We start from the raw sequence: 55,919 nt of genomic DNA, 5'->3' as shown, positions 1-55,919 counted from the left end.
TCGACGCGCGGTGGGGCGGGTTCGGCGGCGCGCCGAAGTTCCCGCCGCCCATGGTGCTGGAGTTCCTGCTGCGGCACCACGCCCGCACCGGCTCCGAGGGCGCGCTGCAGATGGCCTCGGCGACGTGTGAAGCGATGGCCCGGGGCGGCATCCACGACCAGCTCGGCGGCGGGTTCGCCCGCTACTCCGTGGACGCCGAGTGGGTCGTCCCGCACTTCGAGAAGATGCTGTACGACAACGCGCTGCTGTGCCGCGTCTACGCCCACCTGTGGCGGGCCACCGGTTCGGAGCAGGCCCGCGACGTGGCCCTGCGGACGGCGGACTTCCTGGTGCGCGAGCTGGGCACCGCCGAGGGCGGGTTCGCCTCCGCGCTGGACGCCGACAGCGACGACGGGCACGGCGGCCACGCCGAGGGCGCCTACTACGTGTGGACCCCGGCGCAGCTCACCGAGGTGCTGGGCGAGGCGGACGGCGAACTGGCCGCCGAGTGCTTCCACGTCACGGAGGAGGGCACCTTCGAGGGCGGCGCCTCGGTGCTGCAACTCCCCGACCGGGAGAGGCCGCTGCTGGACGCCGACCGCTTCGCGTCGGTCCGGCGCAGGCTGTTCGAGGCGCGTGCGGAGCGTCCCCGGCCGGCGCGCGACGACAAGGTCGTCACGGCCTGGAACGGTCTGGCGGTCGCCGCCCTGGCCGAGACCGGGGCCTGGTTCGGCCGGCCCGACCTGGTGGAGGCCGCCGCGGGCGCCGCCGCGCTGCTCGCCGAGGTGCACACCTCCGACGCGGGCAGGCGCCTGGTGCGCACCTCGCGGGACGGGGCGCCGGGCAGCAGCGCCGGGGTGCTGGAGGACTACGGCGACGTGGCGGAGGGCTATCTGACGCTCTATGCGGTGACCGGCGAAGCGGAGTGGCTGACCCGTGCGGGCGCCCTGCTGGACACCGTGCTGGAGCGGTTCGCCGGTGCGGACGGCGCCCTCTTCGACACGGCCGACGACGCCGAGCAGCTGATCCGGCGCCCCCAGGACCCCACCGACAACGCCGTGCCCTCCGGCTGGAACGCCGCGGCCGCCGCGCTGCTCACCTACGGCGCCTACACCGGGGAGCACCGCTACCGGGAGGCCGCCGAGCGGGCCCTGGGCGTCGTGCGTGAACTCGCCGCGCGGGCGCCCCGCTTCCTGGGCTGGGGGCTGGCCGCCGGCGAGGCGCTGCTGGACGGGCCGCGGGAGGTCGCCGTGGTGGGGGAGGAGCCGGGCGGCGCGCTGCACCGGGCCGCCCTGCTGTCCGGCGCGCCCGGCGCGGTGGTGGCGGTGGGCACGCCGGGTGCCTCCGACGTCCCGTTGCTGCGGGACCGGGGGCTGGTGGACGGGAACCCGGCCGCGTATGTGTGCCGCGGCTTCGTGTGCGCCGCACCGGTGACGGATACCGAAGCGTTGGGTGCCGCCCTTGGCGACTAGCCGGTCGCGGGGTCGCCCGCCGCCGGGCCGGGTGGCCGTGCCCCGGGCGGTCGCGGGCCGCGCGGCCCGCCGGGCCGGGGCCGCCTCTACAGCGTCAGGCCGCGCTCCAGCACGCCGAGGGCGCGGGTGACCAGGGCGCGCAGGTCCTCCAGGGTGCCCGCCATGCCGGTGTCGGCCCAGGAGTACAGGGCCTCGGTGAGCGCGGCGAGCATGGCGCTGGTCACGATCCGCAGTTCGAGGTCGTCCTCGGCGCGTCCGGTGCGCTCGGCGAGGGAGCGGCGCAGCAGCCACGCGGTGTCGGCGGAGTGCTCGCTCATCCGGCCGCGCAGTGCGGGCACCTCGCGGATGAGGCGGATGCGCAGCATGGTCTCCTCGGCGTCGGCCCGGTAGATGCCCGTCAGAGAGGTGCACAGGGCTTCGCGCAGGGCGGCGACGGGCGGTTCGCCGGGCGGGCGCTGCCGCAGCGCCTCCTCCAGCAGCGGGTCGTACTCGTCGGTCAGGACGATGTCTTCCTTGGTGGGGAAGTAGCGGAAGACGGTGCTGGGGGAGACGTCCGCCTCCTCGGCGATCCGGTCCACCGGCGTGGTGTCGTAGCCCTGCTCCTCGAAGAGCCGGTAGGCGGCCCGCCGGATGGCCTGGCGGGTCCGGATCTTCTTGCGCTCGCGCAGCCCCGGTCTGGCCGGAGGGGCACAGGGGTCCGCGGCGGTGTCGTCGTCGGCTTCTGCGGGTGCGGGGGCCATGGATCTCATTGTCATGCATCGTCCGCTGACAGGACCATCTCCCGGAAGCCGCCGGTGCCTTCGTCCCGGGGGCGCCGTTGTCGACGGGGTGGCGCACGCCTCCGCAGCTGCCGGCGGCGCGGTGTCCGCACGGCACCGTGTCACTCCGACGGGCCCGGTTCGTGACAGTGAATGACGATTGGCAGCTGCTGACAACCCAAGGGAAGGGGTGTTCGAGGATCCCCCCGAGGGTCCCCGAGGTGAGGGAAAACATAGGGCGCCCGGTCAACACCGCCCGTAGGCTGACGTCATGCAGGTCATCCAGTCGACGAAGCTCGCCAACGTCTGTTATGAGATCCGGGGCCCGGTCCTGGAGGAGGCGACGCGGCTGGAGGCGGCAGGGCATCAGATCCTCAAGCTCAACACCGGCAACCCCGCCGCGTTCGGCTTCGACTGCCCGCCGGAGATCCTCGAGGACATGCTGCGCAACGTCGGGACGGCGCACGGCTACGGCGACGCCAAGGGCCTGCTCTCGGCGCGCCGGGCGGTGGCGCAGCACTACCAGACGCAGGGCATAGAGCTGTCGGTCGAGGACGTCTACCTGGGCAACGGGGTCTCCGAGCTCATCCAGATGTCGATGCAGGCGCTGCTGGACGACGGGGACGAGGTGCTGGTGCCCGCGCCCGACTACCCGCTGTGGACCGCGTCGGTCTCGCTGGCGGGCGGCACGGCGGTGCACTACCGGTGCGACGAGCAGTCCGACTGGATGCCCGACCTGGCGGATGTCGAGCGCAAGGTCACCGACCGCACCCGCGCGCTGGTCGTGATCAACCCGAACAACCCCACCGGCGCGGTCTACGACGAGGAGGTCCTGCGCGGCCTCACCGACATCGCCCGCCGCCACGACCTGGTGGTGTGCTCGGACGAGATCTACGACAAGATCCTCTACGACGGCGCCACCCACACCCCCACGACCCTGGTCGCGCCCGACCTGATGACGCTGACCTTCAACGGCCTGTCCAAGTCCTACCGGGTCGCCGGGTACCGCAGCGGCTGGCTGGCGGTCTGCGGGCCCAAGGCGCACGCCGCGAGCTACATCGAGGGCCTGACGGTGCTGGCCAACATGCGGCTGTGCGCGAACATGCCCGCGCAGCACGCCGTCGCCGCCGCGCTGGGCGGCCGGCAGTCGATCGAGGACCTGGTGCTGCCCGGGGGGCGGCTGTGCGAGCAGCGCGACGCGGCGTACGAGCTGCTGACCGACATCCCGGGCGTCAGCTGTGTACGGCCCAGGGGGGCGATCTACGCGTTCCCGCGGCTCGACCCCAAGGTGTACAAGGTCAAGGACGACCGGCAGATGGTGATCGATCTGCTGCGCGCCGAGAAGATCATGATCGTGCACGGCACCGGGTTCAACTGGCCCGAGCCCGATCACTTCCGGATCGTCAATCTGCCGAGCGTCACGGAACTCCGCGACGCCGTGACCAGGATTGGTCGCTTCCTGGACGGATACAGTCAGCCGTGACCGGGTGTGACCGTTCATGGCGAGTTCGATGAACGAAGGACAAACTTAGACGCTGTCCAAGTTAGGATGGCCTTCTGGAACATCAGGAGGCCATCCATGTACGAACCGATCCGCACCAAATCGGTCCACACCGCGGCCGAGAGCACCCGGTCCGGCCTGCCGCGGCGCACCCGCGAGGAGGAGCTGGACATCCGCCTGGCCGGACATCTGACCGCGCTGCTCACGGTGACGGACGAGCTGCGGGTGCTGACGCCGTCCTCCGCGCTGGACACCGCCGCCGCGCAGCTCGCCGCGCACGCGGCCCGGCTCTCCGGCGGCCGTGCTCCGCTGCGGGCCGCGCCGTCCGCGGCGCGCGCCGAGGCCGGTCATGTGGCCTCCCTGCACGCCCGGGCCGGCACCCTGGCGGGGAACGCCCTCGCCGTCGCCACCTCCCGCGGCGACGAGGAAGTCACCGCACTGGTGACCGAACGCCTCGCGGCCCACACCGCGGCGGAGGCCCTCCCGGTGTAGCCCGCTCCCGGTGCCGGGGGCGGGCGTACCGCCTCCCGGCAGCGAAGGGGCCCCGGCCGGGTGGGGCCGGCGGGGTGCGCGCACCCCGCCGGCCCCACCTGCGGGATCAGCCCAGACGCTCCACCAGGGAGCGGTACTCGTCCCACAGCGCCTTGGGGGTGTGCTCGCCGAAGGTGTTCAGGTGCTCCGGCACGAGCGCCGCCTCGTCCCGCCAGACCTCCTTGTCGACGGCGAGCACGAAGTCGAGCTCGGCGTCCGAGAGCCCGAGCCCCTCGGTGTCCAGGTCCTCCTTCTGCGGCAGGATGCCGATGGGCGTCTCGACCCCCTCGACCTCACCGTTCAGCCGCTGGACGATCCACTTGAGCACCCGGCTGTTCTCGCCGAAGCCGGGCCAGACGAACGTGCCGTCCGCGTCCTTCTTGAACCAGTTCACGTAGTAGATCTTCGGCAGCTTGGCGGGCTCGGCGTTCTCCCCGACCTCCAGCCAGTGGGCGAAGTAGTCGCCCATGTTGTAGCCGCAGAAGGGCAGCATCGCGAACGGGTCGCGGCGCAGCTCCCCGACCTTGCCCTCGGCGGCCGCGGTCTTCTCGCTGGCGACGTTGGCGCCCAGGAAGACGCCGTGCTGCCAGTCGAAGGACTCGGTCACCAGCGGCACCGCGGTGGCCCGCCGGCCGCCGAAGAGGATCGCCGAGATCGGCACGCCGCGCGGGTCCTCCCACTCCGGGGCGATGATCGGGCACTGCCCGGCCGGGACGGTGAACCGCGCGTTGGGGTGCGCGGCGGGGGTGCCCGACTCCGGCGTCCAGTCGTTGCCCTTCCAGTCGGTGAGGTGGGCGGGCGGCTCGTCGGTCATGCCCTCCCACCACACGTCGTTGTCGTCGGTGAGCGCGACGTTGGTGAAGACCGCGTTGCCCCACAGCGTCTTCATGGCGTTGGCGTTGGTGTCCTCGCCCGTGCCGGGGGCGACACCGAAGAAGCCGGCCTCCGGGTTGATGGCGTGGAGGCGGCCGTCCTCGCCGAACCGCATCCAGGCGATGTCGTCACCGATCGTCTCCACGGTCCACCCGGGGACGGTGGGCTGGAGCATGGCCAGATTGGTCTTGCCGCAGGCGGACGGGAAGGCGGCGGCGACATACTTCGACTCGCCGCGCGGCGGGGTCAGCTTGAGCACCAGCATGTGCTCGGCCAGCCAGCCCTCGTCGCGCGCCATCACCGAGGCGATGCGCAGCGCGTAGCACTTCTTGCCGAGCAGCGCGTTCCCGCCGTAGCCGGAGCCGTAGGACCAGATCTCGCGGGTCTCCGGGAAGTGCGAGATGTACTTGGTCGTGCTGCACGGCCACGGCACGTCCGCCTCGCCCGGGGCCAGCGGGGCGCCCACGGTGTGCACGGCCTTGACGAAGAAGCCGTCCTCGCCCAGTGCGTCCAGCACCGGCTGTCCCATGCGGGTCATCGTGCGCATGGAGGCGGCGACGTACGCCGAGTCGGTGATCTCCACGCCGAGCGCGGAGAGCGGGGACCCCAGCGGGCCCATGCAGAAGGGGACGACGTACATCGTGCGGCCGCGCATCGCACCGCGGAAGAGGCCCTGCTCCCCGGCGAAGACCTCCTTCATCTCCGCGGGGTCCTTCCAGTGGTTCGTGGGGCCCGCGTCCGCCTCCTTCTCGGAGCAGATGAAGGTGCGGTCCTCGACCCGGGCGACGTCCGACGGGTCGGACGCGGCGTAGTAGGAGTCGGGGCGTTTGACCGGGTCGAGCTTCTTGAACGTGCCCTTGTCGACCAGCTCTTCGCACAGGCGCTCGTACTCGGCCTCGGAGCCGTCGCACCAGACGACGCGGTCGGGTCGGGTCAGCTCGGCGATCCCGTCGACCCAGGAGAGCAGTTCCTGGTGGCGGGTGGGGGCGTCCCCGGGTTTCGAGGTGGACGGGTCGGACGGGGTCGAGGTGAGGGGAGCCGCAGAACTGCGCGCCACGATCGCTCCAGACGTTGAGGGTTGGGTACCGACTGCCAGCGCGCCCCTTGGGGGCCGCGACCCGGATGCTTTCGTGGCAATATGTAATTCGCTCATCCGGTGCCGCTTGTGCTCATCTGATCATGCGGTGCGAGGGCTTCGTCTGTCCAGACGGACGGTGTGTGGTCGTCGACACGTAGGGTTCTCCCCTGTGCCACACAGGGTCATACCGGCTGCCCACGGGCCGTAACCTACGGAGGCGTAGGTCGTGAAGGTGTCGTGGGTACGATGTCCTGATGACTGACTCCGCGTCCCCGTCCCCGGAGCCCGCCGCTGTGATCTCCCCGCCTCCCGGTGCCTCGTCGTCCCCCGAAGCGCCCTCCACCGCGGCCTCTTCTCCCGCTTCTCCCTCTTCCGCTCCTTCTGCCGCCGCTACTTCCGTGTCCCCTTCCGCGTCCCCCTCCGCGCACTTCTCCGCCGCCAAGCTGTCCGCTTCGGCACACTCGGCGGCCCAGGTCATCAAGCCCAAGCTGCGCGGCTGGCTGCACCTGGGCATGTTCCCCGCCGTGCTGGTCTCCGGCATGTTCCTGACCGCGCTCGCCGACAGCATGCGCGGCCGGGTCGCCTGCGCCGTCTACACGCTGTCGGCCTGCCTGCTGTTCGGAGTCAGTGCGCTCTACCACCGCGGCGACTGGAGCCCCCGGGTCAACGCCTTGTTGCGGCGCCTCGACCACGCCAACATCTTCCTGATCATCGCGGGCACCTACACCCCGCTGACGATCCTGCTGCTGCCCGACGGGCGGCGCGACCTGCTGCTGTGGGGGATCTGGATAGCGGCCGGCCTCGGGATCGCCTTCCGCGTCTTCTGGGTCGGCGCCCCCCGCTGGCTCTACACCCCCTGCTACATCGCCATGGGCTGGGCCGCGGTCTTCTTCCTGCCCGAGTTCATGCGGCAGGGCGGCATCGCGGTGATGGTGTGCGTCATCGTCGGCGGCCTGCTCTACAGCGCGGGCGGCATCATCTACGGCATCAAGCGCCCGAACCCCTCACCCCGCTGGTTCGGCTTCCACGAGGTCTTCCACTCCTTCACCCTGGCCGCCTTCGTCGTCCACTACGTGGGCATCTCGCTGGTCGCCTACCAGCACGCGTAGTCCCCACGAGGGCGGCGGAGATCACGCATCATGGGCGCAGGAGGTGAGCGGCCGTGACAGTCATGGATGACCTGCTGGAGCGCGGAGCCGTCCCCGAGGGCTACAAGGTCGAGATCTTCGACGGGGAAGTGCTCATGACTCCGCGGAGTCCGGAGCAGTTCTGGACCGTCTCCGAGGTGCAGGCGGCGGCCAGGGCAGTCGGCATCTCCCGGGAACGGGTCCTGGGTGACGTGCTGGTGCGGTTCCCCGGAGAGAACGACGCCGCGCCGGACCTCGCCATCGTGGCGGACGCTGCCGGGCGCCACAAGAACAGCTACGACTGCATCGACGTTCTCCTCGTCGTCGAGGTCGTTTCCCGGGCGGACGACGACAAGGACTATGTGCGTAACGTCGCCAAGTACGGCCGGTTCGGTATCGAGTGCTATGTGATCGCAGACCCCTTCAAGCGGACCTGCACCGTGATGTCCGAGTCGCATGCAACGGGCTACTCGAAGGTGCGCGAGGTCGCATATGGGGAGACCGTCACGCTGTCCCTCACCACCGGCGAGCGGGTCATCGTGGACACCTCCGAGTTCCCGGTGCGCAGCGCCGAGGCGTGACCCTCACCCCGCCCGCCGTACCGCCCGTCCGGCGAGGACATCCGTGCGGCGGCCGTCCGCGATGACCGGCTGCCCGGCGACGAGGACGTGCGGGATGCCGGCCGGCAGGGAGCGCGGCGCCTCGAAGGTCGCCGTGGCCGCGACCGTGTCCGGGTCGAAGAGCACCAGGTCCGCCTGGTAGCCCTCCCGCACCAGGCCGCGGTCGGGGAGGCGGAGGCGGGCGGCCGGGCGGCCGGTGAGGTGGGCGACGCACTCCTCCAGGGAGAGGACGCCCAACTCGCGCACGTAGTGCCCCAGGTAGTGCGGGAAGGTGCCGTAAGCCCGCGGATGCGGCTTCGCGCCCTGCAGGATGCCGTCGCTGCCGCCGGTGTGCACCCGGTGCCGCATGATCGCCCGGACGTTCTCCTCGTGGCCGACGTGCTGCAGGATCGTGGAGCCGAGCCGGTCCTCGACCAGCAGCCGCAGCGCCGTCTCCCACGGCTCCCGGCCGTGCAGCGCGGCGGACTCGGCGACGGTGCGGCCCACGTGGTCGGCCAGCGCCGGGTTGCCGACGCCCGAGATCTCGATCGTGTCCCACTCGATCGGCACCCCGTGGCAGCCGTCGGCGCCCTCCACCTCCATCACGTGCCGGATGCGGGCCGCCGTCGCCGGGTCGGCCAGCCGCGCCGCGGTCGCCTCGGGGCCGCCCTCGTTGGCCCAGCTCGGCAGCATCGCGGCCAGCGTGGTGCAGCCGGGGGTGTAGGGGTAGGTGTCGAGTGTGATGTCGGCGCCGTCCGCGAGCGCCTCGTCGAGCAGGGCCAGCAGCTCCGGGGCCCGTCCCCGGTTGACGCCGAAGTTCATGGTGGCGTGGGCGAGGTGCAGCGCGCACCCGGCCTCGCGGGTGAGCGCCACCATCTCCGCGTAGGCCTCCAGTGCACCGGCGCCGTAGGAGCGGTGGTGCGGGCAGTAGTAGCCGCCGTGGGCCGCCACCACCCGGCACAGCTCGGTCAGCTCGGCGTCCGAGGCGTACATGCCCGGGGTGTAGGTCAGGCCGGACGACATGCCCATCGCGCCCTCCGCCATTCCCTGGGCGACCAGGCGCCGCATGGCCGCCAGTTCGTCCGCGGTGGCCGGGCGGTCCTCCCAGCCGGCGGCCAGCATCCGGACGCTGCCCTGCGGGATCAGATAGGCCGCGTTGACGGCCGTGCCCTGGCGGTCGATGCGGTCCAGGTAGCCGCCGACCGTGCGCCAGTCGAAGTCGATGTCCCTGCCGTCGCCGTTCCAGCCGGTGATCGCCTCCCGGATCGCCGCGAGGGTGGTGTCGTCGGTGGGCGCGTAGGACAGCCCGTCCTGGCCGAGCACCTCCAGGGTGACCCCCTGGGCGGCCTTCGCGGTGTGCTCCGGGTCGCGCAGGATCGCCAGGTCCGAGTGCGCGTGCATGTCGATGAATCCCGGCGCCAGCGCGAGTCCGTCCGCGTCCAGGGCGCGGGCGCCGTGCAGCCGCGGTCCGCCTTCCGGGGAGATCCGTGCGATGCGTTCCCCGCTCAGTGCGACGTCCGCGCGGTAGGAGGGGGCGCCGGAGCCGTCGATGACGCGGGCGCCGCGGATGACCGTGTCCATGGGGTCACCGGCCTCAGAAGAAGGTGCGGATCAGGTCGGTGACGGTGCCGTCGGCGTCGACGACGGGGATCGCCTGCCACTTGTCGAAGATGGTGCAGGGGTGGGACATCCCCAGGCCCACCCATTCGCCCACCTCCAGCGCTGTCCCTTCCTCGACCCGCACCCGCGCGTGCTGGTCGTTGAGTCCGGTGACGGCGAGCCCGGTGGCGGGGCGCACCGTGCCGTCGGTGCCGCGTACGGCGTGCGGCTGCGGGAGTTCCAGGTCGTAGGCGGCGTCCCGCTTGCCCGCGTTGAGGAACGCCTGCCCGGCCTCGGGCCGGGAGACGACCTGGGTCCACAGGGTGAAGGCGGCCTGGAGGGCCCCCTCGTCGGGGTGCCGGTTGAACGGGGTCAACCGGTGGTAGTGGCCGTCGTCGTGGGAGACGTAGGCGCCCGAGCGCAGCAGCTTCAGCACGGGCGCGGACAGCTCGGGCAGCTCGGCGAAGGCGTCGGCGACCGCGTCGAACCACGCGCTGCCGCCCGCGCTGACCACGATCTCCTCGGCCTCCGCGAAGTGGCCCGCCGCGTCCAGTGCCGCGGCGACCTCGGCCAGCTGCCGCAGCCAGCCGCGCACCGCGACAAGGTCGGCGTCGGGCACCTCGCCCTCGTACCCGGCGACGCCGACCAGCCGCAGCGTCCCGGTCGCGGCCACCGCCTCGGCGACCGCGGCGCACGCGGCCTGGGTGCGGGCCCCGGTGCGTGCTCCCGCGCCGGCGCCGAGCTCGACCACCACCTCGACCGGGCGCCGGGCCCCGGCGCCGCGCAGGGCCTCGTCCATCAGCGCGACGCCCTGTGGGGAGTCGACGTAGCAGACGAGGCGGAAGTCCGGATCGGCGTCCAGTTCGGCGGCCAGCCAGCGCAGCGCCGCCGCGTCCACCAGTTCGTTGGCGAGGAAGATCCGCGGTGCTCCATAGGCGCGGGCCACCCGCACCTGGTGCGGGACGGCCAGCGTGATGCCCCAGGCGCCGTGCTGGAGCTGGCGGGCGAAGAGCTGCGGTGCCATGGAGGTCTTGCCGTGCGGCGCGAAGGCGAGGCCGTGGCGCGCGGTGTAGTCGGCGAGCGCGGTGAGGTTGTGCTCCAGGCGCTCCGCGGAGAGGGCGAGGACCGGGGTGGTGAAGCCGCCGGTGAACAGGGAGCGGCGTTCGGCGGCCAGTTCCCCGAGGGTGCGGTCGGCGGCGTTCGGGGGCAGCCCCTTGAAGCGGTGGTCGGCGGGCTCGTCGGCGAGGCGGGCGGCCGCGGCGACGGCCCGGGACGCGGCGGATCCGGGGGAGGGGACGGGGGCTGCCATGCGGTCTCCCTGTGCTCGCGGTGTTGCATATCTTGCAACGACCATTGCGTATGACGCTTGTTGCTGTCTAGCATCCCGCCGAACAGCCGGTCAATGGAGCCGAGGGTCGCACAGCGCCTCCCGCACAGCCCCTCCCGCACCGGCCCGGCCGCCCGGCGAGACCCCGCAGCGAGGAGCAGATCCCATCGTGACCACCACCGCCGACATCGACGTCGTCTGCCTGGGCGAGTCCATGGTCACGTTCCTGCCCTCCCGCCCCGGCCCGCTCGCCGACGTGCCCGCCTTCGACCGCGCGATCGGCGGCGCCGAGTCGAACGTCGCCTGCACCCTCGCCCGCGCCGGGCACCGCGCCCGCTGGGTGAGCCGGGTCGGCGCGGACGGCTTCGGCGACCATCTGGTCCGCACCATCGCCGGATACGGGGTGGACACCTCCGCCGTCGAGCGCGATCCCGGGCGGCCCACCGGTATCTACTTCCGCACCGACGGCGAACGCCCCACCGCCGCCCCGCACCCCGGCGTCCCCGACCCCGCCGCGTCCGGCGGCAGCCCGTCGGTGCCCGGCGCCGCCGCCCCGGCGGAGCTGTCCGAAGTGCTCTACTACCGCGCCGGATCCGCCGCCTCCGCCATGTCCCCGGCCACCGTCCCGCCGCAGGCCGTGCACGCCGGGCGGGTGCTGCACCTGACCGGGATCACCGCGGCCCTCTCCGCCGACTGCCTGGCCCTGCTGCGCGCCCTGACCGCGGACCGCGATCCCACCGCGGACCGCGGACCGACGGCAGCGCCTGCCCCGGCCGGAGCGGAAGCCCCGGGCGGCGGGGATGCCGCGCACCGGCCGCTGGTGTCCTTCGACGTCAACTACCGCGTCGGCCTGTGGCACACCGCGGCCGAGTCCGGCGCCGAGGTGCTGCTCGAACTCGCCCGGCGCAGCGACCTCGTCTTCGTCGGCGAGGACGAGGCGGCCGCCGCATGGGGAGTCACCGGCGGCCCCGGCACGGTACGCGAACTGCTGCGCGAGCCCGCCGTGCTCGTCGTCAAGCAGGGCGCACGCGGGGCCACCGCGTTCGTCGGCGACGCACCCGGCGTCTTCGCGCCCGCGCTGGAGGTGGACGTGGTCTCCCCGGTCGGCGCCGGCGACGCCTTCGCCGCGGGCTTCCTGGCCGGGACCCTGCGCGGGCTGCCGGTACGCGACCGGGTCCGGCACGGGCACCTGATGGCCGCGGCGGCGCTCACCGACGCCGGCGACCTGGCCGCGCCGCCCGACCGCGCCGCCGCGGACCGGCTGGTGGCACTGGACGAGGAGCGGTGGGGGAGACTGCGGCTGGGCCCCGGCTGGACGGCGAGCGGGCCCCAGTCCGCAGCCGCCGGACGGCCCGACAGCCCCGGCGCACAGGAGCCGGAGGTGCGTTCCGCATGAGTCAGACCGTCGACCGGGCACTGAGCATTCTGCCGCTGCTCGCCGAAGGGCCCGCCAACCTGGAGCAGGTCGCCGCCCGGCTGGAGGTGCACAAGTCCACCGCGCTGCGGCTGCTGCGCACCCTGCACGAGCACGGCATCGTCTACCGCCAGCCCGACCAGCGCTACCGGCTCGGGACGCGGCTGTTCGCGCTCGCCCAGCAGGCCATGGAGAACCTCGACGTCCGCGAGATCGCCCACCCCTACCTGGCCGAACTCAACGCGGCCTGCGGGCACACCGTGCATCTCGCCGTCCACGAGGAGGACGAGGTCCTCTACATCGACAAGGTCGAGAGCCGCTACCCGGTGCGGATGTACTCGCGCATCGGCAAGCCCGTCGCGCCCACCGTGGCCGCCGTGGCCAAGCTGCTGCTCGCCGACCTCCCGGAGCCGGAGCGGCGCGCCGTCGCCGAACGGCTCGACTACCCCCGCTACACGCCCCGTTCGACGCCCGACGCCGCCGCGTTCCTCGCGGAACTGGCCGCGGTGCGCGAACAGGGCTGGGCCACCGACCTCGGTGGCCACGAGGAGTCCATCAACTGCGTCGCGGCACCCATCCGCGGCGCCGAGGGGCGGGTGGTGGCGGCCATGTCGGTCTCCGCGCCGAACGTCGTCGTCTCCGCCGACGAACTCCTCGCCCTGCTGCCCCGCGTCCGGCGGACGGCCGAGGCCGTCAGCGCCGAGTACACCGGGCAGTCGCCCCATCTGCGGCCCCAGCCGGAGCCGCAGCACCAACCGTCCGCGCAACCGAGCAGCAAGAGAGCCGCACCATGAGCGAGAAGCTTGCCAAGACCGCCCTCACCCCGGCCACCCACACCACGCCGCCCGCGAGGTTCTCGCACGGCGTGCGCAAGGGCAACATCCTCCAGGTCGCCGGACAGGTCGGGTTCGGCCCGGCCGCCGAGGGCGCGGCCCCGACGCCCGTCGGCCCGGGGCTGCGCGAGCAGACCCTGCAGACCCTCGCCAACGTGGCGGCCGTCCTCACCGAGGGCGGCGCCGGTTGGGAGGACGCGATGATGATCCGCGTCTATCTGACGGACACCGCGCACTTCGCGGAGTTCAACGAGATCTACAACGAGTACTTCGCCTCCCTCCAGGAGGCTCCCGCGGCCCGCACCACCGTCTACGTCGGGCTGCCCGCCGGACTGCTCGTCGAGATCGACGCGCTCGCCGTCCTGGGCTGATCCCCGCCGCGCCGGGCTCCCCCCCCACCCCGGCGCTTCCCGCTCCTTCGCTTCTCCCTTCCCTCCCTCCTCCCCCTTCCCTTCCCTTCCCCTCCCCGTTCCGGAGGCCGTGCGCCTCCGGTTCCCCCGCGCCGCCCGCTCGCCCCGCACCCCACCGGTCACCCCCGCCCCGCCCCGGCACCTCCGGGCCGCGGGCGGGCGATCCGGCGTACCCGCGGGGACGGGAACCGGGCCCCCGCGACCGCACCGCCGCGGTCCGGGGCCGGCGCGGAGTCCCCCTCCCAGTACCGGACAACGGAGTTCCCATGCTGCTCGCCGGAGAGGCGGCGCCCCACACGGGCGGCCTGCTCGCGCTCATACCCGGGACCGGGGGCCTGCTCACCGTGGCGGCCCTCGGCATCGTCCTGCTGCTCGTACTGATCATCAAGATCCGCCTCCAGCCGTTCGTCGCGCTGCTCGCCGTCTCCATCGCGGTGGGGCTGGGCGCGGGCCTGTCCGTCACCGAACTCTTCGGCACCGTCCAGAAGTCCGACGCCGTCTCGATGATCGAATCGGGGATGGGCGGCATCCTGGGACACGTCGCGATCATCATCGGCCTCGGCACCATGCTCGGGGCGATCCTGGAGGTCAGCGGTGGCGCCGAAGCGCTCTCGGCGCGGCTGCTGGGCCTCTTCGGGGAGCGCCGCGGGCCGCTCGCCATGGGGCTGACCGGCCTGATCTTCGGCATCCCCGTCTTCTTCGACGTCGGCATCTTCGTGCTGGCGCCGATCGTCTACGCGGCGGCCAAGCGCAGCGGCAAGTCCATCCTCCTCTACTGCATGCCGATGCTCGCCGGGCTGTCCATGACGCACGCGTTCCTGCCGCCGCACCCCGGCCCGGTGGCCGCGGCCGGGCTGCTGGACGTGGAGCTGGGCTGGATCATCCTGATGGGCGTCGTCTGCGGCATTCCCGCCGTGCTCGCCGCCTGGGCGTACGCGGCGTGGATCGGCAACCGGCTCTTCGTGGCGGTGCCGCAGGACATGCTGGAGGCCGCCGAGGAGGCCAAGCGCGCCGTCGCGGCGGAGAAGCGGACGTCCGGCACCCGCGGCACCGGCACCGGCACCGAGGGCACCGGCACCGAGGGCACCGGCACCGGCGGCACCGGCGGCACCGGGTCCGCCGCGGCCGGGGAGGCAGCGGCAGCGGAACAGCCCGTCGCGCTCGGGACCGTGCTGGCCATCATCGGGACCCCGCTGGTCCTCATCCTGGCGGCGACCTTCTCCTCGCTCGCGCTCGACCCCTCCACGCTCCGCTCGGTCATCGAGTTCGTCGGCCACCCCTTCGTGGCGCTGACCGTCGCCCTGCTGATGGCCTACTACCTGCTGGGGCTGCGCCGGGGCTGGAGCCGCAAGTCGCTGGAGTCGGTCTCCACCGCCTCGCTCAAGCCGGTCGGCAACATCCTGCTGGTGGTCGGCGCGGGCGGCGTCTTCGGCGCCGTCCTGCAGGGGTCCGGCGTCGCGCAGGCCCTCGCGGACGTGTTCGGGGACGCGGGGCTGCCGGTGATCGTGCTGGCCTACCTGATCTCCCTGGTGCTGCGGGTGGCACAGGGCTCGGCGACGGTCGCCATCGTCACCACCGCGGGCATCGTGGCACCGCTGCTGGCGCAGAGCGACCCCTCGCAGGCACACCTGGCGCTGGTCATCATGGCGATCTCGGCGGGGTCCATCTTCGCCTCGCACGTCAACGACGGCGGGTTCTGGATGGTCTCGAAGTACTTCGGCATCTCCGAGCGGGACACCCTCGCCTCGTGGACGGTGCTGGAGTCGGTGCTGTCGGTCGCCGGGTTCGCGGTGGCGGCGCTGGTCAGCATCGTCGTCTAGCCCGCGTCCGGCAGCGGCCCGGCCGCGGCAACGCCGCCCGGCCGGACCGCCGTTCGGACGCCCCCGGTCGCGCGTGCGCCCCCGGAATCGGTTCTCCCGATTCCGGGGGCGCTCTTGTGGTGGCTGCCATCTGGCCCAAGAATGCACGGCGTCGGACCGAACGAACCTTCGGTATCAAGAGAGGAACCCCCACCGTGAACAGACCTCTCGCAACCTCCCTCTCCGCCGCGCTCTTCGGCGCCGCGGCACTCACCGGTATCGCCGCCGCACCGGCCGCCGCCGTCGACCACGACACGGCCGCGCACGGCGCGAAGGTGGCGGCGGCGCCCTCCTTCGAGGGCACCGTCGCACTCAGCAACTGCTCCGGCTCGGTCGTCAAGATGCCCGCCTCGCAGCCCGACGACCCGGCGCTCGTGCTCTCCAACGGCCACTGCCTGGAGACGGGCATGCCCTCGCCCGGCCAGGTCGTCAAGGACCAGGCGTCCAGCCGCTCCTTCACCCTGCTGACGCCGAACGGCGGCCGGGCCGGCACCGTCCGCGCCAGCAAGGTCGCCTACGCGACGATGACCGACACCGACGTCTCGCTGTACCAGGTGCGCTCCACCTACCGGCAGATCGAGTCCCGGTACGGCATCGAGGCGCTCGAGGTCGACGCGGCCCACCCCACCCAGGGCCGCGACATCACCGTCGTCTCCGGCTACTGGCGGGAGAAGTACGGCTGTTCCCTCGACGGCTTCGCCTACCGGCTCAAGGAAGCCGGCTGGACGATGAAGGACTCCCTGCGCTACACCGCCGACTGCCGGACCAAGGGCGGCACCTCCGGTTCCCCCGTCATAGACGACGCCACCGGCAAGGTGGTCGGAGTCAACAACACCCGGAACGAGGACGGCGCGCGCTGCACCCTCAACAACCCCTGCGAGGTGGACGAGTCCGGGCAGGTCACCGTCCGCCCGGGGATCGGCTACGGCCAGGAGACCTACATCATCGCGCCCTGCGTGGGCGCGGGGAACCAGGTCGACCTCGACCGTGCGGGCTGCACGCTCCCCAAGCCCTGACGCCACCCGTCCGTGCGGACCGGGGGCTCGGCGCAGGAACCGCGACCACCGTCCCCGCTCGGGGACGGGTCTCCCGCAACCGAGATGAATGAGGAGTACATGAGAAAGTCCCTCGTCGGCACGGCCGCGGCGGCGCTCCTGAGCGCCGCCGCGCTGGTGGGCATATCCGCAGCCCCCGCCGCCGCAGCCCCCGCCCAGCCCACCGCCCACCGCACCCCCTCCTTCGAGGGCACCGTCGCGCTCAGCAACTGCTCGGGCTCCGTGGTCAAGCTCAAGCACTCCCGGCCCGGCGATCCGGCGCTCGTGCTCTCCAACGGCCACTGCCTCCAGGAGGGCATGCCCGGCGCGGGCGAGGTCGTCGTCGACCAGCCGACCAGCCGCGACTTCACCCTGCTGAACGCGGACGGCAGCGACGCGGGGAGGATCCACTCGGACAAGATCGCGTACGCGACGATGACGGACACCGACATCTCGCTGTACGAGACGACCTCCACCTACCGGCAGATCAAGAAGAAGTACGGCATCGACGCCCTGAAGCTCGACGCCAAGCGTCCGCGCGCCGGACGGGACATCACCGTCGTCTCCGGCTACTGGAAGGAGACCTTCGGCTGCGCGGTCGACGGGTTCGCCTACCGGCTCAAGGAGGCGGACTGGACCTGGAAGAACTCCATCCGCTACACCATGGACTGCCAGACCAAGGGCGGCACCTCCGGCTCCCCGGTGATCGACGACCGCACCGGCAAGGTGGTCGGGGTCAACAACACCCACAACGAGGACGGGGAGCGCTGCACGCTCAACAACCCGTGCGAGGTGGACCGGAAGGGCGAGGTCAGCATCCGCTACCGGAACGCCTACGGCCAGCAGACCTACTGGATCAACCGCTGCTTCGGCCGCGGCAACCAGCTCGACCTCGACGCGCGCGGCTGCGTCCTGCCGCAGCCGGCCGCGTAGTCCCTCGTCGAGGGACGGCCGCCGAAGGGCCGTAGCAGGCCGGCGGCCGCGGGGCCCGCACACCGCCGCGCCCCCGGACCCGAGCGGGTCCGGGGGCGCGGCGCTGCCCGGGGGGCCGGTTCAGGGCAGTGCGTGCACGTGCGGGCCCACGGTGCCCGACCAGGCGTCGCCGGCCTCGGCGTCCCACGCGGTCGACCAGGTCATCGCGCCGCGGATACCCGGCCACTGCTCGTCGGGCGTGAAGCTGCCGCAGCTGGTGCCCTCGGCGAGGCAGTCCAGCGCGTCGGTGACCACGCCCGGGTCGACGTAGCCGGATCCGGCGGCGCTGGGCGAGGCGGGGGTGCCGATGCCGACCTGCGAGGGATCCAGTCCGCCCTCGATCTGCACGCAGGCCAGCGCGGTGAGGAAGTCGACGGTGCCGGAGGAGTAGACCTGGCCGTCGCAGCCGAGCATCGAACCGCTGTTGTAGTACTGCATGTTGACGACGGTCAGGAAGCTCTTGATGTTCAGCGCCGTCTTGAAGTACTCGTTCTGCGGCGACTGCATGTCGATGGTCTGCGGCGCCATCGTGACCACCGCGTCGCCGCGGGCGGCGTGGATCGACTCCAGGGCCTTGGTCATGTAGGTGGCGTTCAGGCCGTTCTCCAGGTCGATGTCGACGCCGTCGAAGCCGTACTCGTCCATCAGCCCGACGATGCTGTCGGCGAAGGTGTCCGCCGAGGCGTCGCTGTTCACCGAGACGGCGCCCTTCTCGCCGCCGACGGAGACGATCACGGACTTCCCGGCCGCCTGCTTGGCGGCGATGTCGTCCTTGAACTGCTGCTCGGAGTAGCCCAGGTCGGGGTCGAGCGTGAAGTCCACCTGGCCGGGCGTGCCGGTCGCGTCGGCGAAGGCGACGGCGATGATGTCGTACTCGTCCTGCACCTCGGCGACCGTCTGGACGGTGGCGCCGTTGTCGAAGTTCTGCCAGTAGCCGGTGACCGCGTGGGCGGGCACCTGGGAGGCGCCGACCCGGGGGCCGGGGCCGTCGGGGGTGCTCCCGGCGTGTGCCGCGGCCGGTCCGAGGGCGACCAGGCCGCCCGCGGCCAGTGCGGCCGAGGCGAGCAGTCCGACGAGGGGGCGCAGGGGGGAGCGGAGTCTTCCGGAACGTGCCACAACTGCCTCCGGTGTGGGGGATGGGAGGTGGGTGGTGCGCATGCGCCGTACAACCTGGTCCAGACCAATGGGGTTGTCAAGGCATCGGACAGCGCGCACCCGAGGCGCCGCGCCGTTCCCGGCGCGCCCACCTCGCGGCGCGCAACCCCTTGTGCTGATCGTTCGCAGGCGGTTTCATCGCCTGCGACCTGCACGGTCGTCCCACCCACGAGCGCGCGTTCCGCGGAGGCGTCATGGCAGCGGAGGAGACCGCACCCGGTACGGCCGGCAGTGCCGCACCCGGCACATCCGGCGGTACCGCACCCGGTACGGCCGGCAGTGCCGCACCCGCGGTGCGCAGGCCCAGTTGGAAGAAGATCGGCCCCGGGGTCGTCGTCGCGGCGACCGGAGTCGGCGCGGGCGACCTGGTCGCCACCCTCGTGGCCGGCAGCAAGTTCGGCTACACCCTGCTGTGGGCCGCCGTCATCGGCTGCATCGTCAAGATCGCACTGGCCGAGGCGACCGGCCGCTGGCACCTGGCCACCGGCCGCACCATCTTCGACGGCTGGCGCGGCCTGGGCGCCTGGACGACGGTCTACTTCGCCGGGTACGTCGTGATCTGGGGCTTCGTCTACGGCGCGACCGCCATGTCCTCCAGCGCGCTGCCGCTGCAGGCGCTCTTCCCGGACGCCCTGCCGCTGAAGGCCTGGGCCGTCCTCACCGGGCTGGTCGGGCTGCTGTTCGTGTGGACCAACCGCTACGCCGTCGTCGAGAAGATCATGATGGCGTTCGTCGGCGTGATGTTCCTGGTCGTGGTCTACGTCGCGATCCGGGTCAGCCCCGACCTGGGCGACGCGCTCGCCGGACTCGTACCGGTCCTGCCGTCCGGCTCGCTGATCTACACCCTGGGCCTGATCGGCGGCGTCGGCGGCACCATCACCATGGCCGCGTACGGCTACTGGATCAACGCCAAGGGCTGGGCCGACAGCAGCTGGATGCGGATGATGCGGCTCGACAACCGCGTCGCCTACCTGACGACCGGCATCTTCGTCGTCGCCATGCTGATCATCGGCGCCGAACTGCTGCACTCCTCGCACCTGGCGCTCGCCTCCGGCGACAAAGGGCTGCTCGACCTCGAATCCGTCCTGGAGGAGCGCTTCGGCAGCTCCACCGCCACGCTCTTCCTGATCGGCTTCTTCGCCGCCTCCTTCTCCTCACTGGTGGGCGTGTGGCACGGAGTGAGCCTGATGTTCGCCGACTTCGTGGCGCGGCTCAGGGCCGCCCGCGGCGGTCCGGCCGATGCGGGCGTCGCCCCGCTCGCCCGCGGCGAGCAGGAGCGCTCGCTGCCCTTCCGCGGCTACCTGCTGTGGCTGACCTTCCCCCCGATGATCCTGCTGTGGCTGGACCGGCCCTTCGGCCTGGTGGTGGCCTACGGTGTGCTGGGCGCGTTCTTCATGCCCTTCCTCGCCGCCACCCTGCTGTGGCTGCTCAACAGCGAGCGCACGCCCCGCGAATGGCGCAACGGTCCGGTCAGCAACGGCCTGCTGGGGGCCTCCTGCGTGCTCTTCGTCGTGCTGTGCGTGCAGCAGGTCCGCGACCTGCCCTGGTGACGCGGCCGGCCGGCGCCCCGCGGACTTTCCCGCCCCGGGGTTGGCGGGCCGGGTGGGGCGGGTAGTGGTTCGGCTGCGCCCAGTTGCGGGGAACGGTTCCCGGTGCGCGGGCCCATGGCTAGTGTGGTGGCCCGGTGGTGGGCTCCGGGGGAGGCTGATGTGTCGACGGCGTTAGCGGTCACCTGCCCCGACCACCTGCTCGCCGCCTCCGACCGGCACACCCCGCACGCCCATGTGCTCTCCCCGCCCGGGGAGCAGTCGCTGGACGCGGCGCTGGCCGAGACCCAGGGTCTGCTGGAGCGGTACGGCCACCTGGTCACCGTCTACCCCGCCACCCTTCCGCTGCGCCACCGGCACCGGCTGCACACCGTCCGCTCGCTGCTGGAGAGCCGCCGGATCGCGCTGTTGCCGGTCGAGTTGCCGCCGCTGGCGACCGGTGTGCTGGTGCGTCAGCTGCGGCAGCTCTCGCTGTGCGACTTCACCCCCGGAGTGCTCGGCGCCGCGGCCCGCCTGCTGACCCACTATCTGTACGCCGGTGCCGTCCTCGGATCGGTCGCCAAGCTGGACCGGGTCCCCGTCGGCGTCACCTCGCACGCCCGCTCCTGGCTGCCCGGCAGCCGGTTCGCGGTCCTGGCGGCGCCCACCCCCGAACTGGTCCGGCTCGGCACCCCCGAGGCGGACGCGGGCCTGACCGCGCCGCAGTTCGCCACGGAGCTGACCGTCGCCCCCGGCGGACTCGCCGCCGACTGGGCCCTGCACACCCTCCCCGCCCGGTGGCGGGTCGGGCACGTACACCAGGCGCCGCTGCCCCGGGACTCGGCGGACTGGTGGGGCACGGCCCGGCTGACCGAGTTCGTGGCCGCCATCCCCGACGTCTCGGTCCTCTACCAACTGGTCGCCTCGGTACGGCGGGACGAGTGCCCCGGATGCGGCCTCGAGATGATCGGCGACCGCTGTGCCTTCTGCGCCGCCTCGCTGCCGCCCGCGCCTCCCGCCGCCTCCGCTTCGCGTGCGCCCGCGGCCTCCGCCCACCCCGCGGCGCCGCCCGCGCACGCGCCGCCCGAGCCCGCCGTCGCCGACCCCCGAGGAATCCGTCCATGAACTCACGCCAGCGCCGCGGTGTCCTGCTGCTGGTCCTCTCGGCCCTGTGCGCCCTCGCCGCGTTCGCCGGGGTGCTGGCCGTCGTCCGGAACGTGGAGTCCAAGGTGGGCGAGGAGACGACGGCCTACGAGCTGAAGGAGGACGTGCCCGCCTACCGGACACTGGACAGCTCGCAGTTCACCGAGGTGTCCATGCCGAAGCGGTGGCTGCCCGCCACCGCCGTCACCGACCTGGGCGACATCCGGCGCAAGATCGCCGTCAATCCTCTCAAGAAGGGCTCGCTGCTCCAGTCGGACATGATGGCCGAGCGACCCGAACTCGAGGCGGGCGAACAGGAGATCGCCATCATGATCGACGCCGAGACCGGTGTCGCGGGGAAGATCCGTCCCGGCAACCGGGTCAACATCTACGCCACCTTCGAGGGCGAGCAGCGTGCCGGAGGCGACAGCCGCGGCAGCACCCCCTCCGAGTCCCGGGTCATCGTCAGCGGCGCCAAGGTCATCGACGTCGGCAAGCTCACCCCGCTCAAGGACGGCGGGGACCGCGACGAACGCGCCCGCGACCGCGACGGCGTGCCCATCACCTTCGCGCTCACCACCGAGGACGCCCAGCGCGTCGCCTACGCCGAATCCTTCGCCGAGCACGTCCGGCTCGCCCTGGTCGCACCGGGTGACGACACCGAGGTCCCCGAGGAGGACCGCATCTACACGCTCCCCGGAGACAAGTGAGGCCCCGATGGTCATCCGCATCCAGCCCGCCGTCAGCGACCCGGACGCCGCCCGCCCCCTCGTCACCCTGCTCAGCCAGCTCCCCGACGCCGAGCCGGTACCGCCCGCCGTCGACTCCGGGCAGCTGCTGGACTCCCTGGCCCAGCAGGCCGGCGAGGCGCCCGCCGAGCTGCCCGAGGTGGTGCTCGTCCACGAACTCATCGGCCCGGTTCCCGCACTGGAACTGATCAGTCAGGTCGCCCTCCGGTTCCCCGCCGTCGCCGTCGTCCTGGCCACCCGGGACACCAGCCCCGCGCTGTACGCCGCCGCCATGGACGCCGGGGCCCGCGGTGTCGCCGGACTGCCCCTGCACCACGACGAACTGGTGGCCCGGGTCGGCGCCGCCGCGGCCTGGGCCACCGGGGTCCGCCGCCACCTGGGCGGTCCCGAGGGCCGCGCCGCGCCGTCCGGCGCCGCGGGACCGGGCGGCGGCACCGTCGTCACCGTCTCCGGGGCCAAGGGCGGCGTCGGCACCACCCTGACGGCCGTCCAACTTGCCCTCGCCGCCCGCGCCGCGGGCCGCAGCACGGTGCTGGCCGACCTCGACCTCCAGTCCGGGGACGTCGCCTCCTGCCTGGACGTGCGCTTCCGCCGGTCCGTCGCCGACCTGGCCGGGATCGAGGATCTGACCCCGCGCGTCCTCCAGGACGCCGTCTACCCGCACGAGACCGGTCTGGGCCTGCTGCTGGCCCCGGACGAGGGCGAGCGGGGCGAGGACGTGGACGAGCGGACGGCCCGCCAACTGGTCGCCGCGCTGCGGTCCCAGTACCAGACCGTGGTGCTGGACTGCGGCAGCCAGATGCACGCCGGGAACGCCGCGGCCGTGGAGGCGGCCGACGTCGCCCTGCTGCTGACCACCCCCGACGTGCTCGCCGTACGGGGTGCCAAGCGGATGGTGCGGATGTGGGACCGGCTGCGGATCCGTACGGCGGAGGAGACGGTCGTCGTCGTCAACCGGGCCTCACGGCACGCCGAGATCCAGCCGCAGCTCGTCGCCCGCATCACCGGCAGCCCGGTGGCCCGCACGACCGTGCCGGCCCACTTCAAGGAACTCCAGTCCGCGCTGGACGCCGGGCGGATGCAGGACCTGGACCCCAAAGGCGGTGTGCGGCAGGCGCTGTGGGCCCTGGCGGGCGAGCTCGGACTGGCCGCGGGGCCGAACGGGGAGCCGCCGCGCGGCCCCGCGGCCCGGCGCCGGACCCGCGGCGGCGGCCACGGCGGTGGCCCGGGCGGCGGCGGCCGGGGCGGGGACGGGGCGGCCGGACACAGACCCGCGCTCGCCCCGCGGGCGCGGCAGGCGCTGCCGCCCGGCCCGGTCTCCGGCACCGTGCCCTCGCCCGGCTCCGACCGCGGAACCCTGGGCAGCCCTCGCCGCCGGGTGCCGCCGGAGGGAACCGGCGGTCGGTGGGGCGGCGACCGCGGCTCGCTGACCGTGGAGTTCGCCGGGATGGCGCCGGTCGTGCTGCTGACCCTGGTGCTGCTGTGGCAGTGCGTCCTGATCGGCTACACCTTCTCGCTCGCGGGCAACTCCGCCGACGAGGCAGCCCGCGCCGCCACCGCGGCCGCCGCCTACGGGGATCCGCAGAGCGCCTGCGAGGACGCGGCCCGCGCGCATCTGCCCGCGAAGTGGCGTACGGACGCGGCGGTCAGCTGCACCCGCGGCGGCACCGTCTGGCAGGCCGACGTCGAGCTGCGCACACCGCTGCTGTTCCCGGGCGGCGCGGGTCTGCCGTTCACGGTGAGCGGCGCGGCGGGCGCGGCGGAGGAGGGGTGAGGGGGCATGCCGGGGAGCGCCTGCCGGGGCCTGCCGCGCCGCGGGGGTCCGCAGGACCACCGGGACCAGCCGGGGAAGGGGCGGCGGTGGGGCCTGCGGGGCCGGGATGCCGATCGCGGCTCCAGCGCGCTGGAGTTCGCCGGGATGCTGCCGCTGCTGCTGCTCGTGGCGCTGGCGGCCATCCAGCTCGGCATCGTCGGCTACGCCGTCCAGCAGGCGGGCACCGGCGCCCGGGCGGCGGCGCGGCTGGCCTCCCGGGAGGAGACGGCCGACCGGTACGCGGCGGGCGGCCGGGCCGCCATGTCCGACTGGACGGCGGAGCGCAGCAGCTTCACGCGCGCGGACGGCGCGGGCGAGGTGCGGGTCACCGCGACCGTGTCCATCCCTTCCCTGCTCCCCGGGATGGACAGCCTGGGCTCCGCTTCCCGCTCCGCGACCATGCCGAGCGACCGCCGCTGATGAGCCGGGCGACCGCCGCGACGGAGGGACAGGAATGAGCGAGGTCGGTCCATGAGTCTGCGCTCCCGCATCACCGGGCACGAGAGCCCCGCGGCGGCCGGCACCGCCGGAGCGCCGGGCTCCGCCGCCGACAGCACCGGGCACCTGGTGCCGGCCTACCGAGCCAAGCTGCTGGAGGAGATCGACCTCGCCGAGATGTCGGCGCTCAGCCCCGCCGAGCGCCGCGCCCGCCTGGAGCGGGTGCTCGGCCACCTCATCAGCCGGGACGGTCCGGTCCTGGCGACCGGCGACCGCACGCTGCTGATCCGGCGCGTGGTGGACGAGGCCCTCGGCCTGGGGGTGCTCGAACCGCTGCTGGAGGACGGCTCGATCACCGAGATCATGGTCAACGGGCCGGACCACGTCTTCGTCGAGCGGGGCGGGCGCGTCGAACAGGTACCCGTACGGTTCGCCTCCGAGGAGCAGCTGCTGCAGACCATCGAACGCATCGTCTCCACCGTCAACCGCCGGGTGGACGAGTCCAACCCCATGGTGGACGCGCGGCTGCCGTCCGGGGAGCGGGTCAACGTCATCATCCCGCCGCTCTCGCTGACCGGCGCCACCCTCACCATCCGCCGCTTCCCGCGCGCCTACTCGCTCGGCGAACTGATCGGGCTCGGCACGCTGGACGAGCACATGCTCGCGCTGCTGTCCGCCTTCATCCGGGCCCGCTTCAACGTGATCGTCTCCGGCGGCACCGGCAGCGGCAAGACGACCCTGCTCAACGCGCAGTCCGCGCTCATCCCCGAACACGAGCGCATCATCACCGTCGAGGACGCCGCCGAACTGCAACTCCAGCAGCAGCACGTCATCCGGCTGGAGACCCGGCCGCCCAACGTGGAGGGCAAGGGCCAGGTGACGGTACGCGACCTGGTGCGCAACTCGCTGCGGATGCGCCCCGACCGCATCATCGTCGGCGAGGTGCGCGGCGGCGAGACCCTCGACATGCTCCAGGCCATGTCCACCGGCCACGACGGCTCCCTGGCCACCGTGCACGCCAACAGCGCCGAGGACGCCCTGATGCGGCTCCAGACGCTCGCCTCCATGTCCGAGGTCGACGTCCCCTTCGCCGCCCTCCAGGACCAGATCAACTCCGCCGTCGACGTGCTCGTCCAGCTCGCGCGGCTCCCGGACGGCTCCCGCCGGATCGTGGAGATCGCCCTGCTGGCCTCGCACGGCCGCGAGACCTTCCAGATCGCGACCGTCTCCCGGTTCGCGGCGCGGCCCACCGGCCCCGACGGCCGGGTGCACGGCACGTTCACCCATCTGCCGCTGCCCCGCCGCGTCGCCGACCGGCTCTCGCTGGCCGGGGAACCGGTGCCCGCCGCCTTCGGCGTCGCCCACTCCGCGGACCAGCTCGCCACCCGGGAGGCGGAGTGACCCCCGACCCGCGCCCGCACGGCACGGCGCTCGCGCTGGACGCCGCCGCCGCGACCGCCCTCGGCGCCGCGCTCGCCGCCTGTGTGCTGGCCGCCGCCGGTGCGCTGCTCTACGCCTCCGGGCGGGCCCGCCGCCGGGCCCTTCTCGCCCGGCTCGACCGGGACGGCGGCCCCGCACCGGCGCTGCCGCCCGGCACCGGCGGCGGGCGGCGCCGGTTCGCCGGAGTGGACCGGCGGGTGCGCGCCACTGGCCCGGGCCGCCGCCTCCAGGCGAAACTCGCCGCGACCGGACTCGACCTCACACCCGGCGAGTACGTCGTGTACCTGACCGGGCTGGTCGCGGTGCTGTGGCTGCTGGCGTCCTCCGTGCTCGCGCCGTTCTTCGGACCGATCGCCGGGCTCGTCGGGGTGCTGGCCGCCAACGCCTTCCTGGCGCACCAGCGGCAGCGCCGCACCGAGCAGTTCATCGGCCAGCTCCCCGAACTCGCCCGCATCCTCGCGAACGCCACCTCGGCCGGACTCGCACTGCGCACGGCACTGGGCATGGCAGCCGAGGAGCTGGAGGCCCCCGCGGGCGACGAGCTGCGGCTGGTCACCGACCAGCTCGCCGTCGGCCGCTCCGTCGACGACGCGCTCAACGAACTCGCCGAGCGGCTGCCCTCACGCGAACTCGTCGTCCTGGTCACCACACTCGTCCTCGCCAACCGGGCCGGGGGCACCATCGTCGCCTCGCTGCGCAACCTGACCACCACCCTGGAGGAGCGCAAGGAGACCAGGCGCGAGGTGCGCACCATGCTCGCCGAGGTCAACGCGACGGCCTTCACCATCCCGCTGCTGGGCCTGGGCGCCATGCTGATGATGAACTCGATGATGCCCGGCGCCCTCGCCCGGGTGACCGGCAGCCCGGTCGGCCAGGTCGCCATGGTGGTGGCCGTCGGGCTGTTCGCCGCCGGGTTCCTCGTCATCCGCCGCCTCGGCCGGATAGAGGTGTGAGCCCGTGCTCGCTCTCGGACTCGCCGCGCTCTGCGCACTCGCCGTCCTCGGCGCCTTCCTGGGGCTGCGGATGTACCGGGCGGAGGCCAGGCTCCCGCCCGACCTGGCCGTCGCGCTGGAGGTCGGCGCCACCCGCACCTCCACGGGAGAGGCCGCCGTCGACCGGCTCGGCATGCGGCTGGCGCCGCTGGTGCTGCGGCTGATGGGCCCCAAGCAGGTCGCGGCCAAGCGCCGCCGGATCGACCAGGCCGGCAACCCCGGCGGCCTCACGCTCCAGCGCTACGCCGCCCGCCGCGCCGTCTACGGTGCCTTCGGGCTCGGTATGGGGCTGGTGGGGCTGTGGGCGGGCAGCCTCTTCTTCACCGCGCTGGTGCTGGCCTTCGGCTGGTTCGCGGCCGACCTCGCCATCCGGCAGGCGATCAAGGAGCGGCGGCGTGTCATCGAGCGCACCCTGCCCGACTTCCTGGACGTGCTGGCCGTCGTGGTCTCCGCCGGGCTCGGCTTCCGGCAGGCGCTGGAGCGCGTCGCCGACCGCTACCGGGGCCCGTGGGCCGACGAACTGCGCATCACGCTCCGCCAGATGGACATGGGCGTCAGCCGCCGCCAGGCCTTCGACGAGCTGCGCGCACGCAACGCCAGCGACGAGGTCGACCAGTTCGTCACCGCGCTCCAGCAGGGCGAGGAGCTCGGTGCCCCGATCGCCGAGACGCTCATCCAGATCGCCACCGACATGCGCCGCACCGACGCCCAGAACGCGCGCCGCAAGGCGGCCAAGACCGTGCCCAAGGCCACCATGACCACCATCGCCTTCCTGCTCCCCGGCACCCTCATCCTCATCGTCGCCACCTTCGTCCTGGGCTCCGACACGGACTTCGGCGCGGTGCTGGGCGGCTGAGCCCGGTCCCGCCCCGGACGTTCCGGTCCGCGCACCCGTCCGGTACGCGCGCGCCCGGCGCCCGGCCGCGGGGGCCGGACGCCGGGCGCTCGGGGGTGCGGTGCCGCCGCCTCAGAGGGAGACGCCGTGCGCCCGCAGATAGGCGACGGGGTCCACGTCGGAGCCGTAGCCGGGTCCGGTCCGCACCTCGAAGTGCAGATGCGGGCCGGTGACATTGCCGGTCGCGCCCGACAGCCCCAGCCGCGTCCCGGCGTCGACCTGCTGTCCGGCCCGGACGGCGAGCGAGGACAGGTGGCCGTACTGGCTGTACTTCCCGTCGGCGTGCCGGATGACGACCTGGTTGCCGTAGGCGCCGCCGTCGCCCGCCGCGACGACCTCGCCCGCGGCCACGGCCTGCACCGGGGTTCCGGTGGTGGCCGAGAAGTCGACGCCGGTGTGGTGCCCGCTGGACCAGCTCGACCCTGCGGCCCGGTAGGGCGTGCTGGTCCCGCCCGGCACCGGCCGGACGTAGTCGCCCCGCGCCGTCCCGGACGCGGCGGCCGAACCGGACGCGGCCCCGGTCGAGTCCGCGGCGTCCTTCGCGGCGGAGTCCTCGGCGCCGCCCTGGGGCTGGGCGCCGTCCCCGGAGCTCTTGCGGTCCTTCTTGCCGTTCTCCTCGATGTCCCCCTTGCCGGCCCCCTTGCCGTCCTCCGCGCGCAGCGACAGGCGCTGGCCGGGCAGGATCAGGTCCGGGTCGCCGCCGATCACCGTGCGGTTCGCCGCGTAGACGGCCTTCCAGCCGCCGGAGATCTCGTGCGAGCCGGCGATTCCGTAGAGGGTGTCGCCGCCGACCACGGTGTAGGACCTGGCCGGCTTGCCGTGCGGGGCCGCTTTCTCGGGCTGGGCCTTCTCCGGCTGTGCCTTCTCGGGCTGGGCCTTCTTGGGCTGGGCCTGTTGGGGGGCCTGCTTCGGTGCGGACTTCTGCTGGGGCTGTGCCTGGTTGCCGTCGGGGTGTACGTCGGCGGCGGGGCCGCCGGCGGTGAGGCCGCCGGCTCCGGCGCAGGCCCAGGCGCCGGGGCCCTGCATCTTGAGGAGTTTCTCGGCGACGGCGATCTGCTGGTCCTTGGTGGCCAGGTCGGCGCGGGAGGCGTAGGCGGTGCCGCCTGCCGCGGCCCAGCTGGACTGGGAGAACTGCAGGCCGCCGAAGTAGCCGTTGCCGGTGTTGGCCTGCCAGTTGCCGCTCGACTCGCACTGGGCCACCTTGTCCCAGGTGTCCACCGAGGCCGCGTCGGCGTTGCCGGTCGCGAACAGCGGCAGCACGACACCCGCGCCTCCTGCGGTCAGTGCCAGGACGGCACCGCGGCGAAGGCGGCTCCGGGACTTTCGGGCATGCTTTCCAGACATAGGGGAATCCCTCTCCTACGCCTGCGAGGTGAGCTGTCGGATTCGGGCCGGAGTAGTAGCCCGGCCGCAACGTCCGCCTCTTCGGCGGCACCGTCACGGCTTCACCCCAAGCCCTTCGGGACATCGGTCCCGCAGGGCACTTACCTGGTTCCCCCGCTCCTGCCGACGGTGGGTTCTCGCAGACCAGCGGCAGGACTCGGCGTCCGGCTGCGAACTGCCGCACGTCGGGCGCGACAGCTCGGGCACCTTAAGCACACATATTTCCGGCGCACAAGAAAAAGATCGTCCGGCCAGCTCCTCCCGGATGCGGCGGATTTCACGTCCGGAATGTTTTTCTTGATCGCATTCCCGGGCTGTCCTGCGGGAACAGTGTGGTGCCGTGCGAAGGAGGCGAAAAAGAAGGGCTGTTGTTTCCGGAGTTCTTGTGAGTCGACTCACGGTCCTGTGCATCCGGCCGGCGGCTTTCCGCAAGTGAACTCGCGGGGGGAGGTGCCGCAGAGTGCGAGGCGGTTGGCGATATGCCCTTTGTGTTGCGTATGGGCGTCATGTCGTGCCGGGAACCGGGGTTGCGAAGGGGGCGCACGGGGCATCTCGCTCGCTATGGTGAGGGTCGGTACGTCCGCAGCCCGCATCTGCTCAACGCGCGTATGCGGCACGGGTGTTCCCCGTGCGTGTCGCACGGCTCGCCCTGTCGCCACGGTCCGTCGAGAGGAGGCGGCGTCGGTCCATGTCCGGCTTACTTTCCGCCCTTCCCGCCGCCCGGCGTGCCGGAACGCGTCCGTCCGCGCCCGGTGCGGCCGCGGTCGCGGCACCTGTTGGCGTCCACCCCTTCGCCACCGCAATGAGTTGTGGCACAGTCTGCATTCGGACAGCGACTGTTAGCTACACCGCGGGGTACCGGCAGGAGGGGGCCGAGGTGACACCACGCCGCTGCCGCCCCGGCACCGGCCGCCGTGCGGGGTGGGTGGGCCCGACCGTCCGGAACGCCACGGGGACGTATCCCTCCAGGGGTACCGAGTCAGCCAGCAACGGAGGAGAGCCCGATGCCGAACGGCACGCGCGGACGCATCCGCACCCGCCTCGCCCTGATGCGGGGCAGGGGCGGGGACCGGGGCGCCAACTCGATCGAATACGCCGGGATCGTCATCCTCGTCGCGGGCATCATCCTGGCCATCCGGGCGCTGGGGCTCGACTCACTGATCTCGGGCGCCATCATCAACGCGGTGACCGCCGTGCTGGGCGGCTGAGCGCGCGCCGTCCGTGCGGCGACGGCGGCCAGACGGTCCTGCTCTACGGAGCGGTGATCGCCGGTCTGCTGTTCCTCGCCTTCGCCTTCTTCGCCGTGGCCCAGGCGGCGACCGTGCGCAACGGCGGCCAGACGGCCGCGGACGCGGCGGCGCTGGGCGCCGCCGAGGACGATCGACGGCAGTTCTTCGACGGTTTCCTGGACGCGGTCGAGGCCGCGCGGGGCTGGCAGGACTGGTTGGCCGCCGGGACCCCGCTGACCGGCGACGGCTGCGGCGCGGCGGCGCACTTCGCGGACCGCAACCGTTCCGACCTGCTCACCTGCGATCCGGTCACGCGCGACGGCGACCTCGGCTACCGGGTCGGGATCGAGACGCGGTTCGACACCGGGCGCACCTTCGTCCCCGGCGCGGACAACCGGACGGCCAAGGCCACCGCCACCGCGGTGCTCCGGCCGCGCTGCGTCGCGGACGGTCCCGACGACGGCACGGGCGACGACGGCACCGAAGGCGGCGGGAGCGAGGAGAACGGCACCGGAACCGGTGGCGACAGCACCGGCGGCGGTACCGGAGACGGCAGCGACGACAGCGACGACAGCGACGACAGCGAAGGCAGCGACGGGAACAGCGCCGAGGAGATCCGGCTGCGCTGTGACGGCGAGGACCTGACCATCGACCCCGAGCACGCGGGGCGCGACCTGAAGCCGTCCGACCTGTTCTCGGTGGTGCTGGTCGAATGACGAGCGAACGACGAACGAGAGTCGAGTGGCCCATGAATCATCGGCGCGTCCTGCGGGTCCGCAGGACCATGACCGCGGTGGCCCTCGCGGCCGGACTGGCCTTCACCGCCGGGTGCGGCGGGGGCGACGGCGGCGGCGACGGCAAGCAGCCCCGGTCCTCCGAGCAGTCCGACGGGAGCGGCGGCGGCTCGGACGGCGGACGCTCCGGCGCCCCCGCGGACGGCGAGCCGCTGGCGGAGGTGCGGGGCGGCGAGGACATCACGCTCACCATCACCTCGGCCCGCCGCGAGTCGGGCGGCTTCGTGACGGTCAGCGGCAAGGTGACCAACGGGGGCGGCAAGGCGTGGGTGGCCCCCGGCTGGGAGGGCGACGAGTCCGAAGTCGCGCTGCGCAACAAGCTGTCGGTCGCCGGTGCCAAACTCGTCGACAAGAAGGGCAAGAAGCGCTATCTCGTCCTCAGGGACACCGAGGGCAAGTGCCTGTGCACCTCGTTCGGCCAGCCGTTGCTCGCGGGGAAGTCGAAGACCTGGTACGCGCAGTTCCCCGCCCCGCCGAACGGCAATGACGAGGTCGAGTTCCAGATCGCGGACATGCCGCCGGCCGGTGTGACGATCTCCGAAGGGGAGTGAGGGATGGGCTTCACCCGGTGGCAGCTCGCCGCCAGAGCCGCGGCGGCCTCGTCCGCCTCCGCCGCCCTCGTGCTGGGGATCACAGCCCCCGCCGCGCGGGCGGACGACCCCACCCCGGGGCCGACTCCGTCCGTCCCGGACATCGCGACCCGCTATCCCACCGACGACCCCACCGGCATCCCCACCGGGCAGGCGCCCTCGCTGCCCGGCGAGAAAGGCCCCGGGGACCCCGGATACAGCGCGCCGCCGGACGACTTCGAGGACTCCGGGAAGCCCGTGCGGGTGGACGCGAAGGCCGACGGACTGCGCCTGGCCGCGGGTGCGAAGCTCGCCGAGCCCAAGGTGCTGGACATCAAGTTCGTGACCGAGGACCTCGGGGGCGAGGAGCGCCGCGAGGACAGTCCGGCGAAGACGAAGTTCACCCTCCAGGCCGAGGTGCTGTTCGCCAAGAACAGCGCCGAGCTGGGCAGCGGCGCGAAGGACCGGATCGGGACCATCGCGGACGAGATCGAGAAGCAGGGCAGCACCGAGGTCAACGTCTTCGGTTTCACCGACGACCTCGGCTCCTACGCGCACGGCAAGACGCTCTCCAAGAAGCGTGCGACAGCTGTGCAGACCGCGCTGGCCCGGAAGCTGGGCTCCGAGGTCAGCTTCAATGTGCGGGGCTACAGCGAGGACTACCCGGTCGCCGACAACGGGACCGAGGAGGGCCGGGCGAAGAACCGCCGCGTGGAGGTGTCCTTCCCCAAGGAGGGCTGACCGGCACCGTGCGCCGCCCGACTCCGCGGCCCCGGCGGCCTCTTGCGGGCCGGATCGGTGCGCCCGATCATGGCGGGGCCGGTCCGGACGGCCCGGGCCGACCGGGGACGGACGGCGGGCCGAGGGGGCGTGCGGGCGTGGCACAGCAGGCGGCGGAACCGGGCGGCGGGGCAGCGGCGGACGCCGGACCGGAATCCGGCGGGCCGGCGGCGAAGGCCCGGCGGGAACCCGGCGGGGCACCGGCGGTGGACGCGGAACCCGGCGGGGCACCGGCGGTGGCGGACCGCGCGGAACCCGGCGGTGTGGCGGCGGTGCCGAGGACGCCGCCGGGCGGCGGAGCGCCCGGCGCCGGTCCCACCGACGTTCCCGGCGTGGCTCGGCTGCGGGCCTGGACGGCAGGGTGGAGCTCCGGCCTGGCGCAGGCGCTCGGCGCGGCCGTGCTGTTGGTCACCGAGTGCGTCCGGAAGGACGTGGCACCCTTCGGCACGGCCCGGGTGCCGGACGGCGCCGGGCTGCCCGGCTACGCGGCCGATTTCCCGCGCATGGCGGAGGCCCTGGACGCGCAGTGGTGGTTCCGCGCGGCGGAGGCGGCCCGGGACGCGTTCGGTTTCGGTGAGCCCCGGGCGGCGCTGTGGGCCGCCGTGTGCGCGGCGCTGGTGGTCCGCCTCAACGTGGACGGACCGCCCCGCATCCAGTGTTTCCTCTCCCTCGCAGGGGCCTGTTACTGCCTCGTCGCCGGGCTCTCCGCGCTGCCGTATCTGGCTCTGGCGGGTGCGGCGCTGCCGTTCGCGCTGCTCGTCGGCGGGCTCGCGGTCGTGCTGGCCACCGCCGCGCCGCGGGTGCGGCGCCGGGCGGGGTGAGCGGGGCCGGGTGCCTCACTCCGTCGCGTCGGCCGTGCACAGGGTCCGGCCGCCGCCGTCGATCCGCCACCGCCAGTAGCGGGAGTGCGCTGCGGGGTCGTTCTCCCGGCAGGGTGCGGTGTCCTCGCGGACGCCGGTGACCCGCAGCAGCCGGTCGTACCGGCCCTGGCCGGAGGGCGGGACGGTGGAGCAGGCGGGTGCGGACATCAGTGCGGCACGCATCCGGCCGTCGTCCGCCTCGGCCAGCAGGCACTGGCCGGTCCGGAACTGCCGGGTGAGGCACAGCGTCGTGGTGCCGTGCGTCCAGGTGGCCCGGCCGTTCCCGGTGGGGCACGCGGGGTCGCCGGCGCCGTCGGCCGCCGCGTGCCGCACGGCGGTCACCCGGGTGAAGGCGCGGTCGTCCCCGCAGCCGATCCGGGTGGCCTCGGTCGGTGCCGGCCGGTTCCAGTTCGTGCCGTTGCCGTGCACGGTCAGGCACTGCCCCGCGCGTACCGAGCGGAACGCGGCCTCGTCGCCGCCGGATCCCGGTCCTGCCGCGGGCCCGGTGCCGCCGGGTGCGGGGCTCGCGGGCGGGTGCGGTGCGCCGCTGCGCCCCGGCCCGGTGGCGCCGGGCGCCGGTGCGGGGGAGGGGCTGCGGCCCGCGCCGGGGTGCGGGCTCGCCGAGGCGGTGGTGCTGCCGGGGCCGGAGCCGGCCGGGGCGGTTTCGGTGCCGTCCGCGGAGCCGGGCGGGCTGACGACCCGGGGGAGGATCAGCGTCGCGAACAGGGCGCCGGCGACCAGCAGCCGCCGCCGCCCGCGCCGGGCCCGCTCCGCGGCCTCGTACGCCGCTTGCTCGGCGGCCTCGCCGTCACCCGGTCCGGGACGGTCGTGTTCGGGGCCGGGTCCGTCGTGCCCGGGGGGATTGTCGTGCTCGGGTGCGGCGGGACCGCCCGCCGCCCGCGGCCGAATCCGCTGCCGCAGTCCGCGCTTGTGCACCGCGCCTCCGTCCGCCGGTGGGGCCCGCGTGCCGCGGGTGCCGCTGACCCGCCACATGGTCGCGGATCAACGGGCGGGTGACGAGACCCCGTTGGACGGGAGGCGCGGTGCGCGTGCGCCGAAGTGGCGCGGAGAGGAGGGTGAGCCGGGGCTCACCGGAGGGAGGAGATGGTCGAGGCGGCGGCCCTCACGCCGCCTCGACCATCTCGGCACGAACGGCGCGCTGCCACTGCCCGCGCAGCCGGTCAAGCTCTGCCAGAGCTTCCTTCGACCAGAGGGTGCGGCCCGCGACGAAGTTCCTGATCGCGTCGTTGGTCGCGGTGACGGAGGTCTCCGAGGCGGGCGCAGTGCCCGCAGCGGTCTCCTGGTGCCGTCCGGGCTCTCCGGGCCCGGTGGAAGTCGATGTCATACGCACTACAGTACGGCCCCCCACTGACAACGGCAGTTGGATAACGAGGCGCCGGGGACGGCTGGTTGGTGCTGCGTCGCAGGTGTCGGCGCTGTCCCGCTCCGGGATGCTCCGCGCCGGTGTGAGATGAATCGCTCCCGAAGCCCTCCGTACGGGCGAGTAGGGGCTGTCGGCCGCAGGCCCCGCGTAGGCTCGCGGTGTGCCGCCGCTGGAGTGGATCGCGATACCGGCCGCCGCCGCCTACGGCGCCGCGGTGTGCTCCCTGCTGCCCCGGGCCGTCTACCGGCTGTCGGTGGAACCCGGGGAGCCGTGGCGCGCGAGCTGCCCCCGCGGGCATCCGCTGGGCGGGGGCGTGCGGGGCCTGCTCGGTCCCGCCGCGTGCGCCGCGTGCGCCGGGAGCCAGGAGCCCGAGTGGGCGTACGGGCGCGGAAGGGGCGCTCTCGCGCTGCTCGGCGCGCTCGCCTGCGCCGGGCTGGCCGCGGCCGCCGGGCTGCGTCCGGAGCTGGCGGTGTGGCTGCTGGCCGTGCCGGTGGCCCTGCTGCTGGCGGCGGTCGACCACGCGGTGATGCGGCTGCCGGACCTGCTGACCCTGCCGCTGGCGGGCGGCACCGCCGTACTGCTGGGCGGCGCGGCACTGCTGCCCGACGCGGGCGGCAGCTGGAGCCGGGCGCTGCTGGGCGGACCGGCGCTGGCAGCGGCCTTCTTCGTGCTGTTCCTGATCAGTCCACGCGCGGTGGCCTTCGGCGACGTCAAGCTCGCGCTGTCGGTGGGGGTCGCTCTTGGGTGGTACGGCTGGGGGGTGCTGTTCGCGGGCGCGTTTCTCGGCTTCCTGGCCGCCGCGGGCTACGGACTGACCCTCGTGGCGACCGGCCGCGCCCGCCGGGACAGCGCCCTGGCCTTCGGTCCCTTCATGGTGCTCGGCGCGATGGCCGGTGTCGCGCTGGGCGCGCTGGCGGCCTGAAGGCCCGGATCCGCTTGTGCGACACGGTCGTTGATGTGCGGAAGATCGCACCCGAGGGGCTATGGTGGGAACCCCCCCTCGGGCCGGTCCGTATCCCCCCACGGACCGGCCCGCTTTACGTTCCCCGGGCCCCTTCGGGCCCCGGCGTGGCGGTCAGGAGTTGCTGCTGGCGGCCCAGATGTTGGCGTCGGGCTCCGAGACGGCGAGTTCGTCGATCTCGGCCAGCTCACCTTCGGTGAGACCCCCGGCACGCAGCGCCGCGACATTGGCCTCGAGCTGCGCCACGGAGCTGGCGCCGATCAGTGCGGAGGTCATCCGCGGGTCGCGCAGCACCCAGCGGAGCGCCAACTGGGCGAGGGACTGCCCGCGCCGCTCGGCGATGTCGTTCAGGCCGCGCAGCCGCCGGACGACCTCGTCCGTCAGCAGCGCCGGGTCCAGGGACTTGCCCTGGGCGGCCCGGGACCCCTCGGGGACACCGCCGAGGTACTTGTCGGTGAGCAGCCCCTGGGCCAGGGGGGCGAAGGCGATGCAGCCCATGCCCTCGTCCGCCAGCGTGTCCAGCAGCCCGTCGTCCTCGGTCCAGCGGTTGATCATCGAGTAGGAGGGCTGGTGGATGAGCGCCGGCACCCCCATCTCGCGCAGCAGCCGGGCGGCCTCCCGGGTGCGCGCCGCGCTGTAGGAGGAGATGCCCGCGTACAGCGCCTTGCCCTGCCGGACCGCGCTCGCGAGCGCGCCCATGGTCTCCTCGAGCGGGGTCTCGGGGTCGTGGCGGTGCGAGTAGAAGATGTCCACGTACTCCAGGCCCATCCGGCTCAGCGACGCGTCGAGCGAGGAGAGCAGGTACTTGCGCGAGCCCCAGTCCCCGTAGGGCCCCGGGTGCATCGGATAGCCGGCCTTGGTCGAGACGACCAGCTCGTCGCGGTAGGGCCGGAAGTCCTGCGCGAAGAGGCGGCCGAAGTTCAGCTCGGCGGACCCGGCCGGGGGACCGTAGTTGTTGGCCAGGTCGAAGTGGGTCACCCCCAGGTCGAAGGCGCGGCGCAGGATGTCCCGCTGGGTGGCCAGCGGACGGTCGTCGCCGAAGTTGTGCCACAGCCCCAGCGAGATCGCGGGCAGCTTCAGCCCGGAGCGGCCGGTGCGGCGGTACTCCATGGCGTCGTAGCGCGCCGGGTCCGCACGGTGCAGCGTGTCGGACGGTACGGCCGTGGGGACAGGGACGGGGGATGTGGTGAGGTGCGTGCCGTGCGTCATACGCCTTTTCCTATCACCGTGCCGGTGCCGGCCCCGCTCCCGGTCGCCGGGACGGCGCCGCGACCGTGACCGGCTCGGTTCGTACGCTCGGGCGAACGGCAGTAAGGTGCTGGAATCCCGACTCGGCACGGAGAGGCTGGCCGTTCCCATGAAGCTGCGCGACCTGGTGTACAAGCTCTACGCGCGCCGGGTGGAGGACCGTCTCGACCACGACCAGGCCCCCAAGCACATCGGCGTCATCCTGGACGGCAACCGGCGCTGGGCACGCGCCGCGGGCGGGACGACCGAGCAGGGACACAAGGCGGGTGCCTCCAAGATCGAGGAGCTGCTCGGCTGGTGTGCCGAGACGGACGTCGAGGTCGTCACGCTCTGGCTGCTGTCGACGGACAACCTGAACCGCCCGGAGAGCGAACTGCTCCCGCTGGTCGGCATCATCGAGGACACCGTGCGCGACCTGGCGGCCGACGGGCGCTGGCGTGTGCACCACGTCGGACAGCTCGACCTGCTGCCGGCCGGCACCCAGAAGGTGCTCAAGGAGGCCGAGCAGAAGGCGGGGGACATCGACGGGATACTGGTGAACGTCGCCGTCGGGTACGGCGGCCGGCAGGAGATCACCGATGCCGTCCGCTCGCTGCTGAGCGACCGCGCCGCGCGCGGGATAAGCCTCGACGCGTGCGCGGAGAGCCTCACCGTCGAGGACATCTCGGAGCACCTCTACACCAGGGGGCAGCCCGACCCCGACCTGATCATCCGCACCAGCGGGGAGACCCGGCTGTCCGGCTTCATGCTCTGGCAGAGCGCCCATTCGGAGTACTACTTCTGCGAGGTGCTCTGGCCCGGCTTCCGCAAGGTCGATTTCCTGCGCGCCCTGCGCGACTACGCCGCGCGCCACCGCCGGTACGGCGGCTGACGGCCGCCGCGGCCCACGCCCCCACCGCCCCGCGACCGGGACCGGGACCGGGACCGACGCGGTTCCCGCCTCCGGAGCCCGGACCCCGGGGCGCCGCCCGGCCCGGCCCCGCTGCTCCGTACGGCCGACCCGGCCCGGACCCCGGCTGCTCCGTCGGCCCCCTGCACTCCCGCGGCCTCCCGGCCGCCCCGCGCGGGCACGCTGCGACGCAGGTGGCGGTTGTTTGCATGGCTGACCACTCGGCAGGGAATATCCCTCACGACCGTGCCCCTCCCAGGGGGTGTGGTCGCCGGGAGGCCCTTTGGACACCACGGACGCCCCCGGACCGCGCGGAGCAGCAACGCGCGCGGCACGGGCGCAGGACGCGGAGGGCCGGAGCCCGGCCCGCGTGGTGCGGGCCGACTCCGGTCTCTTCCCCCGCGACGCCGTCGCTCCCGACCTCATCCGAGGGGGTTCGTCCCACCGTGGTGATCAGCAAGAAGCGCAGCGATTCCGGCCGACGCACGTATGTCATCGACACGAGCGTCCTGCTGGCGGATCCGGCAGCCATGGACCGGTTCGACGAGCACGAGATCGTGCTCCCCGTGGTCGTCGTCACCGAGTTGGAGGCCAAGCGCAACCACCCAGAGCTGGGCTACTTCGCCCGGCAGGCCCTCCGCAGGCTCGACGAGTACCGCATCCGCCACGGCCGGCTCGACGCGCCGATCCCGATCGGCGACACGGGTGGCACGCTCCGGGTCGAGCTGAACCACTCGGATCCGGCGGTGCTGCCGGCCGCGTTCCTCAATCCGCACGGCCGGCTGGAGGACAACGACGGGCGGATTCTCGCCGTGGCCCGCAATCTGCAGGCGGAGGGGTACGACGTCACGGTCGTCTCCAAGGATCTGCCGCTGCGGATCAAGGCGTCGTCCGTGGGGCTGCTGGCCGAGGAGTACCGGGCCGAGCTGGCCGTCACCGATTCCGGCTGGACGGGGATGGCCGAACTCACCCTCCCGGGCGAGGACGTGGACGAACTCTTCGCCGAGGAGAGCACGGCCCTGCCGCACGACGCCCCGGAACTGCCCGTGCACACCGGACTGGTGCTGCAGTCGGAGAAGGGGAAGGCGCTCGGCCGGGTGACGGCGGACGGCCGGATCCGGCTGGTGCGCGGCGATCGTGAGGCGTTCGGCATCAAGGGCCGCAGTGCCGAGCAGCGGATCGCGCTGGATCTGCTGCTCGACCCGGAGGTCGGCATCATGTCGATGGGCGGGCGCGCGGGCACCGGCAAGAGCGCGCTGGCGCTCTGCGCCGGACTGGAGGCGGTGCTGGAGCGCAGGCAGCACAGCAAGGTGATGGTCTTCCGGCCGCTGTACGCGGTCGGCGGGCAGGACCTGGGCTATCTGCCGGGCTCCGAGGCGGAGAAGATGAACCCCTGGGCGCAGGCCGTCTTCGACACGCTCTCGGCGGTCACCAGCCGGGAGGTCATCGAGGAGGTGGTGGGCCGCGGCATGCTGGAGGTGCTGCCGCTCACCCACATCAGGGGCCGTTCGCTGCACGACGCGTTCGTCATCGTCGACGAGGCCCAGTCGCTGGAGCGCAATGTGCTGCTGACGGTGCTCTCCCGGATCGGTACCGACTCGCGGGTGGTCCTCACCCACGACGTGGCGCAGCGGGACAATCTGCGGGTGGGGCGGTACGACGGAGTCGTCGCCGTGGTCGAGCGGTTGAAGGGTCATCCGCTCTTCTCACACATCACCCTGACGCGTTCGGAGCGCTCCCCGATTGCCGCACTGGTGACCGAAATGCTGGAAGAGGGTCGCGTCTGACCTGCACTGATCTCGGCGGTCGGCCGGACGGAGTCCACTGACCGCGCCGTGGGAACCGGGCCCCGTGCGCAAGGACGCAAGACCTTAGCCGCACGGGGCCTGCTCGCGCTTCCGTTTCCGGGATTCCTGTCCCCCAAACGCCGTGTGAGCTTTCCCACTCGGCATGGAATTGCTTCGGCGCGTCCCGTTCCGGCAGGGTGTGGTTTCTGTCAGGCCCCGCATACGGCACATCCGCACCACCAACGGTGCGACACCGCAACGCAGTACAGAACTGAACAGCAGTCGCCGTATGCCGCCCGAAGCACCACGCGGGCTCTCCCGTCGGGGGAGACCCACCGGGCCCGTGTCTCCCGTGGCCAGCACGAGGGAGGCCAGTGTCAGGGGCACGATTGCGTCCGCGAGGTCACCCCAGCGGGCATGTTGGAAGGAAACCGTGTGACTGCTCGGATTTCGGTCCGGGGATTCGCCGTGGCGTCCGCCACCGCGGTCACCACCGTCGGCGCCGTCGTCGGGGTTGCCGCAGGCGCCGACCAGGGCTCGGCGCCCGGTGATGCCGAGGCCACCGCCGCCCAGGCGACGCTCCTGGAGGACATACCAGCCGGGTCGCAGGCCCGGGCGCAGAGTGCCTCCCTGACCCAGCAGGTCGACGCCGCCTCGTCCGCGGCCGATGCCGAGGCGCGGAAGTCCGCCGAGGAGGCCGCTCGCAAGCAGGCCGCCGAGGACGCCGCCGCCAAGAAGGCGAAGGCCGAGAAGGAAGCGGCAGCGGAGAAGGCCGCCAAGAAGGCCGAGGAGCGCGACGAGGTCAAGTCGGCCGCGAGCCGGTCCAACGAGCGCGCGAACTTCGCCCAGAAGTCGTCGTACTCCACCGCAGAGGTGCAGTCGATGGCCAAGCAGATCGTCGGCGGCGGCCAGTACCAGTGCTTCTCGTCGATCGTCTCCCGCGAGTCCGGCTGGAACTACCGCGCGACCAACGCCTCCTCGGGTGCCTACGGACTCGTCCAGGCGCTGCCGGGCTCCAAGATGGCCTCGGCGGGTGCCGACTGGCGGACGAACCCCGCCACCCAGATCAAGTGGGGCCTGAACTACATGAACGACCGGTACGGAAGCCCCTGTGGTGCGTGGGACTTCTGGCAGGCCAACCACTACTACTGAGCCGAACCGGTCCAGCGCAGCTCACCGGGCCCCTGGAGGTCCGGAACGGGATGCCCCTCGCGGCGATCTGTGAAGATCGACCCGGGGGGCATCCCCTTTTTCGCGGGTCGGCCCGGACGGGGCCGGGACCAGGCGCCGGCACCGCGAGGCCCCGTGGCGGGCCGTCGGCCGGGGGATCTGGTTCCCGAAGCAACCATCGGCACGGGTAACGTCGTCCCTCACACGGCGAAGCCACTGGCCCCGGGGGCGGAGGAAGCGGAATGACCAGCAGGATGGACAGGCTCAGGGTGGCCGTGGGCCGCTGGGCCGCGAAGGCCGCCGAGCGGCGTGCCGAAGCGGAGCGCGGCTCGGGTGCCGCGCACCGGTCCGGCGGCGTCGACCCGGCGCTCTCCAACACCGAGGCGGGCCGGGCCCAGGCCGAGGCGGAGGCCGGCGACGCGGGGAACGAGAGCGCCTATGTGCCGCCGCCCCCGCAGTACGCGCCCGCCATAGCGGCCAAGCCGGAGCCGGCCGCCGCCGTGCCGTGGGGGGTGCGGGTCGCCGCCGAGGCGGGCTGGCGGCTGCTGGTGCTGGCCGGGGTCATCTGGGTGCTGATGAAGGTCGTCAGCACGATAAGCCTGGTGATCATCGCCTTCTCCGCCGGCCTGCTGATCACCGCACTGCTGCAGCCCACCGTCGCCCGGCTGCGGCGGATCGGGCTGGGCCGCGGGCTGGCCACCGCCATCACCTTCATCGGCGGCTTCGTCGTCATGGGCCTGGTCGGCTGGTTCGTGGTGTGGCAGGTGATGGAGAACCTGGACACCCTCACCGACAAGGTGCAGGACGGTATCCAGGAGCTGAAGAACTGGGCGCTGAACGGCCCGTTCCATGTCTCCGAGGACCAGATCAACGAGATCGCGCAGAACCTCAGCGACTGGATCGGCGACAACAGCAAGGAGCTGACCTCCGCGGGCATCGAGGGCGTCACCGTCATCCTGGAGTTCCTCTCCGGTGCCCTGCTGGCGATGTTCGTGACCCTCTTCCTGCTCTACGACGGCCGCCGTATCTGGGAGTGGTCGCTCAAGTTCGTCCCCGCGGCCGCCCGCGAGGGGGTGGCGGGAGCCGGTCCGCGTGCCTGGGCCACGCTCACCGGCTACGTCCGCGGGACGGTGATAGTCGCGCTGATCGACGCGATCTTCATCGGGATCGGGCTGTATCTGCTCAACGTCCCGATGGCGGTGCCGCTCGCCGTCTTCATCTTCCTCTTCGCCTTCATCCCGATCATCGGTGCGGTGGTCTCCGGTGCGCTCGCCGTGGTCGTCGCGCTGGTGACCGACGGCATCGTCACGGCGCTGCTGGCGCTGGCCGTCGTGCTGGCCGTGCAGCAGATCGAGAGCCACATCCTCCAGCCCTTCATCCTCGGCCGGCTGGTGCGCGTCCACCCGCTGGCGGTGGTCCTCGGGGTGACCGGCGGCAGCCTGATCGCCGGTATCCCCGGTGCGGTCGTGGCGGTTCCGCTGGTCGCGGTCACCAACACCGTCGTCGGCTACCTCAAGGGCTACGCGCAGGAGCAGACCCTCGGCCGGCTGCGCGAGGCCGCCCCGCAACCCGCGCAGGCCGCCGGGGGCGGGTCCACCGCTCCCGGCCCGGAGCAGCCGCCGCCGTCCGGGAACGGCGGCACCCAGGAGTGACGAGCAGCGTCCGGCCCGCGGCCGCGGGTGCTCATCGGCGGCCGGCGGCGCCGTGCGCCCGTGGCGCCCGGGGAGCCCTGGCACTCGTGGCCGGGGTGCCGGGTCAGTAGGGGGCTTCCCGCTGGTCCATGAACCGGCGCAGTTGCGCGGTGTCCTGCTCCGTCCAGCCCGCGGCGGGTGCGACCGCCGCCCAGCCCTCCACCGAGCCGTTGCCGTAGCGGTGGCCGTGCGGGGCGCCGACGCCGTAGGAGACGGCCATGTCCACCGTCGTCTGCCAGAAGGTGACCAGCGGGAACCAGGTGACCTCGTCGGTGATGTCCGGGCCCAGCGGGGCCCGCAGCCACCGGGGCGGTTCGAGCGCGAGATCGGGTGACCACCACACGATCGCGTCCGAGGCGTTCTGCAGATAGACGACGCGCGGGCCCTGCCACTCCGACTCCGGGCCCGGCCGTGCGAGGTCCTTGCGTGGCCACTGCGCGAAGCGGAAGTGCCGCCCCTGCTCGTACTCGGGCCGCCAGATCGGGGTGCCCGGGTCGCGGTGCGCGGTCAGTTCCCGGCGGATGGGGGAGAAGTTGGGGGTCCCGGCCAGCAGCGCCCCGTCCACCTTGGACAGCATGTCGTCGGGGCCGTCGAACGAGGCCTCGATGCCGTAGGCGCCGAGGGACTCGCCGAAGACGACGAGTCTCGGGCGCTCCTGGGCCGGTATCCGCAGCCAGCGGGCGCGGACCGCCTCGACCAGGGCCCGGGTGGCCCGTCCCGCCTGCTCCTTGTCCACCAGGAACGACGCCCAGCTCGGCAGGTAGGAGTACTGCACGGCGACGATCGCGGTGTTCCCGCCGTGCATGTACTCCAGCGGTTCGGCGTCCGTGGAGTTGACCCAGCCCCGGCCGGTGGTGCCGGCGATGGCCAGCACCTCCCGGTCGAAGGCGCCGGTGCGCTCAAGCTCCCGTACCGCCAGCTCCGCGCGGGACTCGAAGGTCGGTGCCGACTCCTGGCCGATGTAGACCCGGATCGGCTGCACGGCGGGTTTGCCGGTGACGGTGCTGATCCGGTGCGGCGAGAGCGAGGAGCCGGTGAAGTTGCGCCCCTCGTAGCCCAGCTCGTCCCAGCGCACCAGGGAACCGGGGCTGCCGGAGACCTGCGGTGCGGCCGGCTGCACGATGCCGTCCTTCGTGCTCCTGTCGGTCTTCTCGGCCAGCCGCGCCGCGACGTCGATGATGCCCCGGTCGAAGACGACGTCGCGGGTCCCGAAGACCACGACGGTGGCGCTGACCAGCAGTCCCACGCCGATGGCCAGCGGGCGCGGCACGAACCGGCCCAGCAGCCGGATCAGGACGCGGGTGCCCAGCCGCACGGCCCGGCCGAGCGCCACCAGGGTGCCGCAGATCGCCATGGCCAGCAGGGCGATCATCAGGGAGTGCCAGGTCAGGGTCGCGGGCATCTCCTGGAGCCGGCGCAGCTCCCGCTGTGCGTCGGCGCTCAGGGAGAGCGCCGCGACGGTGAGGCCGGTGCTGAGCAGGTAGTAGCCGAGCCAGGCCCGGGCCCGCCAGTGCGGCCCCGGTTGCCCCGGCAGCAGGCGGTGCAGCCGGCTGCGGTGGCGGCGGTACAGCGGCCCCAGCGCGAGCCGCAGCAGCCACTCCAGCAGTCCGCCGATCGCGTAGCCGATGGCGGCCGTGATCCCGCCGATCACCCCCTGCAGCGGCCAGGGCCGGGGTACCAGCGAGGGGGTCAGCGACAGCCAGAAGAAGAGTGTCGCGCAGCACAGCGCGGTCAGCCCGGGCCAGCGCCGCAGGACGTAGGCGGGGTCGGCGGGTTCCCAGTAGGGATGCCGGAGGAAGGCGAGTGCCGGGCCGCGCAGGGTGCGCAGCAGGAGCGCGCCCCGCTGCCGCGGGGGGTCCGCTTCCGGGAGCCGGCCGCCGTCTGCGGACCCCGTGGACTCGTCGTCGGACGGCCGGAGTCCGCGCGGCGGCCCGACGCGGGGCCGTGGCAGGCGCACGGTGCGGGGCGGCGGGATGCGGCCGGGCCGCCGGGTGCTGCCGCGGTGCGGCGCCGACGGCTCGGCGGTTCCGGCGCGGGAGGCGGGTTCGTCGGCGGTGTCGGACGGGATGCCGGACGAGGTGCCGGACGAGGTGCCGGACGGAGGGTCGGACGCGGTGGGCGGGTCGGCCGGGTTCCGGTCCGCGTGCGGTGGTTCCGCGATCCGGTCGTCCGCTGCCTGTCCCATCGCCTGCTTCCCGCTCGCTGTCCGCCCACGGTCCCGACCCCGGATTCGGGGTCCCGTTGCGCTGACGCAACGGGCGGGCGCCGGGTTGCTCGGGCGGGCGTGGCCCGCGTCCGGGTGGGTCCGAAGGAGGGTCCGGGAGGGTTCGGCGGAGGCAGCGGGGAGATCCCGGGTGGCGCGGCGCGGGGTGCCGCGCGCGCGTGTATACACGAGGTGTATACACGTGGTGTAGAGTTCTGCCATGTCCATCGGTCACACGCTGCTCGGCTTGCTGGAAACCGGACCCCGCCACGGATACGACCTCAAGCGGGCCTTCGACGAGAGGTTCGGGCAGGACAAGCCCCTGCACTACGGGCAGGTCTACTCGACCATGTCGCGGCTGCTGAAGAACGGGCTGGTGGAGGTCGAGGGCCGGGAGCCCGGCGAGGGCCCCGAGCGCAAGCGCTACGCGATCACTGACGCCGGGGTCACCGATGTGCAGGAGTGGCTGGCCACGCCGGAGAAGCCGGAGCCCTATCTGCACAGCACGCTCTACACCAAGCTCGTGCTCGCGCTGCTGACGGGCCGGGACGGCGCCGCGCTGCTGGACACCCAGCGCGCCGAACATCTGCGGCTGATGCGCGAACTGACCCGCCGCAAGACCGGTGGAGATCTCGCCGACCAGCTGATCTGCGACCACGCGCTCTTCCATCTGGAGGCCGATCTGCGCTGGCTGGAGACGGCCGCCGCCCGGCTCGACGCCCTGCGTTCGCAGGTGTGCGACTGACCCGCAGCCGGTGCCCGGGCCCGCTCGGCCGCCGACCCGGGCTGGCGGCCCGGGCTCCCAGGCGTTAATGTGTTATCACTTTGATAGGGGTGCCGCGGTGGATGGCGCGCACCCGCCCGCACGATCGAACGGGGGAGCACGATGACCAGTGACCAGCCGGCCGACGCACCGGAGATGCCCGCACCCGAGGTGAAGGAGACGGCGGCGGCCAGCCTGTCCGGCGGCCTCGCGCTGCTGCTCGGCCTGGTCGGCTTCCTGCTCGGAGTCGGCGCACTCGTCGTCGGAAGCGGCCTCGCCGCCGGGGGCAGTGCCGCGGGCGGCGGGGTGCTGATCGTGCTCGGCGTGGTGCTGACGATCGGCTCGGTCTTCGGCATGGCGGGGCTGAACATGGTGGCGCCCGGCGAGGCGCGCGTCGTCCAGCTCTTCGGCCGCTACACCGGCACCGTCCGCGCCGACGGACTGCGCTGGGTCAACCCGCTGACCACCCGCACCAAGATCTCCACCCGGGTCCGCAACCACGAGACGGCGGTCCTCAAGGTCAACGACGCCTACGGCAACCCGATCGAACTCGCCGCGGTCGTCGTCTGGCAGGTCCGGGACACCGCGCAGGCCACCTTCTCGGTGGACGACTACGCGGAGTTCGTCTCCACCCAGACCGAGGCGGCCGTCCGCCACATCGCCATCGAGTACCCGTACGACGCGCTGGAGGAGGGCGGACTGTCCCTGCGCGGCAACGCCGAGGAGATCACGGAGAAGCTGGCAGCTGAGCTGACCGCCCGGGTGCGGGCGGCCGGGGTGTCCGTCGTCGAGTCCCGCTTCACCCACCTCGCCTACGCGCCCGAGATCGCCTCCGCCATGCTCCAGCGGCAGCAGGCGGGCGCCGTCGTCGCGGCCCGCAAGCAGATCGTGGAGGGCGCCTGCGGCATGGTCGAGGACGCGCTCGCCCGCATCACGGCGCAGGACTTCGTCGAACTGGACGAGGAGCGCCGGGCCAGCATGGTCAGCAACCTGCTGGTGGTGCTGTGCGGCGACCGCTCCCCGCAGCCGGTGCTGAACGCGGGCTCGCTCTACCAGTGACAGCCGACGGCGAGGGCCCCGGGGACGGGGCCCCCGAGGCGGACCCGGGCACCGGTCCGGAGTCCGAGCGGGCGGCCGCCGAGCAGCCGCCCGCGCCGGAAGGAACCAGGGGCAGGTCCGGGCCGCAGCGGCGCAAGCAGGTGCTGCTGCGGCTGGACCCCGCGATGCACGACGCGCTCGCCCGCTGGGCGGCCGACGAACTGCGCTCCACCAATGCGCAGATCGACTATCTGCTGCGCCGTGCCCTCAAGGAGGCGGGCCGCCTGCCCAAGGAGGCCCGCCCCCATCCGCGCCGAGGCCGCCCGCCCGACCCGGGCTGAGCCGAGGCACGCCCGGCTGCGCCGGAAGCCCGCCGCGAGCAGCACTCGGCGCGTCGGGCGCTCCCGCCCGTCACCGTCGGCCGGACCCGCGGTGCGGCCGCGACCCGGGCTCAGCGCGGGTTGCCCGCGCGCAGCCACGCGAGATAGTCCGCGGCGGCCCGTTCGGTGTCGTACTCGGGCGTGTAGCCGGTGTCCCCCCGAAGCCGGCCGATGTCGAGAACCATGTGCCGCGTGTCGCCGCCGGTGGGCAGGTCGAGGCGGGCGTCGGGGACGACCCTCCTGAGCGCATCGGCCACCTGCGCATTGGTCGTGGCCCGGCCCGATCCGACGTTGTACGTGCGGTGGTCGAGCCGGTCCGCGGTCTGGAGCAGGGCGATCGCCCGGCCGGTGTCCTTCACATAGGTGAGGTCGAGCCCGTTCTCGGCGAAGACGGGACCCAGTTGGTGGGAGAGGTCCGGCGCTGTGCCGCGCGCCGCGGCGTGCACCAGGGCCGGCGCGGCGAAGAACGGATCGGCGTGGCCGAGCGGGCCCCAGGTGCCGGAGATGCGGTAGTCGACGACGTCGAGGCCGGTGGTCTCGGCGAAGTGTCCGCCCAGCAGTTCGCCGATCTTCTTGAACGTCGGGATCGGGACGGCGCCCGCGCTCATCGGCAGCGGCGCGTCCTCGTGCAGCGGCCCGTCGGTGTCGAGGCCGGAGTAGACGCCGATCGTGCCGGCTATGCCCAGCCGCCGCACCTGCCACTCGTGCGCCGCGTGGAAGACGTTCAGCAGCCCGCCGAGCGCGGTGCGGGCCGCTGCGACGGGCGCTCCGGGGACGGGCGGCCAGGGGTAGGACCCGGCCAGATGCACGATGCCGGTGATGCGGTGGCGGCGGCCGACGGCGAGCAGGGCGTCGAGATCGGTGACGTCCGCCTGCTCGACCGTCACCTGTGCCGCGTCGAGTACGGGCGGGAGCGCGCGGGCACCGCGCCGGACCACGACGCAGCCCTCGCCCCGGTCGAGCAGTGCGCGCACGGTGTGCGACCCGATGAAGCCGAGGCCGCCGGTGACGAGAATCATCGTGTGTCCCTTCTGGGGTGATGCGGACGGTTCGGGGCTTTCACTTGCTCCGCAGCGTCCCGAGTGGCTCGGCGGCCCCTTCGAGCGCGGCGGCGGCCGTCTTCCACTCCGCGGCACCGGCGCCGCCGGGGGAGAGGGCGTCGCGCAGGAAGGCCGTGCTGAGCTGCTGGATCAGGGCGACGCGGGCAGGGCTCTCGTCGGTCGTCTCGGCGACCTCGTGTCCGGGGATCCCGCCGAGCGAGTGCTCCGCGCCGAACAGTGTGAGCAGGTGCTTGGGCCCCGGGCTGTAGGTGTAGGGGTCGGTGAACCAGTCCGGACCGCGCGTGGACAGCTGGGACTGGTCCCGGTCCCCTGCGACGATCAGGGCCGGTGCGGTCATGGTGTCGAAGGACGGCCGCATGAAGGGCAGGTGCTCGACGGCGAAGGGGGTCAGGTCGTCGCCCAGGCCGGTCAGGGCGAGCAGCACCCCCGCCGTGACCCGGGGGTCGGACAGGTCCTCGCCGGGCACGTCGTCCGCGTCGAGGACGCGCGCGCCCAGCAGTGTGCTGACCGTCTGGGCTCCCCAGGAGTGGCCCGCCACGGCGATCCGTCCGCGGTCCAGGCGTCCGGCGAGGCCCGGCACGGCGGCTGCCACGACGTCGAGCGCGTCCAGCACCCGGGTGATGTCCTCGATGCGCAGCCGCCAGATCCGCGGCGTACGGGGGTCCTCGGCGGGGATGCCGAGCGTCCGGGAGTCCAGATGGGTGGGCTGGACGACCACGAAGCCCTGGGCGGCCCAGTGGTCCGCCAGCGGCGCGTAGCCGTCCATCGACCAGCCGAAGCCGTGCGAGAAGACGACGACGGGCAGGTCGGTGCCGGTCGCGGGGGCGGACACGCGGACCTGGAGGTCCACGCCCCGCCCGCCGTGCGCTGCCAGGACCACCGGCTTGGCGGAGACCACCGTCGTCGGCGCGGTCCTGTTCGTCGGGTCGTTCGTGTTCCTGGGGTCGGTCGGGGTGAGCGGGTCGGACATGGAGGTGCCTTCCGTGCAGGGGGGCATCGCTCGGGGCCGGCGGGATCGGCGACGTGGCGTCGCGGTCCGGGCCGGTGGGGGAGCGGGGGCGGTTCGCGGCTGCGGCCGTGCCGGTCCGGGCGTCGGCGGTCGCGCACGCCTGTTCCCGGGGCTTCCGGGAACAGGAATGAACGCGAAGGCGGCCTGGCCGGCGGCTGCCGGGTGCTGCGATGATGAGTGAAACGGAACCTTGTTCCGCAAAAGACGATACGGAACGCTGTTCCGTTTTGCAAGTGTGGAAGGAGCGTGCGGTGAGCGACGCCAGTCAGGGACCGGCCGACGGGGCCGGACCCAAGCGCAAGGACGTGCGGCGCAACCAGCGGGCCCTGCTGGACGCGGCCGCGGCGGTCTTCGTCGCCTCGGGCGTGGACGCACCGGTCCGCGACATCGCCGCCGAGGCCGGAGTCGGGGTGGGCACCGTCTACCGCCACTTCCCCACCCGCGCGGACCTCGTCATCGCCGTCTACCGGCACCAGGTCGACGCCTGCGCCGAGGCCGGACCGGCGCTGCTGGCCGACAGCCCGACACCCCGTACGGCGCTGGAGCGCTGGGTCGGCCTCTTCGTCGACTTCCTGGTCACCAAACACGGCCTGGCCGCCGCGATGCAGGGGGACAGCGCCGGGTTCGAGACGCTGCACGGCTACTTCCTCGAACGCCTGCTGCCGGTGTGCACCGAACTCCTCGACGCCGCCGCCGCGTCCGGCGAGATCCGCTCCGACCTCGACGCGTACCACCTGATGCGCGGCATCGGGAACCTCTGCATCGGCGCCGAGAGCGACCCCCGCTACGACGCCCGCCGACTGGTCGAGATCCTCGTCGCCGGGCTGCGCCGGCCGTCCTGACCGCGGTGCGTCGATGGCAGCCGGGAGGCAGGGGCTCCGGTCGGCCCGCCCCCGGGTGCTACGGCAGCGCGAGCCGTACCGGCAGCGACCGCAGGGCCGCGCGCAGGGCGTCGCCGAACGCGCGGAACTCCTCCTCGCGGGCGGCGCCCTCCCGCATCGCCAGCGCGATCCGCCGGGCCGGCGCGGGGTCGGCGAAGTGCGCCGTGGCCAGGGACTGGTTCCGTCCGGCCTCCACCCGCACCGCCGTGTGCGGCAGCAGCGTCACGCCCATGCCGCCCGCCACCAGCTGCACCAGCGTGGAGAGCCCCGCCGCGCTGGTGGTCACACTCGCCCCCTCCGTGCGGCCCGCCTCGCGGCAGATGTCGAGAGCCTGGTCCCGCAGGCAGTGGCCCTCGTCGAGCAGCAGCAGGTCCAGTTCGCGCAGCATCGAGCGCGGCAGATCGGTCCGCCCCGCCACCGGGTGCCCGTCCGGGGTGACCAGTACGAAGTCCTCGTCGAACAGCGGTATCTCGCGCACCCACGGTGCCCCGAGCGGCACCGCGCACAGCAACAGGTCCAGCCGCCCCTGACCGAGCCCCTCCAGCAGCGAGGCGGTCTGCTCCTCGTGGACCTGGAGGTCCAGATCCGGATAGCGCCGGTGCACCAGCCCCAGCACCGTGGGCAGCAGGTAAGGAGCCACCGTCGGGATCACCCCCAGCCGCAGCACCCCGGTGAAGGGCGCCTGCGCGGCCTCGGCCTCCTCCATCAGCTCCCCCACGGCGTGCAGCACCGAGCGGGTCCGGGCGGCCATCCGCTCACCCGCGGGCGAGAGCAGCACCTTCCGGGTGGTCCGCTCCAGCAGCTGCACCCCGAGCGTCTCCTCCAGCGCCGCGACCGCCCCGGACAGTGCCGGCTGGCTCATCCCGAGCGCGGCGGCCGCCTCCCGGAAATGCAGATGCTCCGCGACGGCGGCGAAGGCCCGAAGCTGCGCCAGGCTGGGCTGGCGGGCGCGCGCCGCGCGCGTGGCCGCCGCCGGGCTCCGGCTCGGCTTCGGGGCCGTGGTCCGGGCCGGGGTGCGGGGTTGCTGTGCGGGGGCGGTGGGGCCGGTCACTGATAACTCACTCCAATCAACCGGATCAACTGTATCCACTCCCGCAATCAATTCCGCACCCTGGTCCTCCGGACCGGATTCCGGCCCGGAGTCCGCTTCCCGCGGGGTGGTGTCAGAAGGGGCTCACATCCGTCCCGGACACAGCCCCAGAACGAAGCCGCACGCCCCACTCACGGTCACGATCATGATCGGTCCGGCGTACGCCATCAGGATCCGAAGAATGCGCTTCAATTTCAGTCACCTTCTATCATTCGGCCACATCCGGGTGTGCGTACTCGAAATGGGAGCGCCACTGCCGCATCGCCCAGAACAGCAGTTCGTCCCGTCGGGAGCAGTCCGGCATGCGCGCATATCCCGCGTAGGTGGACGAGGCGTTCTCGCACCACATGCATCCGTTGACGAGTGGAGGGGGAGAAAACGCCTCTCCCGGAACGTCGCCCACGTCGAACACCACTACGAAGCGCCGGAGGCGTAGATGAGCGCCTCACAGCCCGTGCAGTAGGTGCCGTCCCCGCGCCGGTCCAGCCGGGGGTGAGTGCAGACGGCCTCCACGGCCTCCACCGGGAAGCCGCGCTCGGCACCGCCGGCCAACGGGCGTACGAACGCCGTCCGCTCGAATCTCCGCCGATACGGGCCGTCCGCGGAGTCCGGCACGTCCTCCACGGCCATGAGTTTCATCAACCGGTCGTCCTCCACGCCGAGGACCCGGACGGTGATCCCGACTTGTAGCTCCATCACCTGCGCCCTTTCTTCGGACTCTGTGGTGAGGACAACACAACTCGCGTTAATGTGACACGACTTGCCCCACGCAGGGCAAGACGATGGTGTGGGTTTCACGGGCGTTACGCCGCGCAAAGGGGCTGATCAGACGTGGGGCAGCGGAATCGTCGCGCGGAGGACTTGCCTGCCGCCATCGCCACTCAGGGATTCGGCGCAGACGTGAAGAGAGTCCGGCTCGCGCGCAGACTGACGCAGAAACAACTGGGCAACGCCACTGGCTACAGCGAGGGCTATGTGAGCAGAGTGGAGGCCGGTAAGAAGTCACCTTCGGAGAAATTCGCCGCCGGATGCGATCTCGCGTTCGGTACAGGTGATCTCTTCTCCGAACAGCTTCGCCGCATCCTGTACGGCGAGCGCGTGCCCGAGTGGTTCGCGCCGTACGTGGAACTGGAGGCGAAGGCCGACAGGATCCTGGACTACAGCCCCGTCTTCCCGATGGGCATCCTCCAGACCGAGGCGTACGCCCGAGCCGTCTTCCGCGCCGGACCACTGGCGGCGAAGGGCGAGGACACCACTCCGTCCCTGGCGGCCAGGCTGGACCGCAAGGCGCTCCTCGATCGTCCGACGCCTCCGCTGCTGTGGGTGGTCCTCACCGAGAGCTGTCTCCGGACGCGGGTGGGAGGGCCGGCTCTCATGCAGGAGCAGCTCGGGTACCTGGCACGGTTGGCGCAGCACCCTCGCGTCACACTCCAAGTGCTTCCCTACAGGGCAGGCGCGTATCCGTGCACCACACCGTTCACACTCCTCCGCAGCGGCGGTTGGTGCGCCTACTCAGAGTTCCCGGTCGGTGGCCGGTCGTACGATGCTCAGGACTTCGTAACGGAGTGCATGGATCTGTTCGACCTCATCCGGGCACGTGCGTTGGGGCCGGACGAGTCGGTCTCATTCATCCAAGAGATCAGCGAGGACCATCGAAATGGCTGACATTCAGTGGGTCAAGAGCACCTACAGCAGCGGGAACGGCGGGCAGTGCGTCGAGTGGGCGCCGCAGCTCGCCACTGCCGGGAACGTCCCCGTCCGGGACAGCAAGGACACCAGCCGGGCGCCGTTGAGCTTCCCGACCGCCGCCTGGTCTGCGTTCGTCAGCGAGCTCAAGCACGCCGAGCGCTGACGCCGCACGCGTGGTGCGCGCCCCCGTCCGGCCGGGTCTCCGGCCGGACGGGGGCGCGCTGTCGGCGCGCTCCGCTGTGCGGCCGACGAGTCCTCCGGCCCGCACGGCTCCGCGTCTTCCGCCTCTCTTCCGCATGCCTGGGCCCGGGAGGTCCGGGCGGAACGTGCCTTCTGGTGTGGGCGCCACCGCTTCTTCGGCCGTGGCCGGATTTGGCCGTTGTATGCGCCCTTTTCCGAGCTGAGACTGCTGTTGTCCGAACGGTTGCGCGCTGGGGAAGGGCAGTCGGTGAAGCGTATTCACTTCACGCCGGAGGACCTTGCCCGGACCCGCGTGTCAACGACCATCGGAGTGGCGGCGGAGACGTTCGACAGCCTGAAGCTGTTGAAGGCCCGGACGTCCAGTCCGGCCTTCCGTGCGTGGCGCTCAGCCGTCAGCGGACGGCTGAGTGAACAGACCGGCCCGCTCAGCGCGTTGATGCCCGCGCGAGGGTCACTCGTCGACCTGGCGAGTCTGACCGGGGACACGACCTCCATCGACGAGGCGGTGGACAACCTCCTCACGGCCCCTCGCGCCCTCATGCGCCTTGAGCTGGAAGGCATCGACTTCGGTCGGGAACACCACTCCTGGGCCCAGCGGTTGATCAGCGGCGAGCACGAGGCCCGTCTGGACGTGGCGGCAGCACTCCGGGCATGTCACCGCCTGGCCGTGGCCCCCTACTGGAGCCGAGTGAGCTCCCGCCTGAGCAGGGCGCGCGCCTCGTATGCCGACACGATGGCCGACGGCGGTGTCGAACAGCTCCTCACCACTCTCTGCCCTCCGGCGATCCGCTGGCGATCTCCAGTGCTGCAAGTGGCTCACACTCACGATGCGGATATTCACCTGCAGGGGCGAGGACTTGTCATCGCACCGACAATGTTCTCGAAATGCGAGGTCGAACTGATGCAGGCACCGCTGGACCCGGACCGGCCACCTGTCCTGGCAGTTCCTGCGGTCAGTGGCGCTCCGCTCGACACCACGCTGTGGGAGTGTGCCGACGGGTCCGCCCCCCGGTCACTCGACGACCTGCTGGGACGCACGAGGGCTGCCGTACTGCGAGCGAGCGTCGGTGGCTGCGGAACCACCGAGCTGGCCGTCCGGCTGAACATCTCGCCGGCGACCGCCAGCCACCACACAACGGTGTTGCGCAACTCCCGTCTGATCACCACGCGGCGTGAGGGCCAAGCGGTCCGCCACACGATCACCTCACTGGGCCTCGCCGTGCTGGAGCAGAGGCACCCCGTCGACTGACGGAACTCCCAGAAATATCAGCACAGGGCAGAGGCTCCTTTGCGTTCCGCGCCGAGAACCTTTCGAGGGGGATCGAAAAGCTTCTGCCTCGCATGCGCTTCAGGAAGCATCGTGCAGACGAGAGGCACCTCCCCCGGGCGGTGCCTTGCTGGTCACGTATTTCGACAAGGAGTTCTCATGCGACTTCGTCGTTCTCTGACGGCCGCGGCACTCGGAACCGTACTCGGACTCGGCGCACTGACCGTACCGGCCCACGCGGCCCAGCCGGCCGGTGACTGGTCTCCTGCTTCGGCGTCGGCCGCTCAGCCGGGGAAGGCCCGGGCCGACGACCCCTCCTACCCGTGGGCCTTCGTGGGCTACTACTACTGGAATGAGGACTGCCTCAAGGCCGGTGAGCGGGGCCAGGAGCTCCGGAAGTGGTCGAGGTACCAGTGCATCGACGGCTCGTGGGTCCCCGGCGACGACTACGAACTGTGGGTCATCTGGAACTGAGGCGCGCCGGTTCGGCACCGGCCCTGAACGTATGGGCGGCGGTCGTCGGACGATGCGGGGGCCGGCCGGTCCTGGAGGCGTTCCGCACCTCCAGGACCGGTCCCGCGAGGGCCGCGCAAGAAGCGCGAGAACACGATGCCGATGCCGATGCCGATGCCGATGCCGATGCCGATGCCGATGCCGATGCCGACGCAGTTCGCGGCAGCGGCCCCGCCGGGCGTACTCGCGACGACCGCCCATGGGGGCAGCGGCGGAGTGTTCGAGCCAACTCCCGCCGGCCTCCAGGGCACTCGCTCGGTGCGCCGCCGTCGTGCGGGCGGCCGGCTCTCGGGGCAGCCGGACGCTGATAGGCAGAGGCGATCAACGGGCACGCACATGCCGATTTCCGCGATCAATGGCGGGTGTGGTTAGGTGGTTGCGACCAACCTCCAGGAATGCTCGCAATCCGGGCATCCTGGTCGCAAGCACAAGGAGTGTGTACGTGCTCACCGTCGGTGACAAGTTTCCTGAGTTCGAGCTGACTGCCTGCGTCTCCCTGGAGAAGGGCAAGGAGTTCGAGGACATCAACCACAAGACCTACGAGGGCAAGTGGAAGGTCGTCTTCGCTTGGCCGAAGGTTACTGTCACACCCTCATAGGGCAGGGTCCCTGCATGGACCTAGACGCGATCCTGAACAGCACCGTCACCGACCTCACAACTCCCGTTGTTGGCACCCCGGTTGGTCTCTACTTGCGGGTGTCCGAGGACAAGGCCCAGCGCGCGAACGCGGACGAGTGGCGCGAAGTTGGGGAGCAGGTCCGCGAACAGCTCACGGGTCTACTCCAGTTCGCCGGGACACTCGGTGAGCCTGTCACTGTCACCCGGGTCTACAACGACAACAACACGCCAGCTACGGACCCGTTCCTTATCCGCCAGGGGTTCGAGGCACAGCTAACCGACCTTGAGTCAGGCGTAATTCGAGGTGTGCTCTTCCTGCACGCCGACCGGTACGCGCGCATGGACTATGACGCGAGCCGCGTGAACCGAATATTCCTCATGCACCCCGACTACATCGGCCGTTCGCTTCTAGGGGGAACGGACCTAAGCACCGATGAAGGTCGAGCATGGTTCACGATGCAAGCGACCATGGGCGGCATGGAAGTCTCTGGACTTAAGCGCCGGACGACAACGACAAATGCATCACGCGCTCGGAAGGCCGACTACCAACACGGCGGACGTCGGCCCTTTGGCTGGAATGATGACCGTGAAACTCTCAACCCCGAGGAAGCTGCATCGCTACGCGAGGCCATTCTTTCCATTCCTGGGGGAGCGCTAGTTGGCGAAATCAGGCAAGCGTGGATTGCAAAAGGCTACGAGCCCAAACGCAACAAGGAATCCAAGTCCCGACACTCTCTAAGTCATTCCACGGTTGAGCAGCGAATCATCAATCCCCGCAACTGCGGATACAAGACTTACCTCTCGCAAGCAGACAGGCGTAAATCAGGACGACCGTGGATGCCCGATCACGTCGTCTACGAAGACGGAAGCCCCGTCGTCGGAAAATGGGAAACCGTGTGCACTCCAGAAGAGTGGGCCGCAGCGGTCGAGGCTATCGAAGAACG

At 72.5% G+C, this 55,919-nt stretch carries 54 protein-coding genes and 1 riboswitch (1 of these 55 running past the window's edge); of the genes, 39 read left to right on the top strand and 15 right to left on the bottom strand.

All coding sequences use genetic code 11. The features are described from left to right. On the top strand, nucleotides 1–1,451 hold the 3' portion of the coding sequence (locus A949_RS0119305) for a thioredoxin domain-containing protein (protein WP_026004826.1). It extends 574 nt beyond the left edge of the window; 1,451 of the gene's 2,025 nt are visible here — the last part of the coding sequence; its start codon lies beyond the left edge, outside the window; the stop codon is at nucleotides 1,449–1,451. Nucleotides 1,452–1,537: 86 nt separating this feature from the next. Here A949_RS0119305 and A949_RS0119300 read toward each other — a convergent pair whose 3' ends face one another. Next, complete coding sequence (locus A949_RS0119300; RefSeq protein WP_019357665.1) at nucleotides 1,538–2,191, bottom strand: TetR/AcrR family transcriptional regulator; 654 nt, start codon at nucleotides 2,189–2,191, stop codon at nucleotides 1,538–1,540. A 289-nt stretch (nucleotides 2,192–2,480) separates the two neighbouring features. Between A949_RS0119300 and A949_RS0119295 the strand changes: the two genes are divergently transcribed. Both A949_RS0119295 and A949_RS0119290 read left to right on the top strand, forming a co-directional pair. Then, nucleotides 2,481–3,692 carry a pyridoxal phosphate-dependent aminotransferase gene (locus tag A949_RS0119295; protein ID WP_019357664.1) on the top strand — a complete coding sequence of 404 codons (1,212 nt, stop codon included), beginning with the start codon at nucleotides 2,481–2,483 and terminating at the stop codon, nucleotides 3,690–3,692. 96 nt (nucleotides 3,693–3,788) lie between these two features. Next, nucleotides 3,789–4,202 carry an SCO4983 family protein gene (locus A949_RS0119290; RefSeq protein ID WP_019357663.1) on the top strand — a complete coding sequence of 138 codons (414 nt, stop codon included), beginning with the start codon at nucleotides 3,789–3,791 and terminating at the stop codon, nucleotides 4,200–4,202. A gap of 106 nt (nucleotides 4,203–4,308) precedes the next feature. Here A949_RS0119290 and A949_RS0119285 read toward each other — a convergent pair whose 3' ends face one another. Next, complete coding sequence (locus A949_RS0119285; protein ID WP_019357662.1) at nucleotides 4,309–6,171, bottom strand: phosphoenolpyruvate carboxykinase (GTP); 1,863 nt, start codon at nucleotides 6,169–6,171, stop codon at nucleotides 4,309–4,311. Nucleotides 6,172–6,590: 419 nt separating this feature from the next. On the opposite strand from A949_RS0119285, the gene trhA reads away from it, so the two are divergent. Both trhA and A949_RS0119275 read left to right on the top strand, forming a co-directional pair. Beyond that, nucleotides 6,591–7,301, top strand: coding sequence for a PAQR family membrane homeostasis protein TrhA (gene trhA / locus A949_RS0119280; protein WP_019357661.1), 711 nt, complete (start codon nucleotides 6,591–6,593; stop codon nucleotides 7,299–7,301). A gap of 62 nt (nucleotides 7,302–7,363) precedes the next feature. Further along, nucleotides 7,364–7,900, top strand: a complete 537-nt coding sequence (locus tag A949_RS0119275) for a Uma2 family endonuclease (protein WP_019357660.1) — start codon at nucleotides 7,364–7,366, stop codon at nucleotides 7,898–7,900. A gap of 3 nt (nucleotides 7,901–7,903) precedes the next feature. Here the strand turns inward: A949_RS0119275 and A949_RS0119270 are convergent, their stop codons facing one another. Further along, nucleotides 7,904–9,499: an N-acyl-D-amino-acid deacylase family protein gene (locus tag A949_RS0119270; RefSeq protein ID WP_019357659.1), complete on the bottom strand. Its 1,596-nt coding sequence runs from the start codon at nucleotides 9,497–9,499 to the stop codon at nucleotides 7,904–7,906. Between the two features lie 13 nt (nucleotides 9,500–9,512). Beyond that, a complete protein-coding gene (locus A949_RS0119265; protein ID WP_019357658.1) occupies nucleotides 9,513–10,826 on the bottom strand; it encodes an alanine racemase in 1,314 nt (437 codons plus the stop codon). Between the two features lie 232 nt (nucleotides 10,827–11,058). On the opposite strand from A949_RS0119265, the gene A949_RS0119260 reads away from it, so the two are divergent. The 6 genes from A949_RS0119260 to A949_RS0119235 all read left to right on the top strand — a co-directional run bounded on the left by A949_RS0119260 (nucleotide 11,059) and on the right by A949_RS0119235 (nucleotide 17,327). Further along, nucleotides 11,059–12,240 (top strand): sugar kinase, encoded by a 1,182-nt coding sequence (locus tag A949_RS0119260; RefSeq protein ID WP_237735861.1) that lies wholly within the window; start codon nucleotides 11,059–11,061, stop codon nucleotides 12,238–12,240. Beyond that, nucleotides 12,237–13,052, top strand: coding sequence for an IclR family transcriptional regulator (locus tag A949_RS0119255; RefSeq protein ID WP_019357656.1), 816 nt, complete (start codon nucleotides 12,237–12,239; stop codon nucleotides 13,050–13,052). Before A949_RS0119260 ends, A949_RS0119255 begins: the two co-directional genes overlap by 4 nt. Continuing rightward, a complete protein-coding gene (locus A949_RS0119250) occupies nucleotides 13,049–13,462 on the top strand; it encodes a RidA family protein (protein ID WP_019357655.1) in 414 nt (137 codons plus the stop codon). Before A949_RS0119255 ends, A949_RS0119250 begins: the two co-directional genes overlap by 4 nt. 305 nt (nucleotides 13,463–13,767) lie before the next feature. After that, nucleotides 13,768–15,321, top strand: a complete 1,554-nt coding sequence (locus A949_RS0119245; protein ID WP_019357654.1) for a GntP family permease — start codon at nucleotides 13,768–13,770, stop codon at nucleotides 15,319–15,321. Nucleotides 15,322–15,515: 194 nt separating this feature from the next. Beyond that, the gene (locus A949_RS0119240; RefSeq protein ID WP_019357653.1) at nucleotides 15,516–16,376 is read left to right on the top strand and encodes a S1 family peptidase; all 861 of its coding nucleotides are present in this window, start codon (nucleotides 15,516–15,518) and stop codon (nucleotides 16,374–16,376) included. A gap of 99 nt (nucleotides 16,377–16,475) precedes the next feature. Continuing rightward, the gene (locus A949_RS0119235; RefSeq protein ID WP_019357652.1) at nucleotides 16,476–17,327 is read left to right on the top strand and encodes a S1 family peptidase; all 852 of its coding nucleotides are present in this window, start codon (nucleotides 16,476–16,478) and stop codon (nucleotides 17,325–17,327) included. Nucleotides 17,328–17,447: 120 nt separating this feature from the next. On the opposite strand, the gene A949_RS0119230 is transcribed toward A949_RS0119235, so the two are convergent. Beyond that, on the bottom strand, nucleotides 17,448–18,482 hold the full coding sequence (locus A949_RS0119230) for a glycosyl hydrolase family 18 protein (RefSeq protein WP_019357651.1): 1,035 nt from the start codon (nucleotides 18,480–18,482) through the stop codon (nucleotides 17,448–17,450). Between the two features lie 233 nt (nucleotides 18,483–18,715). On the opposite strand from A949_RS0119230, the gene A949_RS0119225 reads away from it, so the two are divergent. From A949_RS0119225 to A949_RS0119190, 8 genes are all read left to right on the top strand, one after another. Continuing rightward, the gene (locus A949_RS0119225) at nucleotides 18,716–20,071 is read left to right on the top strand and encodes an Nramp family divalent metal transporter (protein WP_019357650.1); all 1,356 of its coding nucleotides are present in this window, start codon (nucleotides 18,716–18,718) and stop codon (nucleotides 20,069–20,071) included. 159 nt (nucleotides 20,072–20,230) lie between these two features. After that, nucleotides 20,231–21,172 carry a hypothetical protein gene (locus A949_RS0119220; RefSeq protein ID WP_019357649.1) on the top strand — a complete coding sequence of 314 codons (942 nt, stop codon included), beginning with the start codon at nucleotides 20,231–20,233 and terminating at the stop codon, nucleotides 21,170–21,172. Next, a complete protein-coding gene (cpaB, locus tag A949_RS0119215) occupies nucleotides 21,169–21,900 on the top strand; it encodes a Flp pilus assembly protein CpaB (protein WP_019357648.1) in 732 nt (243 codons plus the stop codon). The genes A949_RS0119220 and cpaB overlap by 4 nt, the downstream gene beginning before the upstream one ends. Before the next feature lie 7 nt (nucleotides 21,901–21,907). Beyond that, complete coding sequence (locus tag A949_RS0119210; protein WP_019357647.1) at nucleotides 21,908–23,713, top strand: AAA family ATPase; 1,806 nt, start codon at nucleotides 21,908–21,910, stop codon at nucleotides 23,711–23,713. Between the two features lie 6 nt (nucleotides 23,714–23,719). Beyond that, nucleotides 23,720–24,172 (top strand): TadE/TadG family type IV pilus assembly protein, encoded by a 453-nt coding sequence (locus tag A949_RS0119205; protein ID WP_019357646.1) that lies wholly within the window; start codon nucleotides 23,720–23,722, stop codon nucleotides 24,170–24,172. 51 nt (nucleotides 24,173–24,223) lie between these two features. Next, nucleotides 24,224–25,591, top strand: a complete 1,368-nt coding sequence (locus A949_RS0119200) for a CpaF family protein (protein ID WP_019357645.1) — start codon at nucleotides 24,224–24,226, stop codon at nucleotides 25,589–25,591. After that, the gene (locus A949_RS0119195; protein ID WP_019357644.1) at nucleotides 25,588–26,583 is read left to right on the top strand and encodes a type II secretion system F family protein; all 996 of its coding nucleotides are present in this window, start codon (nucleotides 25,588–25,590) and stop codon (nucleotides 26,581–26,583) included. Before A949_RS0119200 ends, A949_RS0119195 begins: the two co-directional genes overlap by 4 nt. A gap of 4 nt (nucleotides 26,584–26,587) precedes the next feature. Next, nucleotides 26,588–27,478 carry a DUF5936 domain-containing protein gene (locus tag A949_RS0119190; protein WP_019357643.1) on the top strand — a complete coding sequence of 297 codons (891 nt, stop codon included), beginning with the start codon at nucleotides 26,588–26,590 and terminating at the stop codon, nucleotides 27,476–27,478. 111 nt (nucleotides 27,479–27,589) lie between these two features. Here the strand turns inward: A949_RS0119190 and A949_RS0119185 are convergent, their stop codons facing one another. Beyond that, nucleotides 27,590–28,861, bottom strand: a complete 1,272-nt coding sequence (locus A949_RS0119185; protein ID WP_026004824.1) for a transglycosylase family protein — start codon at nucleotides 28,859–28,861, stop codon at nucleotides 27,590–27,592. Between the two features lie 3 nt (nucleotides 28,862–28,864). Then, nucleotides 28,865–29,042: riboswitch (cyclic di-AMP (ydaO/yuaA leader) on the bottom strand. A gap of 862 nt (nucleotides 29,043–29,904) precedes the next feature. Between A949_RS0119185 and A949_RS0119180 the strand changes: the two genes are divergently transcribed. The 5 genes from A949_RS0119180 to A949_RS0119155 all read left to right on the top strand — a co-directional run bounded on the left by A949_RS0119180 (nucleotide 29,905) and on the right by A949_RS0119155 (nucleotide 33,093). After that, on the top strand, nucleotides 29,905–30,108 hold the full coding sequence (locus A949_RS0119180; RefSeq protein ID WP_019357641.1) for a hypothetical protein: 204 nt from the start codon (nucleotides 29,905–29,907) through the stop codon (nucleotides 30,106–30,108). 53 nt (nucleotides 30,109–30,161) lie between these two features. After that, a complete protein-coding gene (locus tag A949_RS0119175; RefSeq protein ID WP_019357640.1) occupies nucleotides 30,162–30,845 on the top strand; it encodes a hypothetical protein in 684 nt (227 codons plus the stop codon). Nucleotides 30,846–30,877: 32 nt separating this feature from the next. Then, nucleotides 30,878–31,474, top strand: a complete 597-nt coding sequence (locus A949_RS0119170) for a hypothetical protein (RefSeq protein ID WP_026004823.1) — start codon at nucleotides 30,878–30,880, stop codon at nucleotides 31,472–31,474. Between the two features lie 3 nt (nucleotides 31,475–31,477). Beyond that, nucleotides 31,478–32,233, top strand: coding sequence for an OmpA family protein (locus A949_RS0119165; RefSeq protein WP_019357638.1), 756 nt, complete (start codon nucleotides 31,478–31,480; stop codon nucleotides 32,231–32,233). Nucleotides 32,234–32,370: 137 nt separating this feature from the next. Continuing rightward, nucleotides 32,371–33,093: a hypothetical protein gene (locus A949_RS0119155; protein WP_051019559.1), complete on the top strand. Its 723-nt coding sequence runs from the start codon at nucleotides 32,371–32,373 to the stop codon at nucleotides 33,091–33,093. 15 nt (nucleotides 33,094–33,108) lie between these two features. On the opposite strand, the gene A949_RS0119150 is transcribed toward A949_RS0119155, so the two are convergent. Together A949_RS0119150 and A949_RS0119145 are read right to left on the bottom strand one after the other, a co-directional pair. Then, nucleotides 33,109–34,068, bottom strand: a complete 960-nt coding sequence (locus A949_RS0119150) for a hypothetical protein (protein WP_026004821.1) — start codon at nucleotides 34,066–34,068, stop codon at nucleotides 33,109–33,111. A gap of 187 nt (nucleotides 34,069–34,255) precedes the next feature. Then, a complete protein-coding gene (locus tag A949_RS0119145; RefSeq protein WP_019357637.1) occupies nucleotides 34,256–34,477 on the bottom strand; it encodes a hypothetical protein in 222 nt (73 codons plus the stop codon). Nucleotides 34,478–34,676: 199 nt separating this feature from the next. Between A949_RS0119145 and A949_RS0119140 the strand changes: the two genes are divergently transcribed. Next, the gene (locus A949_RS0119140) at nucleotides 34,677–35,438 is read left to right on the top strand and encodes a prepilin peptidase (RefSeq protein WP_019357636.1); all 762 of its coding nucleotides are present in this window, start codon (nucleotides 34,677–34,679) and stop codon (nucleotides 35,436–35,438) included. 153 nt (nucleotides 35,439–35,591) lie between these two features. Here the strand turns inward: A949_RS0119140 and mgrA are convergent, their stop codons facing one another. Next, a complete protein-coding gene (gene mgrA / locus A949_RS0119135) occupies nucleotides 35,592–36,686 on the bottom strand; it encodes an L-glyceraldehyde 3-phosphate reductase (protein ID WP_019357635.1) in 1,095 nt (364 codons plus the stop codon). A 148-nt stretch (nucleotides 36,687–36,834) separates the two neighbouring features. Here mgrA and A949_RS0119130 point away from each other — a divergent pair, with 148 nt between their 5' ends. From A949_RS0119130 to A949_RS0119115, 4 genes are all read left to right on the top strand, one after another. Next, nucleotides 36,835–37,596 (top strand): isoprenyl transferase, encoded by a 762-nt coding sequence (locus A949_RS0119130; protein ID WP_019357634.1) that lies wholly within the window; start codon nucleotides 36,835–36,837, stop codon nucleotides 37,594–37,596. A gap of 464 nt (nucleotides 37,597–38,060) precedes the next feature. Beyond that, nucleotides 38,061–39,401, top strand: a complete 1,341-nt coding sequence (locus A949_RS0119125; protein WP_019357633.1) for a PhoH family protein — start codon at nucleotides 38,061–38,063, stop codon at nucleotides 39,399–39,401. Nucleotides 39,402–39,818: 417 nt separating this feature from the next. Further along, on the top strand, nucleotides 39,819–40,553 hold the full coding sequence (locus tag A949_RS0119120) for a transglycosylase SLT domain-containing protein (RefSeq protein ID WP_175488543.1): 735 nt from the start codon (nucleotides 39,819–39,821) through the stop codon (nucleotides 40,551–40,553). Between the two features lie 260 nt (nucleotides 40,554–40,813). After that, complete coding sequence (locus A949_RS0119115; RefSeq protein ID WP_019357631.1) at nucleotides 40,814–42,223, top strand: AI-2E family transporter; 1,410 nt, start codon at nucleotides 40,814–40,816, stop codon at nucleotides 42,221–42,223. Between the two features lie 103 nt (nucleotides 42,224–42,326). On the opposite strand, the gene A949_RS0119110 is transcribed toward A949_RS0119115, so the two are convergent. Then, nucleotides 42,327–44,447 carry an alpha/beta hydrolase gene (locus A949_RS0119110; RefSeq protein WP_019357630.1) on the bottom strand — a complete coding sequence of 707 codons (2,121 nt, stop codon included), beginning with the start codon at nucleotides 44,445–44,447 and terminating at the stop codon, nucleotides 42,327–42,329. Nucleotides 44,448–44,685: 238 nt separating this feature from the next. Between A949_RS0119110 and A949_RS0119105 the strand changes: the two genes are divergently transcribed. The 3 genes from A949_RS0119105 to A949_RS39770 all read left to right on the top strand — a co-directional run bounded on the left by A949_RS0119105 (nucleotide 44,686) and on the right by A949_RS39770 (nucleotide 46,607). Then, entirely contained in the window at nucleotides 44,686–45,210 is a 525-nt protein-coding gene (locus tag A949_RS0119105; protein WP_019357629.1) for a PadR family transcriptional regulator, read from the top strand. 141 nt (nucleotides 45,211–45,351) lie between these two features. Further along, nucleotides 45,352–46,287 carry an SPFH domain-containing protein gene (locus A949_RS0119100; RefSeq protein ID WP_019357628.1) on the top strand — a complete coding sequence of 312 codons (936 nt, stop codon included), beginning with the start codon at nucleotides 45,352–45,354 and terminating at the stop codon, nucleotides 46,285–46,287. Beyond that, nucleotides 46,284–46,607: a hypothetical protein gene (locus A949_RS39770; protein ID WP_019357627.1), complete on the top strand. Its 324-nt coding sequence runs from the start codon at nucleotides 46,284–46,286 to the stop codon at nucleotides 46,605–46,607. Before A949_RS0119100 ends, A949_RS39770 begins: the two co-directional genes overlap by 4 nt. 110 nt (nucleotides 46,608–46,717) lie before the next feature. On the opposite strand, the gene A949_RS0119090 is transcribed toward A949_RS39770, so the two are convergent. Both A949_RS0119090 and A949_RS0119085 read right to left on the bottom strand, forming a co-directional pair. After that, entirely contained in the window at nucleotides 46,718–47,665 is a 948-nt protein-coding gene (locus A949_RS0119090; RefSeq protein WP_019357626.1) for an NAD-dependent epimerase/dehydratase family protein, read from the bottom strand. Nucleotides 47,666–47,705: 40 nt separating this feature from the next. Further along, the gene (locus A949_RS0119085; RefSeq protein WP_019357625.1) at nucleotides 47,706–48,677 is read right to left on the bottom strand and encodes an alpha/beta hydrolase family protein; all 972 of its coding nucleotides are present in this window, start codon (nucleotides 48,675–48,677) and stop codon (nucleotides 47,706–47,708) included. A 290-nt stretch (nucleotides 48,678–48,967) separates the two neighbouring features. Here A949_RS0119085 and A949_RS0119080 point away from each other — a divergent pair, with 290 nt between their 5' ends. Beyond that, nucleotides 48,968–49,558: a TetR/AcrR family transcriptional regulator gene (locus A949_RS0119080; RefSeq protein WP_019357624.1), complete on the top strand. Its 591-nt coding sequence runs from the start codon at nucleotides 48,968–48,970 to the stop codon at nucleotides 49,556–49,558. 58 nt (nucleotides 49,559–49,616) lie between these two features. On the opposite strand, the gene A949_RS0119075 is transcribed toward A949_RS0119080, so the two are convergent. From A949_RS0119075 to A949_RS33895, 3 genes are all read right to left on the bottom strand, one after another. Then, nucleotides 49,617–50,648 (bottom strand): hydrogen peroxide-inducible genes activator, encoded by a 1,032-nt coding sequence (locus A949_RS0119075; protein ID WP_019357623.1) that lies wholly within the window; start codon nucleotides 50,646–50,648, stop codon nucleotides 49,617–49,619. Between the two features lie 247 nt (nucleotides 50,649–50,895). After that, nucleotides 50,896–51,036, bottom strand: a complete 141-nt coding sequence (locus A949_RS38185; RefSeq protein WP_019357622.1) for a hypothetical protein — start codon at nucleotides 51,034–51,036, stop codon at nucleotides 50,896–50,898. A 65-nt stretch (nucleotides 51,037–51,101) separates the two neighbouring features. Continuing rightward, on the bottom strand, nucleotides 51,102–51,383 hold the full coding sequence (locus A949_RS33895) for a hypothetical protein (protein WP_037785223.1): 282 nt from the start codon (nucleotides 51,381–51,383) through the stop codon (nucleotides 51,102–51,104). A gap of 135 nt (nucleotides 51,384–51,518) precedes the next feature. Here A949_RS33895 and A949_RS0119060 point away from each other — a divergent pair, with 135 nt between their 5' ends. The 6 genes from A949_RS0119060 to A949_RS37715 form a co-directional block, all read left to right on the top strand. Then, complete coding sequence (locus tag A949_RS0119060) at nucleotides 51,519–52,352, top strand: helix-turn-helix domain-containing protein (protein ID WP_019357620.1); 834 nt, start codon at nucleotides 51,519–51,521, stop codon at nucleotides 52,350–52,352. Next, nucleotides 52,345–52,539, top strand: coding sequence for a DUF397 domain-containing protein (locus A949_RS0119055; RefSeq protein WP_019357619.1), 195 nt, complete (start codon nucleotides 52,345–52,347; stop codon nucleotides 52,537–52,539). Before A949_RS0119060 ends, A949_RS0119055 begins: the two co-directional genes overlap by 8 nt. Nucleotides 52,540–52,824: 285 nt before the next feature. After that, a complete protein-coding gene (locus tag A949_RS0119050) occupies nucleotides 52,825–53,826 on the top strand; it encodes an ArsR/SmtB family transcription factor (RefSeq protein ID WP_019357618.1) in 1,002 nt (333 codons plus the stop codon). 177 nt (nucleotides 53,827–54,003) lie between these two features. After that, entirely contained in the window at nucleotides 54,004–54,318 is a 315-nt protein-coding gene (locus tag A949_RS37725) for a hypothetical protein (RefSeq protein ID WP_019357617.1), read from the top strand. A 481-nt stretch (nucleotides 54,319–54,799) separates the two neighbouring features. Further along, entirely contained in the window at nucleotides 54,800–54,955 is a 156-nt protein-coding gene (locus A949_RS38180) for a redoxin domain-containing protein (RefSeq protein ID WP_337463428.1), read from the top strand. Between the two features lie 14 nt (nucleotides 54,956–54,969). Beyond that, on the top strand, nucleotides 54,970–55,919 hold a 950-nt coding region (locus tag A949_RS37715; RefSeq protein WP_158687607.1), incomplete at its 3' end, for a recombinase family protein.

The sequence above is a fragment of the Streptomyces sp. AA1529 genome, from assembly GCF_000280905.1.
In the GTDB taxonomy this organism is placed as follows: Bacteria; Actinomycetota; Actinomycetes; order Streptomycetales; family Streptomycetaceae; genus Streptomyces.
Note: the sequence above shows the minus strand (reverse complement) of the source record. Positions and strands in the feature narration are given on the sequence as shown.

Coding starts and splice junctions, on each gene's coding strand:
- A949_RS0119100 (WP_019357628.1), top strand. CDS start 45,352: ATGACCAGTGACCAGCCGGCCGACGCACCGGAGATGCCCGCACCCGAG.
- A949_RS0119055 (WP_019357619.1), top strand. CDS start 52,345: ATGGCTGACATTCAGTGGGTCAAGAGCACCTACAGCAGCGGGAACGGC.
- A949_RS0119265 (WP_019357658.1), bottom strand. CDS start 10,826: ATGGCAGCCCCCGTCCCCTCCCCCGGATCCGCCGCGTCCCGGGCCGTC.
- A949_RS0119145 (WP_019357637.1), bottom strand. CDS start 34,477: ATGACATCGACTTCCACCGGGCCCGGAGAGCCCGGACGGCACCAGGAG.
- A949_RS0119085 (WP_019357625.1), bottom strand. CDS start 48,677: ATGTCCGACCCGCTCACCCCGACCGACCCCAGGAACACGAACGACCCG.
- A949_RS0119260 (WP_237735861.1), top strand. CDS start 11,059: ATGGTCACGTTCCTGCCCTCCCGCCCCGGCCCGCTCGCCGACGTGCCC.
- A949_RS0119225 (WP_019357650.1), top strand. CDS start 18,716: ATGGCAGCGGAGGAGACCGCACCCGGTACGGCCGGCAGTGCCGCACCC.
- A949_RS0119295 (WP_019357664.1), top strand. CDS start 2,481: ATGCAGGTCATCCAGTCGACGAAGCTCGCCAACGTCTGTTATGAGATC.
- A949_RS0119165 (WP_019357638.1), top strand. CDS start 31,478: ATGGGCTTCACCCGGTGGCAGCTCGCCGCCAGAGCCGCGGCGGCCTCG.
- A949_RS0119180 (WP_019357641.1), top strand. CDS start 29,905: ATGCCGAACGGCACGCGCGGACGCATCCGCACCCGCCTCGCCCTGATG.
- A949_RS0119210 (WP_019357647.1), top strand. CDS start 21,908: ATGGTCATCCGCATCCAGCCCGCCGTCAGCGACCCGGACGCCGCCCGC.
- A949_RS0119275 (WP_019357660.1), top strand. CDS start 7,364: ATGGATGACCTGCTGGAGCGCGGAGCCGTCCCCGAGGGCTACAAGGTC.
- A949_RS37725 (WP_019357617.1), top strand. CDS start 54,004: ATGCGACTTCGTCGTTCTCTGACGGCCGCGGCACTCGGAACCGTACTC.
- A949_RS0119105 (WP_019357629.1), top strand. CDS start 44,686: ATGTCCATCGGTCACACGCTGCTCGGCTTGCTGGAAACCGGACCCCGC.
- A949_RS0119115 (WP_019357631.1), top strand. CDS start 40,814: ATGACCAGCAGGATGGACAGGCTCAGGGTGGCCGTGGGCCGCTGGGCC.
- A949_RS38185 (WP_019357622.1), bottom strand. CDS start 51,036: ATGTGGTGCGAGAACGCCTCGTCCACCTACGCGGGATATGCGCGCATG.
- A949_RS0119120 (WP_175488543.1), top strand. CDS start 39,819: ATGTTGGAAGGAAACCGTGTGACTGCTCGGATTTCGGTCCGGGGATTC.
- A949_RS0119270 (WP_019357659.1), bottom strand. CDS start 9,499: ATGGACACGGTCATCCGCGGCGCCCGCGTCATCGACGGCTCCGGCGCC.
- A949_RS0119090 (WP_019357626.1), bottom strand. CDS start 47,665: ATGATTCTCGTCACCGGCGGCCTCGGCTTCATCGGGTCGCACACCGTG.
- A949_RS0119290 (WP_019357663.1), top strand. CDS start 3,789: ATGTACGAACCGATCCGCACCAAATCGGTCCACACCGCGGCCGAGAGC.
- A949_RS0119130 (WP_019357634.1), top strand. CDS start 36,835: ATGAAGCTGCGCGACCTGGTGTACAAGCTCTACGCGCGCCGGGTGGAG.
- mgrA (WP_019357635.1), bottom strand. CDS start 36,686: ATGACGCACGGCACGCACCTCACCACATCCCCCGTCCCTGTCCCCACG.
- A949_RS0119185 (WP_026004824.1), bottom strand. CDS start 28,861: ATGTCTGGAAAGCATGCCCGAAAGTCCCGGAGCCGCCTTCGCCGCGGT.
- A949_RS0119250 (WP_019357655.1), top strand. CDS start 13,049: ATGAGCGAGAAGCTTGCCAAGACCGCCCTCACCCCGGCCACCCACACC.
- A949_RS0119235 (WP_019357652.1), top strand. CDS start 16,476: ATGAGAAAGTCCCTCGTCGGCACGGCCGCGGCGGCGCTCCTGAGCGCC.
- A949_RS0119200 (WP_019357645.1), top strand. CDS start 24,224: ATGAGTCTGCGCTCCCGCATCACCGGGCACGAGAGCCCCGCGGCGGCC.
- A949_RS0119255 (WP_019357656.1), top strand. CDS start 12,237: ATGAGTCAGACCGTCGACCGGGCACTGAGCATTCTGCCGCTGCTCGCC.
- A949_RS33895 (WP_037785223.1), bottom strand. CDS start 51,383: ATGGAGCTACAAGTCGGGATCACCGTCCGGGTCCTCGGCGTGGAGGAC.
- A949_RS0119300 (WP_019357665.1), bottom strand. CDS start 2,191: ATGGCCCCCGCACCCGCAGAAGCCGACGACGACACCGCCGCGGACCCC.
- A949_RS0119205 (WP_019357646.1), top strand. CDS start 23,720: ATGCCGGGGAGCGCCTGCCGGGGCCTGCCGCGCCGCGGGGGTCCGCAG.
- A949_RS0119245 (WP_019357654.1), top strand. CDS start 13,768: ATGCTGCTCGCCGGAGAGGCGGCGCCCCACACGGGCGGCCTGCTCGCG.
- A949_RS0119110 (WP_019357630.1), bottom strand. CDS start 44,447: ATGGGACAGGCAGCGGACGACCGGATCGCGGAACCACCGCACGCGGAC.
- A949_RS0119170 (WP_026004823.1), top strand. CDS start 30,878: ATGAATCATCGGCGCGTCCTGCGGGTCCGCAGGACCATGACCGCGGTG.
- cpaB (WP_019357648.1), top strand. CDS start 21,169: ATGAACTCACGCCAGCGCCGCGGTGTCCTGCTGCTGGTCCTCTCGGCC.